This window comes from Rhodococcus sp. P4_F3_2, from assembly GCF_056401335.1.
In genome coordinates this window covers 115,343-164,526 of record NZ_JBFUJN010000018.1, presented here as the reverse complement: position 1 = coordinate 164,526, position 49,184 = coordinate 115,343, and the positions used below count along the sequence as shown (strand labels likewise).

Sequence of the window (49,184 nt, the reverse complement as noted above, 5' to 3'; positions counted from 1 at the left end):
CGTCCCAACTGTCCCAACTGTGCCGACCACTCGCACCGAGCCGACGTTCCCAACCAGCCCGACCAAGCCGACAGATCCCACGGAACCTGCGTAACCGACGTAATCGATACAACGCCACGGGTTCCCAGGGAGCACACCGATGCCCGAGTTCGACGACGCCCTGCACCGCGCTCTGAAGAGGCTTCAGAGCGCGGTGCCAGTACAGGTGAAAGAAACTCCGCCGCACGGAGAATCTGCCGACCTCACCATTGCAATCGCGACCTACGACGATTTCGACGGCGCATACTTCACGATCCACTCGATCCTGGTCCATCATCGCGAGATTCTGGACAGAGTCGAATTCGTCTTGTTGGACAACAACCCCGAGGGGTTGCCGGCGCCGATGCTCGAATCGTTTGCCGGTTACATCGATCGGTTCCGCTACATCCCGTTCACCGACGTTCGATCGACTGCGGTGCGGGACGTCCTGTTCCGCAAGGCCACCGGAAAGTATGTCCTGGTCCTCGACTCCCACGTGATCCTGGCACCGGGATCGTTGTCGGCGTTGCTGGCGTATTTCGATGCAAATCCGGAAACTGACGATCTGATCCAGGGACCGATGCTCTCCCAGGATTCCTCGCACATCGCGGCCACCCACATGGACCCCAAGTGGCGCAACGGAATGTTCGGCTCCTGGGGAGTTGATCCGCGAGCGAAGCAACACCCGGACGTGCCTTTCGAGATCATCATGCAGGGCCTCGGCTCATTTGCCTGCAGGCGTGAGGCATGGCCGGGATTGAACTCGCACTTCACCGGATTCGGCGGTGAGGAGGGATACATCCACGAGAAGTTCCGGATCAACGGCGGAAAGGTCGTCTGCCTTCCGACATTTGGTTGGCACCATCGATTCGAGCGCCCGGCGGGTGTCCCGTATCGAATAAATTGGGAAGATCGCGTTCACAATTACCTGCTCGGTTGGAATGAGGTCGGATGGGATCTCGACTCACTCCATCGTCAGTTCTCCAGGTACCTCGGTGATTCGTATCCCGAGATTCGTCGCCGTGCCGAACTGAGCGTCCAGCGACCCGAGTTGGTCTTCGGCGGGGTGATCGTTCTCAGCGACGACGGCCGAGTAGCTCCGTGGCGTTCATGCCTGGCGGAGGCCGAGTCGATCGAACTGACCGTTCACCGTGCCATTCCGGCGGAGGACGACGGTCCGGATGGGTGGAGGACGGCCTCAGCGTTCGTCGCCGGACTCGACAAGGCGATTCTGCTGGGCTGGAAGTCGGTGGTCTTCCTGGACGAGGCTCGCGTGATCGAACCCGCGGTTATGTACAAGCTGCGGAACATAACAGACGACCTCCCCGCCGAAGCCGATGCGGCCGTCATCCACGCACACGGCGAAGACCTGGTCGGGGCTGCACTGATTGTTCGCGCCGCGGCATACCGAACCTTGCGAGACGAACTCTCTCGGAGCATGGACGGACCCGTGCGGTCCGACTTTTCACTGGCGACCTATCTGCTCGAGCGGGGCGCAGTCGACGTTGTGCTCGATCGCCCACTGTCGCCTGCCCGAGTAGGGGGAGAACCCACCCCGGCTGTCGAGGATTCGAAGTCGGACCTCGGTGTTGTCGTCGTGAATCTTGACCTCGATATCGACAGATGGAAGGCGTCCTGGCATCGATTCATTCGCTTACCGCGCGTAACAGCGGTGGAGAGAGAATCAGCTTTCGAGGACGTGATGAATCAGGAAGCGGCCTTTGCCGTCTCGTGGCGTCGCGCGGTTTCTCGGGCGACCGAGAAGAGCTGGGATTCGGTCCTCATTGCAGCTGACGACGTGAGTTTGCTGGATGCGGCTGCGTCGATCCTGGACCACGCACGTGAAGACCTCGATCACCGCGATTGGGATGTCGTCCAACTCGGACACGACGCGAATTCGGCCGACGGAGCGCTGATCGACGGTTCGGCGCTCTTGCGCACCAGTCCGGAGAACCGTGGAGTTCACGCCGTCCTCGTTCATTCGCGCGCCTTCGAACGAATTCTGGACGCGATTGCGGATCCGGAGGTAGACCCCGAAGCATTCGAAAAATGGGCGGGCCACTACCAAACTTTGGGCAACTACCTGGTGGATGCGAACGCCGGGGGAGCGCTCACGTGTCTGACGCTCGCACCCGGCATCGCCTCCACACGCAGCCTGATTCGTTCGGGCGCAATCGAATCCGAATACTCACGACGCTTCTCGCTCTGACACCACCCCAAACGCAAATAGCTCAACACGAATATCGGACTGGTTGGAACAAGGAGATATCTTGACGGAACTACTCGAAGACGCGAGGCCTCAGCGCTCACAGACGGTGGAGAGCAATGATCTCACCGACGGTGTCGTGCTGTACGACAGTTCCAGCGAGGTTGCCCATCACCTCAACCCCGTCGCGACTTTGGTGTGGGAACTGTGTGACGGCCGGACCGTCAGTGACATCGTCCAGGCGGTGTCGGAGGTACTCGAGATCCCTGACCATGACGCGGAGTCGGTGGTGAGCGAGACCTATGGACAGCTGAGCGCCTCGCGTCTGCTGGTGTGAGAATCCCGTGACAGGCAGCCACGTACCACAATTCCGAACGCACTACCTATGGGTTGATGCGATCGTGCGCGGCCCTGCCATACCCGAACTCGGTGTCATCGAGCATCGAATTGCCAGCCCCTGGCCTGCGGACCACAACGTCGAAGTTCGGATTCAGCGGAATCGATCGACGTTCGGTCGCTGGGACGCCACCATCGACTCGACCATCGGAGGCAGAAAGGAACCGCTGATCGGTCTCGACGGACTCCACCTCGCGGAGAACGTTTACCGCACTGTGCACCGGGATGTCATGACGGCCGCAGATAACGAACTGTGGACACGCCTGCATGCCGCTCTGGTCGACTGCAACGGTGTGAGAGTGGCGATCGCCGGGCACTCCGGGGCGGGTAAAACCACCTTGGCGCTTGCCCTTGCCTTACGGGGTGCACAACTGCGAGCTGACGAAGGGGTCTTCATTCGCGGTACCGAAGCGGTGGGCTTGCCGCGCCGGGTCCACCTGAAAGCCGGTACGTTCGACGTTCTGCCGGACATCAAGGCGCACGATTCGCTGTATCTCCCGTATACCCCTTCGGTGTGGGCACTGGACCCGTCGACATTGCCCGCTACTCCCGACGTCGATTCGGCGGTTCGCGGAATCGATCTGGTGCTGATTCTCGATAAATGGGACGGGGGTCCTACTCGTATCGCGCCGATGCCCGCACCCCAGGCGATACAGTCGCTGGCCGAGCAATCCGCTCTGTGGTCCGACAATCACGGACTGACCCTGAGAAACATCGCTGCCCTGCTCTCGAATGCCCCGTGCTACAGAATGATCCGGCACCACGGCGACACCGGCGCCGACACCGTGGAGGAACTGGTGGCGTCATGCGTGACACCCGGTACCTGATTTCCATGTTGGAACCCGAGCGCGGGGCCGACGTCATCCGTTCGTGTTCGCAGCAAGATTGGCCGCGAGTCATCGACGCCGCTGCCAGGCACAAGGTGCTGCCGCTGCTGGCCGCCCGCGCAGTCGATGCCGGCTTCGCATCGGTCCTGCCGGCGAGTTTCGCCGAAATGCTGTCGGAATCCGCAGCTAGCGCGTCGAGTCCGGAATTGACGCTGAGCCTTGTCCATCACCGAAACGCGCTTCGTATCGCGGACCTCGATGCGCAGCGCGTAGAACTGCAAGAGTTGTTACACAGCAGCGGATTTCCGACTGTCGCGCTGAAAGGTGCTGCCCTTCTCGAGCGAAGAATCTGGCCGAACCCGGCGGCACGACGGATGACGGACATCGACCTCTTGGTCGTGGATCCCGCACACGCCGTTCCAGCCAACGACGCGATCATCGACTTCGGATATCGAATGGTTCGCCCGGACGAGGTGGCGGGGGATTCCATCGATCACGACGATCATCAGGAACCAGCGCTCCTTCGCGACGACCGTCACGGCTCCGTCGAAATCCATTCGCACTTGCTTCCGCGGTTCGCCCGTCACGCGTTGACCCGCGAGTCCGTGGTCCGAGGACTCAGCGCGGAGACCGAAGGATCCAGGCTTGCCCTTTCCGATGTCACGCTTCATGTCATCGCTCACGCGCGGCTTGCCGATCGCGCCTTGATTCGCGCCGATCTGGCGTTGAACAGCGTCTTCGACGTGGGGTACCTGTTCGCCTCCGAGCCGTCACTCCCGGCGGTCCTCGCGCGACGCCGATTGCCACGCGATGTCCGTCGGGCGGTGAACGTCCACTGGGCTGCGGTGGAATCGATCTTCGGAGTGAGTACCGGGGTGACGACCACCTCGGCGCGTTGGTGGTGGCAATGCACGCTGTGGTTGGCCGATCGCCCACGCCTGCACTCGCTCTACCGCGATCTGGTCATGGTGCCGCTCTTTCTCGACCGTGATCGGCTTTCCATCCGGGACGGACGCGACCTACGTGGATGGGGCTTGGCACGCGCACGCGTGTCTCACTTCGTCCGTCGTGCGAGGACTGCCGTCGAAGATGCCGGGGGAGCAGCGTGAAAGTACTGATCACCGGCGGAGCGGGATTCATCGGAAGCACCGTGGCGTCGAAGTGCGTCGACGCCGGGATCGATGTCGTGATTCTCGACAACCTGCTGACCGGCCGTGCCGAATTTGCGCACAGATTCCCGTTCTACTGCGGCGACATCGCGGACGAGAAACTGCTCGACAAGATATTCGCAGATCATCCCGATATCGATGCCACAGTTCACTGTGCGGCCTTGATCGTGGTCGGAGATTCCGTGAGTAGCCCGGCGCGGTACTACGAGAACAACGTATCCAAGTCACTGACACTGGTATCGAGTGTCCTTCGGAACGGCTGTGAGCGCTTCTTGTTCAGTTCCTCTGCTGCGGTGTACGCGCCGAGCGACGGTGGGTGTGTCGACGAACATTGGCGGATCGCACCGCAGAGTCCCTACGCGCACAGCAAGGCTCAGTTCGAAACGATGCTTGACGACATCGTGGCGGCCACAGGATTATCGGCAATATCTCTACGCTACTTCAACCCTGTCGGGGCAGATCCGGAATTGCGAAGCGGACCAGCGTCGGCGCGCCCGACCCACGCACTCGGAAAGCTGTTCGAATCATATTCGACAGGAACGCCTTTCAGGGTTACGGGGACGGATTGGCCGACGCGCGACGGATCGGGAGTGCGTGACTACGTTCATGTCTGGGACCTTGCAGACGCTCATGTTCGAGCACTCGAAAGGTTCGACCGGGTCACCGCTGATTCATCACGCATGACTGTGGTCAACTTGGGCAGCGGGCGGGGGACGACGGTGTGGGAATTGGTACACACATTCGAGAACGTGCTCGGCGAAGACGTCGACGTGGTCGCTGCCGACCGACGCACCGGTGACACTGCCGGTGCCTATGCGTCGAACGATCGTGCGTTACGACTACTCGGGTGGGTTCCGACGTTCACCCTGGAACAGGGGATCGAGGACACTGCACGGTGGCTGGCCGTACGGGCGCACCGGCTGAATTCTGCGCCGCTGAGCGTCAGCTTGGTGGCTCGCCCTCGACGGTGATGTTGTTGCTTCGTAGCCAGAATGTGGCGTCCGGATCCCACCCGGCGAGCACGGTGGCCCCCGAGTTGGCCGACAACGGGATCGCGATGCCTGGCGTGGTCAGATAGGCCATCAAGGTCAAGTGGATGGCGTCGTAATCTGCAGCGACCGAAACCCAGTCCGGAATGAACCAGTCACGGTATTCACCGGTCGTGTCGTACCAAACGAAGCGACGTGAAGCGGGCACTGGCAGGGGATAGGTATCGACCAGATTCGCCCAGTCCTGCGGACCGGTGATCTCGTAGATGCGGGGCGCGCCGTAGATCCTTACCGGCTGCACCCGCGCCTCGTTCGAGGAGCTGTCTTCTTCGAGAAACACCCCGAGGGCCCCGATACCGTCGCGGGCCCTGGTTGTTTCGGTTGTGCCGTTGGCAAAAGGGGTAGACCACCATTCGCCTCCGATGTTACGGTCCGGATCTTCGATCTGGTATTCCAGAAACCGGCGTTCGGTATCGAGTGCCTCATCGCGCCACTGTTCGAGGCCGTCCTTCGTGGGGTAAATCCGCAGGGGTAGGCCCGACCAGCCGTAAATGGGGTTTCGCTTTTCAACCAGATTCTGGTTCAGGCGGTCGATCGGCTCGGTCCACCAGGCGGCGTGTGGCGAGTCGAGTAGTGCTCCGGCAATCGGTCGCAGCGCCGCTGCGACATCCGGCCGGACGAAGATCAGGTCTTCTTCGTCCGGCGGCTCCCAGTAGCGTGCGCAATCTACGGCATACGCAAGACAGTGCAGAATCTCGAGTTCGGACATCTCGGCGATTGCCCGGATATCAACAGCGCCGAGAACTTCGAGCGCATGTTCCGGCGATTGAGGCCAGTGTCCACCGGAGTTGCTTGCGCTGGCGCGGCACGCGTGCCCGACGTTCGCACAGAAGCGACGGCCACGTGGTGAACCGAGGACGAGTGCAACGGAATCCATGTGGGTAAAGCTAGCGGACAGGCTGACGGGGGACGTTCGAATAACCATTACTTGACATAATGTAGATTATCGGCAAATTGTCGACCTGGCGATATCGGCTCATGATCCGTTTCCTGCGTCGTTGATCCGTAGATGTATCTGTCGACCATTCGCGTGCTTCCGGCCCGTACTTCCGGTCTGAACCGCTGGACGCATTGTGTGAGCTGATCATCTTGGCGTGCCCGTCGTCGGACAACCAAACGTCGATCGCCGTCCGACCCCGGCCGGCCACCGAGCAACCCTGCCGCTCAGGTGTCCAGGCCGCGCGGCAGGCCGCCTGACGCGGGTTGATGTTGATGGATGAGTCTCGCCCACTCCCAGCTACCCCGCCTCAATTCGTCACTGTGACGTATTGGGGACGACAGGCTGCGTGCGGGTGCAGTTCCATTGTCATCGCCACGGACTACTATCGCCGCATGTGTTTTATTTCGACCGGCCGCTTCGAATGATCAGTGGCCGCGATGAGTGACACACCCAAGGCCGTGCACCGCTGGCTTGCAGTGCCAGACCAGTTCGACCGATTCACGCGATTCTTGTGCGACAACGGAATTCTGATGCCGACTCGGATAGGCATCGGCATATTGGTTTTCCTCCTGGGAGTCACGATTCTGCTGAAGCGACTGGGCACCCATTCGGTACAGACCATCGGATTTCCGTTGGACGTCGTCATCGCAGTGCTCGTGATGATCGGCGGAACAGCGCTGCCGTTCACTGCGACGACCCGGGAACGGTCGTACCTTTTCGTCATCGCGGGCGACCTCGCTGTTGCGGTGATCGTGCTGGCGGAGGCCAATCCGGATCAAAGGCTGTTGGGGTGCCTCGTCTTCGGACTCGTCGGCTCGTATATAGCGTTCTTTCACAATCTTCGAGCGCAGCTGTGGCACCTGCTGTTTTCCGGGGCGGTCATCGTTATCGCCAGCATTGGCGTGTTCACCGATGTACCTTCCGGCCTCTCAGACGTCCTGGGACGCATTGCCTTTGCCATCCCTGTCATCACCGTCATACCGGTGGTCACGCAGATTGCTCTGGCGCTCCTGAGCAACGACGCTCAAAGCTCCGAACTCGATCCGTTGACGGACCTGCTGAATCGGCGTGGACTCTCACGGCGGACTTCCGAACTCCTGCAAGCGAAATCCAGCCTCGACCAGTCCTTGCTGGTGGTGGTGATCGACATCGACAATTTCAAACACTTCAACGACACCTACGGTCACGACGTCGGCGACCGCGTCATCCTGCGCACGGCGTATCGACTCCACGACTGGGCCAGATCGGACGCAGCGATCGCTCGTATCGGCGGTGACGAGTTCGTCGTCGTTCAGATCATGCCGTTGCCGTACGTCGGCGACTTGCTCGCACGGATCGCCCCCATCATGAACTCCCCTACGGGCGAACCACTCTCGACGACAAGCATCGGCATAGCCATACACAACGGCGGCTGGCCAGACGTGCAAGCAGCAGAAAGTGGCGTTCACGATCTACATCGCCTAGCCGATTCGGCGATGTACGAAAGCAAGAGGATGGGTGGAAATCACGTCCACTCCATCGTTCTCACCGATCAACAGCCACAACAGTCAGGCGGTCGGTCAGTCGTCTGATTCTTCGATCAGATGCATCGCGGCTTCCTCCGCCGACGCTGCGCCGCCGTCGATTCCGACGTCTCCGGCAATGAGTTCGCTTTCCTCGTCCTCGTATCGGCCCTCGTCTTCGGTAACGAGACGCCCGACGCGGCGATTTCCGACTTCGTCACCGTTCGGGAATTCTTCTTCCCGTTCGAATTCGTCGGCATCTGCCGGATCCTTCAGGGGATCTCCCAGTGACGCGTACGGATCAGGTTCTTCCTCGGCCAGGCGCTCGTCGAGGGTCTCCCCCGCCGATTCTTCACTGCCGGTCAACCCGTGGGCGTCCAGGCCCAATGGGCGTTCCGGTGGTGAGATTCCCTCGTCGAGAATGTCGTCCACGCCTCGATCGATCAGGGTGTCTTCGGGTTGAAGCTGGTCGTCGGGATCGAGACTGTAATCGCCATTGCCGGCCGCGCCGGTGTCATCCGTGTCGCTCATACGATCAACGATGCCACGGGCACACCGAGTTGGCCATGTGCCGCGCCTGCTCGATACATCACTCCGGAGACATTCAGCACGAACGCGGGGCCGGCACTCCGTCGAACCGGTCCTGCAGGTACTCGAACGCGGTGGGCAGACCGAGGACCGCAGTGGTGAGGTGGTCCGGGCTGGGGAACAGCTGAGATTGAACCGTGGCTCCGGCGGCGCAGTACCGAGAAATCGTGTTCACCACCGAATCGATGGGGATAAGGACGTCGTCGGGCGTGTGCCATTCGAATACCGGGGCAGTCGGCACACCCGGATAAAGCTCGACGCTGTTGTCGTCCATAACCTTTCGCACTTCGGGGCTGGACAACAGGGAAGTCGACGTCGACACCTGGGAAGCGCTGCGTCCTGCGCCGACTCTCAGGATGTCGTTGGTGCACGCGTTGGTGAGTTCGGTCCGCATCGACCGACCGAGGTCGTTGAGTTGATTACTCAGCGGAAGAAGATCGGGGTACTCGCGTTCGAGGCCCATTGCTGCGGCGAACGCGAGGCCGAATGCCGGGTGCGGATCCTGTCCGAGGCCGTTGGCCATCTTGGACAGATTCATCGGAACGCCGCCCTCGGCTACACCGACGAGGTTGACCTCGGGTGCGTAGCTCGGGGCCAGTGCGGCCGCCCACGCGGTGGCCATGCCGCCGCCGGAGTAACCGGCAATACCGACTGGGCTGGCGCCACTACGCAATTCGGAGATTTTCTGAACGGCGCGGATACCGTCGAGCGTGATCTGTCCGCCCAGGCGCGCGGCGCCGTAGGCGCTGTTGGGTCCGAGATGGTCAGGAAGGGCAATGGTCCATCCACGTTGAAGCGCGACGTTGAGGATGGGCGCTTCACGGATGACGATGTTGGGATCCGATGCGTAAAGCGCGCGAGATGGCGCACATCCCGTTCCGAGTGCGTTGACGATGTGCTGATAGGAGAGCAACGGGCCGTCTTGCGCTTGATTCGGCGGGACCAGGATCGTGCTGACCGCGGCGATCGGCTTGTTCTCGGAGTTCGTGGACCGATAACTGACCTGCCAGATCGCGACGCCGGGAAAGGTCATCAGGTCAGGGGCCCGGCGCACAGAGATCGGCGTGCCGGCGGTCCCCTCGGCCGCTGCTTGCGAATAGAACGGGTCCGGGTCCGGCGCCGGATATGCGGGATCTGCTTGTGCAGTCCACCCGGAGAGAAGTGCGGCAGTCAGTGCAGCAGCAGTCAGCATCGATCCGGTAAACACGCGTCTGGTTCGCAGTTTCAACGTTTTCCCCTCGTCCGGACCCACCCGGGGTCCATCACCCTGTGTGTTTCACTCATACCCATGTCGAACCTGGTTCAGACACCCCACTGAGCGATAACTTCCCGCAATCGTACAGCTATGGTTGCCGCCGGACCCGGTTCGATCATCTGGTTGTGTTCACAGTCGACTTCGGTGACTCGGATGTCGCCTTGTACAAACCTTCGCCATTCGGCCACGTCGTGTCCGTTCTCCGTAGATCTTCCGGCTACGAAGAACTCGATGGCCCCAAGATGGACAGGCGGTTGGTGCCGATTCGTCAATTCGACGGAGTGGGAGTAACCGCGACTGATCCGCGCTAGATGCTCCGCTTCGATTCCGATTCCGGCGCCCAGGGTCTGCTCCAGCAATTCCGCCGCTTCTTCGAAGGTTTCGACGGTCTCGGATCCCGCCGGCATCGCGAGCCCGGCCAGTAGTTCGGAGACCGAGAGTTCCGCGGGCTGATCGGAATCCGACGACGGATAGCTGTCGAGGATCGACAAAGTCACGTCACGTCCGCTCCGAGTGAGACTGTGCGCCACGGCGTGTGCGATGACGCCGCCGAGCGACCAGCCGGCCAGATGGATCGGGCCGGTCGATGCCACGGCTGCAATGCGATTCGCGTAGTCGTCGGCGAGTTCGGTCAGCGAGTCGAAGCTGGGTCCTCCGCTCAGGGACGGTAGCTGAAGACCGTATACGGGTTGATCCAGCTCGAGGTGCTTGACGAATTCTGCATAACCCCAGGACAATCCGATACCCGGATGGACGAAGAACAGTGGTGCTCGATCGGATCCGGCGCGCAGCGTGATCATCGGGGCGAGCAGATCCGAAGAATCGTCCGGCGAGTGTGCGTCCATTCCGTCGGCCGCACGGGCGACACCGGCCGGTGTCGGATCCAGGAAAAGCGACTGCAACGGCACTCGCATCCCGAGGCGCTTCTCGAGTTCGATGGTTATTCGAGTGGCGACGATCGACGTTCCTCCCAGTTCGAAGAAGTCGTCGTCGACACCGATGTGCTCGTGACCGAGCACTGCCTCGAAGATGTCGACGACCGTTCGTTCGGTGTCATTGGTCGGCGGCGCGTACGGGACTGTACGACGCTCGAAGCTCGGCGTCGGCAGTGCTTTACGGTCCAGCTTGCCGACCGGTGTCACCGGAATTCGGTCGACGACGACAATCGCGCCGGGAACCATGTGCGCAGGCAGGCGAGAAGACAGGTGGCGGCGAAGCTCCCAGTCGTCGACGGTCTGTCCTTCCACAGGCTGGATGTAGGAGGCGATCATCGTCTCCCCCGACGGTGCTTCGTGCCCAAGTGTTGCGGCGAAGTAGACGGATGGGTGTGCCATCAGGACTGAGTCGATTTCGCCCAGCTCGATGCGGAATCCGCGGACCTTGATCTGGAAGTCGCTGCGGCCGAGGTATTCGAGTGTGCTGTCGGAGCGCCAGCGCACCAGGTCGCCTGTGCGGTACATCCGCTGGCCTGGTTCGCCGAACGGATCGGCGACAAATCGGTCGGCGGTGAGGTCGGGACGATTGTGGTACCCGCGGGCGAGTCCGGGGCCGGTCACGTACAGCTCCCCGATGACTCCCACTGGCACGGGCTTGAGGTGCCCGTCGAGGACCAGGCCGGCAAAGCCGATGGCCGGTCGGCCGATGTTGATGTCCTTGCCCGGCCGCATGGGTTCACTGACGCTGGCCTGGATGGTGGATTCGGTAGGTCCGTATCCGTTGAACATGCGGCGGTCTCGGCCCCAGATGTCCACGAGTTCGGGTGGGCAGGCTTCGCCACCGACTGCGAGCACGCGGAGTTCTGGCAGCGCGGAGCTTTCGATAGAGCTGAGCGCGGTCGGCGTGATGAACGCGTGTGAGACGTGTTCGTCGGCAAAGATTTCGGCCAGTTCGGATCCGCCGAAGACCGTGGGTGGGATGACGACCAGGCAGGCTCCGCTGCCGAACGCCATCATGAGTTCGAAGACCGAGGCGTCGAAGCTCGGTGATGCCAAGTGAGAGATACGCGAATAGGGCTGGACGTTGAATCTCTGATGTTCCTCCGCGTTGAGGTTGGACAAACCGAGGTGGGTGACGATGACGCCCTTCGGCTTCCCGGTTGAACCCGAGGTGTAGATCAGGTACGCGGGATGCCCGTGATGCAAGGGGATCGTGCGGTCGAGGTCGGTGATCGCGGCGGCGCTCTGGCCGTCGATCTCGTCGACGGTCTGCGCTTCATCGAGGACCATCCACTCGACCGTGTCGGGAAGTTGACTGCGGTGAGCGTCGTCGGTGATGCCGAGTACGGCCCGCGAATCGTCGAGCATGTGGTTGATGCGATCGTCTGGATAGTTCGGGTCGACCGGCAAGAATGCTGCTCCGGTTTTCGTAACCGCCCAGATGGCGACGATCTCCGCCGTGGACCGCGGCAGACCCAGCGCCACAAAATCTTCGGGTCCGACACCGCGCCGGCACAACGCTCGAGCCAGCTTCGTCGATTCCTCGTCGAGCTCGCGGTAGGTCATCGACCCCTCGCGACTCGTGAGAGCTGGAGCATCCGGGTTCGAGGCGACTGCCTCGGCGAGGATCTCCGGCCACACCTGCACGCGAGTCGCTGCTGCACCGGATGCCGGCACCAGGGCTGCTGTTTCGTCGGCGGCGAGGATGCCGATGTCGGCGATACGTGTTGCGGGTTCGCGTCCGACAGTGTCGAGGATCAGACGCAGGCGGTCGGCAAAGCGCCGAATGGTGGCGGGTTCGAAGAGATCGGTTGCGAAGTCGAACGCAGCGGACATCCCGGCCGGGGCGCCGGACTCGTCGAACTTCTCGTCGACGATCAGTTCGAGATCTTCCTTCGCGTATTCGGTTTCCACGGTGAGGCCTTCGATATCGAGGCCGGGCAAGTGGAAATGCGCTGGCTCGTTGTTCTGAAGTTCGAGGGCGACCTGGAACAACGGTGAGTACGACGTGGATCGGGTCGGATTGATGACGTCCACGAGCCGTTCGAATGGCAGATCCGAGTTCTGGAATGCGGCCAGATCGATTTCCCGGATGTGTTCCACCAGTTCGGCAAACGTGATGTCGGGGTCGACGCCTGTGCGCAGGACCAACGTGTTGACGAACATTCCGACGAGATGGTCGAGCGCTGCCTGACCGCGGCCGGCGATCGGTGTGCCGATGGTGACCTCTTCGGCGCCGGACAGCTTCGACATCAGCACGGCCAGTGCGCCGTGCAGAGCCATGAACATCGTCACTCCGTTTGCCCTGGTGAGGTCAGCGAGGGCGCGGTGGGTGTTGGCGTCGATGTCGAAGGTGAATCGGTCGCCGTGGAAGGTCTGTTGCACGGGCCGCGGGTGGTCGGTGGGCAGTGCGATGACGTCGTCGAGGCCGGCGAGTTGCTCACTCCAGTAGCGCAATTGGCGACTGATGACGGATTCCGGATCGTCTTCCGATCCGAGGACGCGGTGCTGCCACAACGTGAAGTCCGCGTACTGCACTTCGAGTGGCGCCCAAGTGGGTTCGGTTCCTGCCGTGCGCGCCAGGTAGGCCGTCATCACGTCGCGTGCGAGCGGCGCCATCGACGAACCGTCGGCGCAGATGTGATGGACCACGACAAACAGAATGTGAACGGGTTCGTCGGTGTCGAGGCGGAAGAGCGCGACGCGCAGCGGCAGGTCCACCGACACGTCGAAACCGGTCGTGGCGAGTCGTTGCATGCGCTCTGCGAGTTCGTGCTCTCCCAACGTCATTTCACGGACCGGCGGTACGGCCTCGTCGGCGGTGAGCACTTTCTGAATCGGATCGCCGCCGACGGCGGGGAACACCGTCCGCAGGGTTTCGTGCCGCTCGACGACGTCGGCGATCGCCTGTTGCATGGCGGTGACGTCGAGGTCACCGGTGAGGCGAACAGCTAGTGGGATGTTGTACGCGGCTGAGCGTGTGTCGAACTGGTTCAGGAACCACATGCGCTTCTGCGCCAACGAGAGCGGGACGTTACCGTCGCGCTCCATGGGAGTGAGCGGCACAGTGCCGACGGCAGTGACAGCGTCGGAAAGCCGTTCGGCGAGCTGAGCTGTCGTCGGTGCCTCGAAGAGCACGCGCACCCCGACGTCGATGTTCAGTGCGGAGTTGAGCCGCGAGACCACGCGAGTGGCGATCAGCGAGTTGCCGCCGAGTTCGAAGAAGTTGTCGTCGACGCCTACCTGCTCGACGCCGAGTACATCGATGAAGGCGTCGGCGATCCGACGCTCGAGGCTGGTGCCGGGAGCCCGGAATTCCACGCCGGTTCCGGTGAACTCCGGGGTCGGCAACGCTTTTCGATCGAGCTTGCCGACCGCGGTGCGCGGTAGCTCGTCGACGATCATGATGCTGGCCGGAACCATGTGCGAGGGAACACGTCCGGCTAGGTGCGCGGTGATCTCTGCGCCGGTCAGCGTCGACCCTTCCTCGACGGTGAGGTAAGACGCGAGAACGGTTGCGCCGGCCGGTCCATCGACGCCGAGTGTCACGCAGTTCGTGACACTTGCCATTGCAGTGATCTGGGCGTCCACCTCACCGAGTTCGATACGGAATCCGCGAATCTTGACCTGGAAGTCGCTGCGGCCTACGTACTCGATGGTGTGATCGCTTCGCCAGGAGGCGATGTCACCGGTGCGGTACATCCGGTCGCCTGGCTTGCCGAAGGGGTCGGCGACAAATCGCTCGCTGGTCAAGCCGGGACGCCGGTGGTATCCGCGAGCCAGGCCGATGCCGGCGATGTACAGCTCGCCGGGAGCTCCGACGGGCACCGGTTGCAGGCGCGAATCGAGGATCATCTCGTGCACACCGCGGATCGGGCCACCGATCGTGATGGGTGCACCCACTGTCATGGGTTCGCTGATGTCTGCCATGACGGTTGTCTCGGTGGGGCCGTAGGCGTTGACGAATTCCCGCCCGGGTGCCCACAGACCGACGAGGTGCGGTGGCAGGGCCTCTCCCCCGACGACGACGTGCCGGAATTCGTCCAGGCCGGCCGGATCGACGGTGGCGAGTGCCGCCGTGGTGACGAACGCGTGAGTGACGTGTTCGCGGCGGATCAGACTTGCCAGTTCGGCGCCGCCGTAGATGTCGGTCGGGACGATCACCATGGTTGCTCCGACACCGAATGCCTGCAGGTACTCGAAGATGGCTCCGTCGAAGCTGGGGGTGGCGAAGTGCAGGGTCCGAGAGTGGTGATCGGCGTGGAATCGACGTTGCTGATCGAGTGCGAAGCTGTCGAGTCCGGTGTGGGTGACGACAACTCCCTTGGGTCGGCCGGTGGATCCCGAGGTGTAGACCACGTAGGCGGCGTTGTCCATGACCACCGGTGCAAGCCGTTCGTCCTGGGCGATCGGCAGCGTGCAGCTTGTGGCGACGTCGTCGTCGAATGCTTCCTCTCCGAGCACCAACCAGGACACGATGGGTGGCAATGTGTCGATGGCGTCGACGACGGTCAACCCGAACAACACCTCGGAGTCGCTGAGCATGTGTTCGATTCGGTCGGCCGGATAGGTGGGGTCGACGGGGACGAACGCTGCGCCGGTCTTGGCCACTGCCCACACCGCGAGTACTGATTCGACGGATCTTTCGATGCCGATGGCGACCGACGTCTCGGGCCCGGCGCCGCGGCGGATCATGGCTCTGGCCAACTGGTTCGAGCGTCGGTCCAGTTCGATGTAGGTCATGGAACGGCTGCCGGCCGAGAGCGCGATGCGGTCGGGATATGTGGCGGAGACGTCGGCGAGTATTTCCGGGAGCGTACGAGCGGAGCGACCCGGGGATCCGAAGACCGGCGCAAGATCACGGCTCTCGAACTCCGTGAGAACCTGCAGGCGGGCCAGCGGCTGATCCGGTGCCGACGCCAGCTGCTCGAGGACGATGCCCACGCGCTCGGTGATCTTCGCGACTTCGCGGGCGGAGAAGTGCGTCGGCAAGTATTCCATCTTCAGGTTCAGCGTGTCACTTTCCGACGCGACAACGGCAATCGGATAGTGCGCCGAGTCGCGTCCGTCGATGCCGAGGACGTGCATTCCCGCGATGTCGGTTTCGGCGGTCAGGGCTGCCTCGTCGACGGGATACGACTCGAATACCGTCAGGGTGTCGAATGAACCGGCGGCGCCCACTGCTCCCGCGATGTCCGACAGTCCGATGTGGTGGTGGTCGAGTAGTGACGCTTGCTCGGATTGGACGCGAATGGCCAGTTCCGCGAGGGTTTCTCGGGCGTCGAGGCGGATTCGCACGGGCACTGTGTTGATGAACAAGCCGACAATCGATTCCACACCGGACACCTGTGGTGGGCGTCCGGAAACGGTTCCACCGAAGACGACGTCGTCGCGGCCGAGGAGTTCGGCGAGCACGATTCCCCAGGCCACTTGGACCAGGGTTGCCATGGTCAATCCGCGGCTTCGCGCGAACGCCCGAAGGGTCTCGGCTCGTGCGGTCGGCAGCGAGTACGAGTGAATGTCACTGGCAACGGTTTCGGCGGCGGCGGCGCTCGCTTGCGAGAGTTGGGTGGATGAGTCCACTCCTCGTAGCGCTTCCTGCCAGGCTCGCAGAGAAGAGTCGGGGTGCTGCTTCGAGATCCAGGTGAGGTAGTCGCGATACGACTGAACTCTGGGCAGAATCTCGGGGTCGCCGTCGGTTGCGTAGAGAGTGAGCAGGTCTCGAAGTAACAGAGGGGTTGACCAGCCGTCGAGCAGGATGTGGTGGTTCGTCACGACGAAGCGTGCTGTGTCCGGTCCGAATCGTACGAGCATGAACCGGATCAGGGGTGCTGTTTCCATGTCGAAACGCTGAGCGCGATCACGCTCGAGCAGCTGAGCGAACGCGACTTCACTGTCCTCGGTCCCGGACAGGTCGATCTCGGCCCAGCCGATCTCGACACCGGAACGGATTACCTGCAGCGCCCGCCCTCCCGGCGCGGAGACAAATCCCGCGCGCAAGCTCGGATGACGATCAACCAAGGCCTGCGCGGCGCGACGCAGGCGCGGTGCCTCCACTCGACCCCCGAGCTCGAGGGTCAGTTGCACCATGTATGGATCGATTTCCGTTTCGTCGAACTGGGCGTGGAAGAGCATGCCCGACTGCAGCGGTGACAGTGACCAGATATCGGTCAGGTCGGGGAACCTACGCTCGAGCTGTTCGATGCTTTGCTGATCCGCGGTGACGAGATCGAGATCGGTGGGCGTGAGCTCGCGCTCGGAGTGTTCGTCCACGTATTCACTCAACGAGCCGAGTGCTCGGGACCAGAGTTCCGCCAGTTCCGTGACTTCGTCCTCGCTGAGGATGCCACGGGGGAAGGACCACGTAGCGCGCAGAATCGGTCCGTGCGCGGTGTCGGTGGTGACGGCATTGATGTCGAGCACCGACGCGGCGGCAAGATCTCCGCTGTGCGCTTCGTCGAGCGTCACTTCCGAGATCGGCAGCCACGGCACCTCGCCGTGCTCGGGGTCCGAGCCGGCAAAACGTCCGAGGTAGTTGAACGAGATCTCAGGTGTGGGCAACTCCTGTAGTTCTTCGTTCCGGTCGAGGTACTTGAGCATCCCGAACCCGATGCCGTTGTCCGGCAGACCGAGCAGCGTTTCCTTGACGACTTTCACAGCGGAGGCCGCGGTTGATCCCCCGGACAGTGCATCGACGACATTGAGTCCGGTGAGATCGATCCGGACGGGGAACAAGGTGGTGAACCAACCGACTGTGCGCGAGAGGTCTGCGCCAGGCGCTGCGTTCTCCTCGCGCCCGTGTCCCTCGAGATTGACGAGCACTTCCCCGCTGCGCTGTCCGCGCGATCGACGCCAGGCGGTGACGGCAATCGCGAGAGCAGCAAGCAGCCCGTCGTTCACCGAGCCTCCGAAATGTCGTGGCACCGCCGAGATGATGTTCTTGGTCACCGAGGTCGGTACGTCGACGCTGACGCGGTCGACGGTGGCTCCGACGTCGACCGCGGGGTCCAGCCCGCGCGTTCCGAGCATTGGTTCGTCGGTCCGCATCCTCGACCACAGGTCGATCTCGTCGCGTCGATCTGCGGCGGTCTCGGCGAGCGCTGTCGCCCAGCGACGTATCGACGTTCCGCCGGGCGGAAGAATCGGTGTTTCGCCGTCGAACGCCGACGCATATGCCGTGACCAGGCCGGGGATCAGCATTCGCCAGGACACACCGTCGACCGCGAGGTGATGAAGTACCAGGAGCAACCGTCCCGCCTCAGGCCGGTTGCCGTTCGCGCTGACCGGATCCAACCAGACTGCGCTGATCATCTTGCCGTGCTCGGGATCGAGTCGGCTGGATGCGTCCTGCATCGCGGCTTCTGCCGCGCGCAGGAATTCTTCGCCGCCGGTGGACACGATGGGGGTTCGGTGCAAGATGTCGGAGGCTGCGACGGTGCCGGGTTCGCTGATCTCGAGTTGGTGAGTCGCGGCCTCCAGACGTGCCCGCAGTACGTCGTGGCGGTCGAGGATCGTTTGTAGTGCGCGCTCCAGCGCGGGGCCGGACACATCCGCGGGCAGTGCGATCAGCGCACTCTGGCTGTAACTGCGGATCGCGCTCAGGTCACCGCGACTACGTTCGACGAGCCACTCCATGATCGGTGTGAGCGGTAGCGGGCCGGCTCCCCCGCCGGGTAGCTCGGTGAGAACCGTTGCCGTTTCCGATGATTCGATGAGGAGGACCTTGGTGAGGCCGGCCACGGTCTTCGCTTCGAAGACGTCCCGCGGAGTGAAGATGAGGCCTGCGGACTTCGCCCGTGAGACGAGTTGGATCGACATGATCGAATCGCCGCCGAGGCCGAAGAAGGAATCGTCCACTCCGATACCGCCCCGCCCCAGAACCTCTCCGAAGAGGTCCGCGAGGACCGCTTCGGTGGCGGTGGCTGGTGCCCGCGTCGCCTCGGTTGTTCCCGTCACGGTGAAGTCCGGAGCCGGGAGGCTGCGTCGGTCGAGCTTTCCGTTGACCGTCAGTGGAAGCGACTCGAGGACGACGATCGCGGTGGGCACCATGTACTCCGCGAGTTCGGCGGCGACGAAGTCGGTCACCGTCGCTGAATCGACGGTACTGCCTGTTTCGGCGACCACGTACCCGACGATCCGCGGTGACGCTCCCTCTGTGCGAACAAGTGCTACCGAGGCAGCGACGCCGGGGCAGCGGAGCATTGCGGCTTCGATCTCTCCGAGTTCGATGCGGAAACCACGCACCTTCACCTGGAAATCACTGCGGCCCACGTACTCCAACTGCCCCGCGTCGTTCCACCTCGCCAGGTCCCCGCTCCGATACATTCGATCCCCCGAACTACCGAATGGATCGGGAAGGAACCGCACCGAAGTCAATGCGGGTTTCCCGAGGTATCCCCGAGTCACCTGGTCACCGGCGACGTACATTTCGCCGACAACACCTGGTGGCACCAAGTTCAGTCGCCGATCGAGTACGTAGACGGACAATCCTGGTACTGCTCGCCCGATGATGCTCGCCGACGCGTGCTCGCTGTCGTTGCGGTCGAGCGCGATTCGACTGACGTGCACTGTCGTCTCGGTGATCCCGTACATGTTGACCAGCGTCGGCGCCGTGTCGGCCCGCCGGTCGTACCACTTGCGCAATTGCCCGAGATCGAGCGCTTCTCCACCGAAGACGACGTAGCGCAGTGCAAGGTCGGGACCGGTGCCGTTCGGTGAGTACGCACGGTCGGCTTCGGCGAGTTGGTAGAAGGCGGTGGGTGTTTGGTTCAGCACCGTCACTCGCTCACGGCGGAGCAGTTCGTGGAACATGTCCGGCGATCTGGTCGTGTAGTAGTCGACGACGACCAACCGGCCACCGTGCAGCAGCGGCCCCCACAGCTCCCAGACGGAGAAGTCGAATGCGTACGAGTGGAACATCGTCCACACGTCCGTGTTGTCGAACCCGAATGTCGGGGAGGTGTTGTCCATCAGAGTCAGAACGTTTCGGTGGCTGACCTGGACACCTTTGGGGCGCCCTGTGGATCCGGAGGTGTAGATGATGTACGCGATCGCGTCGGGCAGAAGTGGTGTCGTCCGGTCCGCGTCGGTGATGCGATGTGGCGCGGAGTGATCGAGGCGTACCGCGATCTCCGGCGATCCGAGTTCGACGATGTCGATGCCGGATTCGATGATCTCCGAAGGTAGGTCGCTTCGGAAGTCTCCGGTCGTGACCAGGCATACCGGCCGCGCGTCGTCGAAGAGGAATCGCATGCGCTCGGCCGGGTAGGTGATGTCGACCGGCAGATATGCCGCCCCGGTTTTGATGACGGCGACGAGGGCGAGCACGAGATCGGTGGTTCTGGGCATCGCAACGGCAACCACGGATTCCGGACCGATACCGCGGCCGATCAGGAGCCGCGCCAGGCGGTTCGCGCGCCCGTCCAGTTCGGCGTACGTCATGGCGCCGTCGCTGTCGTTGACCGCGGTCGACGACGGATTTGCTGCAACAGCTTCGAAGAATCGGTCCGCGATGTTGTCGGCCGGAGCCGGTTCGGCGTGAGTGTTCCACTCGGTCAGCATCTGTCGACGCTCGCCGGCGCCCACGACGTCGATGTCACCGGTAGGAGTCGACGGCTCTCGGGAGACCGCCTCGAGGAGGGTGAGCAGCCTGCGTGAGAACGATTCGATCAATTTACCGTCGAACAGGTCTGTGGCGTAGATGAATTCGGCGTCGATTCCATCCGTTCCGCCATCCGCGTCGTAACGCTCGGTGACCGAGAGTTGCAGATCGAACTTGGCGACGGGTAGGTCGAACTCGACTCCCGAGACCGACAGCCCTGGCAGTTCGAGTTGCGGTAGCGCGTTGTTACGGAACTCGATGAGGATCTGGAACAACGGAGTGTGCGACGTCGAGCGTTCCGGGGCGAGTGCGTCGACCAACCTTTCGAAGGGCAAGTCGGTGTGTTGGAACGCGCCGAGGTCGCCTTCGCGAACCTGGGCGAGTACGTCCTCGAACGACGCGTCGGGCGTGATCTGTGTCCGCAGCACAAGAGTGTTGACGAACATTCCGACCAGGTGATCGAGTTCGGCCTCTCCGCGTCCGGCGACAGGTGTACCGATGGCGATGTCCTCGGTACCCGCCAGGCGTGCCGCAAGTACCGCCAGTGCTGCGTGCACGACCATGAACATGGTGCTGCCGTGCTCGCGGGCCAGATCGGTCAGCGCCCGATGGGTCTGCGGCGATACCGCGAACCGGTGAACAGAGCCGACCATGGACGGCTTTGCCGGACGTGGGAACGACGTCGGCAGGGCGATCGGCTCGCCCAGTCCCGCGAGTCGGTCCTTCCAGTAATCGAGCTGACGGGTCAGAGCCGAGTCCGGATCTTCCTCGGAGCCGAGCACTTCGTGCTGCCACACAGCGAAGTCGCCGTACTGCACGGCCAGTTCCGACCAGCTCGGCGCACTGCCGGCGCTGCGGGCCGCATATGCCGCTGCCACGTCCGCTGCCAGGGGGTTCATCGAGAACCCGTCGGCGACGATGTGGTGGACGACGATCACGAGTACGTGCCTGCGCTCGTCCCCGTCGACGCGCAGGACCGCGCAGCGGATCGGAACTTCGGCCGAGGCGTCGAAGCCTGCCGAGGCCAGCTCGAGGATTCGATCGGACACTCTGGCAGCAGTGACGATTTCCGGCTCCAGGATCGGCATGACCTCGTCGCTGGACATCACCTGCTGCACCGGCTGTCCGTCGATCGAGGGGAACTTCGTCCGCAAGCTCTCGTGGCGACCCAATACGTCCGCTACCGCGGCCTGCAATGCGGCGAAGTCCAGATCGCCGTCGAGGCGCACTGCCAGGGGAACGTTGTAGGCCGGCGAGGTCACGTCGAACTGGTTGAGGAACCACATCCGCTTCTGTGCCAATGACACGGGCAGTGGATCCGGGCGAGATCGCCGAGTCAACGGTGGTCTGGGGTTCTCGCCGCGGCCGACACTCTCCGCCAGACGTGACAGCTGCCGAACTGTCGGAGACTCGAACAATCCTCGAACGCCGATGTCGGTGCCGAGAAGTGCGTTGACGCGGGCGATGACGCGGGTCGCGGTCAGTGAGTTTCCGCCGATGTCGAAGAAGTGAGTGTCGATACCGATCGGGGACACTCCGAGCACGTCCTCGAAAACGCCCACCACCAGCCGTTCGAGCTCGGTCGCCGGTGCAGCGAGTGTTTCGGGATCGGTGTCGAAGCGAGGCGCCGGAAGAGCAGCCCGATCGACCTTGCCGACGCCGGTCAGTGGTAGCTCGTCGAGCACGACGACGCTCGCTGGCACCATGTGTGCCGGCAGTAGCTCCCGTGCCGCCGCCCGGATGTCCTCGGCGCTCACCGGGCGTTCGTCGTCGCAGACGACATATGCCGCCAAGGCCTGCTCGTCGGAGGGTCCGCGCACCGCCAATGTGACCGCGTACTCCACACCGGGCAGCTGACCCAACGCCGTGTCGACCTCGCCGAGTTCGATACGGAACCCGCGGATCTTGACCTGGAAGTCGCTGCGTCCGAGGTACTCGATGGTGCGGTCACTGCGCCAGCGCACCACGTCTCCGGTGCGGTACATCCGCTCCCCCGGCTCGCCGTACGGGTTGGCGACAAATCGTTCGCTCGTCAGCGGTGAACGCCCGTGATAGCCGCGCGCGAGTCCAACTCCGGCGACATACAGTTCGCCCGGAACTCCGACGGACACCGGTTGAAGTCTGCGATCGAGGACGACCTCGCTGAAGCCGCGGTTCGGCGGCCCGAGATAGACCTTCTCACCGGCTGGGATGGGGTCACTGAGGTTGCAGGAGATGGTGGTTTCGGTGGGTCCGTAGACGTTGACGAACGATCTTCCCGGCGCCCAGGTGCGCACCAGGTCCGCCGAGGGCGCCTCGCCACCGACCGTGATGGTGGTCAGTTCGTCGAGTCCCTCGGGATCCACCGACGTCAGCGCTGCGGGCGTGATGAACGCGTGCGTGACATGTCCCTCTCGGAGAACGTCGGCCAGTTCGGCCCCTCCGTAGACGGTGGTGGGAGCTACGACCAGTTCGCCGCCGACGGCGAAGGCGAGCAGATACTCGAGAACGGAGGCGTCGAAACTCGGCGAGGCGAAATGCAGTGCGCGTGAATTCTCCGTGAGACCGTAGCGATGACGCTGTTCGTCGGCGAAGTTCTCGAGACCGGTGTGCGTGACGACGACACCCTTGGGCCGGCCGGTCGAGCCCGATGTGTAGATGAGGTAGGCAGTGTTCTCCAGCCGCGGGGTTCCCCGGCGCTCGTCTTCGCGTAGCGGTGACGTGGACACTCCGGAGAGCCGAGTGGCGTTCTCCGGGTCGTCGAGTTCGAGCCACTTCGTTGCGCCACCGCCGGCCGGTGCGTGTGCAGCCGTGGTCATTCCGAGCGATGATGCCGAGTCCTCGAGCATGAACGAGATCCGGTCACTCGGGTAGCGAGGATCGATCGGCACGAAGGCGGCGCCGGTCTTGGTGATCGCCCAGACCGCTGCGACGGATTCGAAGGACCGTTCCACACAGATCGCCACCCGTGAGTCCGGGCCCGCGCCTTCCGAGATGAGCACGCGCGCCCACTGATTCGACGCCTCGTCCAGCTCTCGATAGGTCATCTTTCTGTCACCACAGGACAGTGCGACCCGTTCGGGGAATCTGCTCGCGGTGTCCGAAAAGATGCGATCGAGTGTCCTTACCGAGCGGCCTTGCCGGCCGCGCGCGGGAACCAATTGCTGCACTTGCGAATCCGGCATCAAACGCAGTTTCGCCAGCGGAAGATCCGGTTGTGCGGTGATCAGTTCGAGGGTGCGGAGCAGCCGGTCCGCGATCGCGTCGATGTCGTGATCGCCCAGGACTCCCGGGAAATACTCGAATTTGAGCCGCAGTCGCCCGTCTGCCGCAGAGGCAACGATCGCGAGTGGATAGTGCGCGGCATCCTCGGCGTCGTGGACGTCGAGAACGTGCATTCCGGCGATGTCGGTGCCCGAGGAGAGTCCACCGCGGTCAACGGGATACGACTCGAACACAGTCAGCGTGTCGAACGATGCAGCGGCCCCCACTGCCGAAGTGATGTGCGAAAGCCCCACATGATGGTGATCGGACAACCGCGCCTGTTCCGCTTGGACACGAACGCACAGCGCTGCCAGTGACTCTCGCGGGTCAAGGCGAACTCGGACGGGGACAGTGTTGATGAACAAACCCACCATCGACTCGACGCCGGACACCTGGGGTGGTCGGCCGGAGACGGTTCCACCGAAGACGACGTCGTCGCGGCCGAGGAGTTCGGCGAGCACGATTCCCCAAGCCACCTGGATCAAGGAGGCTGTCGTCAGGCCACGGGAGCGGACGAATCCACGCAGAAGTTCCGTCTCACGTTCTCCGAGGGCTGTGGTGGTCGAGCGTGAGGTCGCGCCGTCCTCGTCGACGGCGTGAGTTCCGGTCAGCAGCGTCGGGTCGTCGAGTCCGCGGAGTGCTTCGCCCCAGGCTTCGATCGACTCGCTGTCGTCGCGAGTGCTGATCCAGCTCAGATAGTCCCGGTAGGGGTGCACGCGTGGGATGGCACTGTGATCACTGTCGGTGGCGTAGAGCGTCAGTAGGTCACGGACCAGCAGCGGCATCGACCATCCGTCGAGGAGGATGTGGTGGTTGGTCAGGATCAACCGATACGCGTCGTCTCCGGTTCGCAGAAGCAGGAACCGCAGCAGGGGCGGCGTGGCCATGTCGAAGCCTCGCACCCGATCCGCATGGAGGAGCTCGCGTATCTCGGTTGCCTGTTCGGTGGGGGCCAACGGAGAGATGTCGATCTCGGTCCACGGCACGTCCACGTCGGCGCTGATCACCTGCACCGATCGCCCACCGGTGTCGGTCGTGAACGCCGCGCGCAGGTTCTCATGACGGTCGAGCAACGCCTGTGCGGCGCGGTGCAACCTGGACGCGTCGACGCCGTCGAGTTCGAGTGCGAGTTGGACGGTGTACGCGTCGACTGTGTGTTCGGCGTAGCGGGCGTGGAAGAGCAGTCCGGATTGCAGCGGTGAAAGGGACCAGACGTCGGTCAGTGTCGGGAACTCGCGCTCGAGGTGGTCGATGGACTCCTGGTCCAGTTCGATCAGGTCGATGTCCGACGGTGTGAGTCCCCCGCGTTCGCTGTGTTCGGCGTAGGTGGCCAGAGCGCGCAACGACTGCACCCAGAGTTCGGCGATGGCGCGAGCATCGCGCTCTGCCAGCACGCCGGTGGGATAGGCGATAGTGGCACCGATGTGCGGTGCACCCGAGATTTCGGTGGTGACGACATTGACGTCCAGGACCGAACCCACGGGCATCTCGGACCGAGCTGCCGCTTCCAGATCGACGTCACGGGCCAGTGCCCAATCCCCCAGCAACTCTCCTGCTTCGGTGCCGGAGAAACGACCGAGATAGTTGAAGGAGATCTGCGGTTGGCGGAGATCTTCCAGTTCCGCTCGGCCCACCTCGTCGAGATAACGCAGAACTCCGTACCCGATGCCACTGTCCGGAACTCCCAACAGTTCTTCCTTGACCCGCTTGAGAACCACCGCTGCCTCGGGGCCGCTGCTCATCACGTTCGCGATGTCGATGTCGGCGAGGTCGATTCGCATCGGGAAGACACTGGTGAACCAGCCGACGGTGTGCAGGACGTCCGCACCGGGCACCACGTGAGCCTCGCGTCCGTGACCTTCCATCGAGACGAGCACGTTGTCGGTTCGTATGCCCTGTGCCTGCCTCCACTGCGTCAGTGCCAGCGCGAGAGCAGCAACGAGACCGTCGTTGACGGATCCACCGAAGAGCGCGGGAAGCGTGGTCAGGACTGTGTCGGACAGTTCGACGGGCACGTCGGCGACAACTCGGCCGACCGAATCGAACGTGTCGAGCCGCGGGTCCAGCGGCCGGGTTCCGATCAGGGGGTCGTCACCTTCGAGGATCGAACGCCACCGGGGCAATTCGACTCTTCGATCGGGCGCGATGTCACGGAGCGCATGCGACCAACGACGAACCGACGTGCCCGAATACGACGGCTCCGGCTCCTCGCCGGCGTCGATCCGGTGGAAAGCGGACGCAAGTTCCGGTACGAGCACGCGCCAGGACACGCCGTCCACCGCGAGGTGGTGGATCACCAGGAGCAACCGGCCGGTGTTGCGTACGCCGGACAACCAGACGACCCGCACCATCTCGCCCCGGACGGGGTCGAGTTCTCGACGTGCATCACCCAGGGCGGCGACGATCGCCGCGTCGAACACGGCGGTGCCCGGCTCGGCCTCGACCTCGACTACCCGGCAGATGTCCTCGGCTGCAACAGATCCCGGATCGCCGACTATGAGCCCGCGCTCGCCGTCGAGTTCGAGGCGCGCGCGAAGGATGTCGTGACGATCGAGAACGACTTGAAGCGCTGCGGTCAACTGCTCCACACTGCGAAGCCCGTGCGGCGCATTGAGAAGGGTCGCTTGGGAGAACGAATCGAGCCCCTGGAGATCGGAGCCGAGCCGGTCGAGCCACCACTGTGCCACCGGCAACAACGGCACGTGGCCGACGCCGCCTCCGGGAAGTTCCTCGAGCACCTCGGGTTCGTCGTCCTTGGTCGATGCCAGCAAAACCGCAAGACCGGCGACCGATTTCACCTCGAAGACGTCACGCGGGGTGAACACGAGCCCGGCGTCGCGGGCACGGGCGACGAGCTGAATCGACATGATCGAATCGCCGCCCATCGAGAAGAACGAGTCGTCGACGCCCACCGATTCGACACCGAGGACATCGACGAACAAGGCGGCCAGCGTGCGCTCGGTATCGGACTCGGCAGCCCGCGAGCGTGCCTGGGTTGCTCGCAGGTCGGGAACCGGCAGGGCTCGGCGGTCGAGCTTTCCGTTGGCAGTCATCGGCAGTTCGTCGAGCACGACCACCGCCGCAGGAACCATGTACGGGGCCAGAGCCGAACCCGCGAACGCGATGACGGCCTCGGGATCCACAGTCTGAGCATCGTTGGCGGGCACGACGTATCCGACGATTCGCGCGGCGCCTCCGTCACGTTCGAGCGTGGTCACCACGGAATGCGCGACCCCGGGATAGCGAGCCAGAACTGCTTCGATCTCGCCGAGTTCGATGCGGAACCCACGAATCTTGACCTGGAAATCACCTCGGCCCTGGTACTCGAGTTCGCCGTTCTTGTTCCACCTGGCGAGGTCGCCGGTGCGGTACATCCGTGTGCCCGCACTGCCCGCGGGATTGGGCACGAAACGTTCGGCGGTGGTGCCGGCGCGGTTGCGGTAACCGCGGGCGAGTCCGTCGCCACTGACGTACAGCTCCCCCGTCACTCCGACCGGGACGCGGTGCAGGCGATTGTCGAGGACCCAGGCAGTGATGCCTGTCGACGGGCGGCCGATCGTCACTCGATCGGCCGGGGCCATCGGCTCGGTGATGCTGGCGACGACCGTCGATTCGGTCGGTCCGTAGGCATTGATCATGATCCGGTGATCACTGACCCAGGCGGCGACGAGATCGGGCGGGCAGACGTCGCCACCGGTTCCGATGCAGACCAGCTCGTTCAGTTCGCTCGGATCGACCGTGGCCAGAGCGGCCGGGGTGATGAAGGCGTGCGTGACGTGCTGATCGGCGATCAGGCTCGTCAGTTCGGTTCCGCCGATGATGCTCGGTGGAGCGATGACCATCGTGGCCCCGGCACCAACGGCCATCAGGAGTTCGAGAATCGAGGCGTCGAAGCTCGGTGAGCTGAAATGCAGCGTGCGCGACGTCGATTCCACCCCGAATCGACTACGTTCCTGTTCGGCGAGTGCCGAAAGTCCACGGTGAGTGACCATGACACCTTTGGGGACGCCGGTGGAACCGGAGGTGTAGATGACATAGGCGGGATTGTCCAGAGACACCGTCCCCGACAGTTCCGAGGCCTCCAGCCGCTGATCTCCGAACTGTGCGAGGGTTGCCAGTGTCTCGGCCTGATCGAGCAGAACTGCGTCTGCCTCGTCGGGGACGACACCCACATGCTCGGCGGTGGTGAGGACGACGCCCGCTCCCGAGTCGTTGATCATGTGATGTACGCGGTCGACGGGGTACGCCGGGTCGACGGGTACGAATGCGGCGCCGGTCCGAGCAACCGCCCAGATCGCGACCACGGATTCCAGCGAGCGTGGCAATGCCAGGGCGACAACGGATTCCGGACCTGCCCCGCGTCCGATCAACAGTCGTGCAAGCCGATTGGCGCGGCGGTCCAGATCGGAGTACGTCAGATGTCGGTCGCCGAAAATCAGTGCAGTTCTCTGCGGTTCGTCGACGTACTTCCGCTCGAGCAACGTCGAGAAGTGAACCTGGTCGGGAAGTTCCGGTGCAGACACGACGCTGATCGTGTCGGTGTCGACCACGAGATCGATGTCGCCGACCGGAGTGTGCGGTGATTCGGTCACCGCACCGAGGATCCGAACAAGATATCGAGCGAAGCCTTCGACCGTCGACTCGTCGAACAGGGCGCTCGCGTAGGTGAACCCGGCCTCGATTCCCGCCGGCCGGCCGTCGTCGTCGAATGTCTCGGCAAGCGTGAGTTGCAGATCGAAATTCGAAACGGCGGATTCGAGTTCGAGGACCTCGACCTCGAGGTCCGTCAGACGAACTGCTGGTCGACTGGTGTTCTTGAACTCCAGCATCACCTGGAACAACGGGGAATGCGAAGTCGACCGCTCCGGAGCCAGTGCATCGACGACGCGCTCGAAGGGGACGTCTGCGTGAGCGAAGGCGTCGAGGTCGGTGCTGCGAACTCTGGCCAACAGATCGGTGAACGAGGCTGCGGGGTCGACATCGGCGCGCAGGACCAACGTTCCGACGAACATACCGACCATCGGATCCAGGAGGGCATTTCCGCGTCCGGCGATCGGCGAGCCGATCGTGATGTCTTCCATGCCGGACAATCTGGCCACGAGCACCGCGTACGCGGCGTGTATCGCCATGAACATACTGCTTCGGTGTTCGATCGCGGTTTCGCTCAGACGACGATGGATGCCGGCATCGATGTCGAATCGAACGACGCCGCCCGAGAGATCCTGTACACGCGGCCTCGGACGATCTGCGGGGAGCGCGAGAAGCTCGGGCACACTTGCCAGCTGACGTGTCCAGTACTCGAGCTGGCCGGCGAGGGTGCTCTCCGCTTCGTCTATCCGTCCGAGAGCCCTTTCCTGCCAGATCGCGAAGTCCGCGTACTGGACCGGGAGAGGAGACCAGTCGGGTGCCTCACCTCGATGCCGTGCCGAGTACGCGCTCATCACGTCGAACGCCAACGGTGCCATCGAGAATCCGTCGGCGCAGATGTGATGGACGACCACAGCCAGGACGTGATCTTCTGCGTCGACCTCGATCAGTTCCGCCCTGATCGGTGGAGCCTGCGTCACGTCGAAGCCCCTCGAGGTGACGCGTTCGATCTCCCCGAGTACCGCTTCGGTGCTCGCGCCGACAATCGGTAGCGACCCCAACGCTTCACCGGGTTCCACGATTACCTGCGCCGGCACTCCCTCGATCATGGGAAACAGCGTGCGCAGCGATTCGTGGCGATCGAGCACATCGGTGATCGCGCCTTCCAAGGCCGCAACGTCCAACCGGCCTCTCAGCCTGATCGCTATGGCCACGTTGTACGCCGCGGAGGTGACGTCGAATTGATTGACGAACCACATGCGCTTCTGGGCCAGCGACAGCGGAATCGACTGCGGCCGCGGCAACGCCTCGAGCGGAAGAACGGCTGCTCCCCCTCGCGCCGTGGCGCACTCGACCGCCAACTGCGCAACGGTCGGCGCGTCGAACAACTCTCTGATCGACAGGTTCAACGAGAGTGAATCGTTCACGCGCGCCACGGCTCGGGCAGCGACGAGACTGTTTCCGCCGATCTCGAAGAAGTTGTCGTGAACACCGACTGCCCCGGATTCCAGAAGCTCCTCGAAGATCGCCGCCAACTGTGCTTCGAGCGGTGTTCTCGGCGCCAGATACGTCTGCGAACTGTCGAAGCTGGGCGCGGGCAGAGCTTTCCGATCGAGCTTGCCGGTCGAGCCGAGCGGAAACACGTCGAGGGCGATGACCACTGCGGGAACCATGTAGGCGGGAAGGAGACCTCTCAACTCGGCGCGCATGCCGTCCGTGTCGATCGAGGTGCCGGTCTCGGCGATGACGTAGCCGACCAAGCTGTCACCGACCACGTCGTCGTGATGGACGAGAGCAGCAGCTTGCGTGACACCGGGCAGCCTGAGCAACGCTGCTTCGACCTCGGCGAGCTCGATGCGCTGGCCGCGGATCTTGACCTGGAAATCGCGTCGACCGACGTAGTCGAGCAGCCCGTCGGCGCGCCACCGGACGACATCACCGGTTCGGTACATCCGGGTGCCAGCCGGGCCGTACGGATCGGCCACGAATCTGTCGGCGGTGAGATCGCTGCGCCCGAGGTATCCACGCGCCAGTTGCACTCCCGCCAGGTACAGCTCGCCGTGAACGCCGACCGGAACGGGATGCAGCCGCCCGTCGAGGACATAGAGCTGGGTGTTCCACACAGGAGCACCGATGGGAACGGTGACGGTCATGTCTGGGGTGAATTCGGCGGCGCTCACGTCGACGGCAGCCTCCGTGGGTCCGTACAGGTTGAACAATCCTGCAGAACTCAGACGGGTGAACGCCTCCGCGGTGGTGGGAGCGAGAGCTTCACCGCTGCAGAACACCTGACGCAGGCTTGCGCACTGCCCGGCAGTCGCGACCGCGACGAATTCCGCGAGCATCGACGGAACGAAGTGCGCCGTCGTGACGCCTTTTTCGGCCATCAACGCCGACAGGTACCCGGGATCACGGTGCCCCTCCGGTTCCGCGATCACCAACTGCGCACCAGTCTGCAGGGGCCAGAACAGTTCCCACACCGAGACGTCGAAGGTCACCGGAGTCTTGTGCAGCACCACGTCCGACGCGTGAAGTGGGTACGCGTCTTGCATCCACAGAAGGCGATTGACGATCGAACGGTGTGATACTGCAACGCCTTTCGGCCGACCGGTCGATCCGGACGTGAAGATCACGTATGCAGCATTGTCCGGGAGGAGGGGTCGGATCCGATCAGCGTCGGTGATCGGCACCGTCGTGGACACGGGACGATCGAGATCGACGTCGACGATCGGGACTCGCGCGGGAAGTGCGCCGTGGTCCTGGGGCCGGCTCAGCACACAGATCGGTGCGGCGATGTCGAAGACGTACGCGATACGTTCGGCCGGATGGTCGGGGTCCACCGGGACATACGCTGCGCCGGCACGGATCACGGCGTGGACCGCGACGAGTAGTTCGGGTGACCGGCGAATCGACACCGCGACGCGCATGTCCGGGCCGACACCGTGGGCGATGAGGGTTCTGGCAAGTTCACTGACCCTCGCGTCGAACTCCGCATACGTCAGTGTCCGCTCGCCGTAGATGAGCGCGGCCCCCTCGGGCGTCCGGGCTGCCTGCTCCGCCACCAGGTCGGAGAGGGTGGTGATCGGTACGGCGTGTTCGGTGGCATTCCAGCGCTCGAGGACCAGTTCCGCCTCGCCCACAGCTGTGAGATCGACGTCGCCGACGATTGATTCGGGGTCGGCCGCTACCGCGTCGAGGAGCATCGTGAAGCGATCAGCGAGGCCCGACATGGTGTCCGAGTCGAAAAGTTGGCTGGCATAGTTCAACTGGCCGTCGAGATGGTCGCCGCGGTCGGTGAGAATGACCTGAAGATCGAACTTCGCTGCACCCGTGGACAGTTCGTCAACAGTGACGTCGAGCTCGGGCAAGGTGACCTCGGCGGGAGCAGCGCCTTGCATCACCAACATGACCTGGAACAGCGGTGCCTGGCGCTCTGCGAGGGATTCGACGAGTACGTCGTACGGCACTTCGGTGTGCTGCAAGGCCGCCACGTCGACGTCCCGGACGCGGGTGAGAACTTCACCGAAGGTGAGTCCCCCGTCGAGAACCGTCCTCAGCACCACCGTGTTGACGAACATTCCGACGACGTCGTCGAGGGCGCGCTCGCTACGCCCGGCCACCGGGGTGCCGATCGTGATGTCGTTCGCTCCACATTCTCGACTGAGCAGGACGGCCAGCGCGGCGTGGATCACCATGAACACGCTGACGTCGCATCGCGCCGCGATCTCGCCGACCCGGCGGTACGTCGCGGAGTCGATCCGGAAATCGAGATCTCCACCGCGCAGCGAGACACCTGCAGGCCGCGGGTGATCCATCGGCAGTTCCGCGAGCTCACCGCGTTCGGCGAGCGTGTGCGACCAGAACCGCAACTGCTCGGCGAGAATCGAATCCGGGTCGGACGCTTCGCCGAGCGCTCCTCGTTGCCATTCGCTGAAATCGCCGTACTGCACTTCGAGCGGCAACCACGCCGGTACACGCCCGCTCGCCCTCGACGCGTAAGCGACCATCACGTCACGAGCCAGCGGCGCCATCGACAGGCCGTCCGCTGCAATGTGGTGAACGACGAGGACCAGCGTGTGCTCGCGTTCGTTCACCTCGAGCAGAGTGGCGCGGATCGGCACCGATTCGCTGACGTCGAATCCCGTTCGTGCCAGTTCGCTCGCCCGCGCTGCGGCCGCTGCGGCAGGCACCGTTTCCACCTCGAGATGATCGAACATCTCGTCCACACCGAGAACGTGCTGGACCGGACCACGGGCGCTCTCGGGGAAAACGGTCCGCAAGACCTCGTGCCGAACGATCACGTCCCGCAGTGCAGTGAACAGTGCGTCGACGTCGAGATCGCCGGTCATCGAAACCGCGATCGGAATGTTGTACGCCGGCGAACTCGGATCGAGTTGATTGGTCAGCCACATACGTTGCTGAGCCAGAGATACCGGTATCCGGTCAGGGCGATCGATACGCGTCAGTGCTGGGGCGCGCGTGTTCCGCGAGTCCGCGAGGTCTGCGCGAGCAGCCAGAGCGGAGACGGTCGGCGCCTCGAAGAGGTCGAGAACGCTCAGCGTCGTCCCGAGTGCTCCGTTGACCCTCGACACGACTCGGGTCGCGATCAGCGAGTCACCGCCGAGGTCGAAGAAACTGTCGTCTGCTCCCGCCCTGGTGATGCCGAGCAGATCGCAGAACACCGCAGAAATTCGCTTCTCGGTCGAGGTCTCGGGGGCACGGTATTCGGCCGTGCCGCCAGCCGAATCGATGTCCGGTAATGCTTTCCTGTCGATCTTTCCGGCGGGAGTCAGTGGAATGGAATCGAGTACGACGATCCGCGACGGAACCATGTGCGCTGCCAACGAGGATCCGGCGTGGGCGATCAATTCGGAGTTGTCGATGTGCGTGCCCTCAGCCGCCGTGACGTACGCCGCCAACAGTGTTTCCCCACTCGGGCCCGAAACTCCGGCGGTGACGGCCTGCGCGACGCTCGGATGGCGGCGCAGTACGTCGTCGATCTCGCCGAGTTCGACGCGGAAACCGCGGATCTTGATCTGGAAGTCGCTCCGTCCGAGGTACTCCAGCTCACCCGCGCCGTTCCACCGCGCGAGGTCACCCGTGCGGTACATGCGCTCTCCCGCAACGCCGTTGGGGTCGGCGACGAATCGTTCGGCCGTGATCGTGGCTCGCGCGTGGTATCCACGCGCCAAACCGATACCGCTCACATAGAGTTCGCCGGCGACACCGATCGGCACCGGTTGAAGCCGCGAATCCAGGAGGACGGCCGCGGCGCCGCGCATCGGCTTTCCGATCGTGACGGGAACATCGCTGCTCAGCGGTCCGGTCAGGGTGGCGACGACGGTGGTTTCGGTCGGTCCGTACGCGTTGAACATCGAGCGTCCGTGTGACCACTGATCTACCAGCGCGGGCGAGCAGGCGTCGCCGCCGGTCACGACCACTCGTAGATCCGGTAGGCCGGCGGGATCAACAGTTGCCAGCGCGGCCGGGGTGACGAAAGCGTGTGTCACCCGGCCGACGCGCATCACCTGGGCCAGTTCGTCGCCGCCGTACACGGTGGGCGGCGCTATCACCATCGTCGCCGCGCCGCCGAAGGCAAGGAGAAGTTCGAGTACCGAAGCGTCGAAGCTCGGCGACGAGAAATGCAGGGTGCGGTCGCCTGGTTCGACTCCGAACCTGATTCGTTCTTCGTCGGCGAAGCTGCTCAGCCCGCGGTGACTGACCACGACGCCTTTGGGGACGCCGGTAGATCCCGAGGTGTAGATCAGGTAAGCCGGGTCGTCGTAGCGAACGCGTGAGCGACGTTCGCCATCGTCGAGCGGTGCGTCCGAGCGGTACGCGTTCGGTTCGTCGGTGCTGAATTCGTCCAGAAGCAGCCAGTCCACCGAATCGGCGAGCCCGGCATGGTGCTCCCCCACGCTGATTCCGACAACAGCTCCCGAATCGGTGAGCATGTGCCGAATACGATCCTCGGGGTAGTGCGGATCGATCGGAAGGAAGGCGCCGCCGGTCTTGGCCACTGCCCACGTCGCGGTCACCGATTCGATCGACCTCGACAGTGCAAGGGCGACGTAGGTGCCTGGGCCGACTCCCCTGTTGATCAGTTCGCGGGCGAGTGTGTTCGACTCGGCGTCGAGTTCCCGGTAGCTCACCTCACGATCACCGAAAACGAGCGCTGGGGCATCGGGGTTCACAGCCGCGGCCCGGCGGAGGATATCGGGCAGGGTCAACGGCGCGGACGCGGTCGCTCCCTGTGCCGGCACCAGGGACTCACGCTCGAACTCGTCGAGAAGATCGAGATCTCCGACCGGCGTTCGCGGGGCTGCCGCTGCGCCCGCAAGGATCCGCACCAGTCGCGAGAGGAAGGCTCGGGCCGTGGATTCGGCGTAGTGCTGCGTGGAGTACGCCACCTCGAGGGCGCCGGTATCCGCGTGGACGTCGATCGCCACATCGAGGCCGGCAATCGTGGTCTCCTGCGAGCCGTCGTTGAGATGGACGTGCAACTCGGGCAGCTCGGGGATACCTGCCGCCGATCGAACCAACAACGTGTCGCGTTCTCGAGCAAGAAAACTCACGAACTCGTCGAACGGCGCCGCCGGATCGACCTCGCAGCGCAGCGGCGAAGTCCCCCACTCGGTCCTCGTTCCGATCAACACGTCACGGCGCTCGGTCGATCTCGACAACAATGCCGCAAATGCCGCGTGGACAACGGCAAAGAGTGAGACATCTTCCGTACGTGCAAGTTCGGCGACCGCGGGATCGAGCGGGAAGCTGAGCCGATTCGTAGTGGTCGGCTCCGATTCTGCGTCGATTCGCTCGAGCCCCAGCGCCGAACCCTCGTCGGAGTCCCCCAGATATCCAGCCCAGAACCTTTCGGTTTCCCTCCGCTGCGCACTGCGTGCCCCGGCCTCGGCGCTTGCCGGATGAATCCGGTTCATCGGCGTACCGGCCGGTGCTGCTGTCAGTTCTGCGACCAACTCGGTGAACGCCCGGTGGTGTTCAACCAGTTCGTCGTGACCGTAGCGATTGGGGTTGCCACGAAAGTCGATCAACGTCTGAGCTGGGTCGCCACTCTGGTACACGTTGACCAGGAGATCCTCGACGGGCCCCGACGTGACGATGTGAAACTCGCCGGTCAGTGATCCCAGTGTTATCTCCTGCCGGAAGAGCATCACATTCATCATCGGACCGGACAGTCGTGCATCGCCGACCGCCAAGCCCGCATCGCGCCTGATGTCTTCGAGACTGCATCGCTGATGACGAAGCGCGCCGAGGAGTTCGAGTTGGACCCGCCCGACCAGATCGTCCACGCTTTCGTCGGGGTCGACGTGGATGTGAAGGGGCGCGACGTTGACCAGCATTCCGCCGGAGCGTTGCAGCGGTGCCGTGGTCCTCGCCGAGACCGGCAGATTTATCAGAACGTCGTCGTAGCCGGTGTTGCGAGACAAATAGCACGCCAGTGCCGAAATCAGCACCGCCGCCGCAGTGGCACCGGAACGCGAATTCCACTCGTCCAAGGCAGCAAGGCTGTTCGCCGACATCGCGGCACTGACGAGTTCGCTACGCGCAGTCGGAGGTCCCTCACGCGTCGCCAACGTAGAACCGTGCTCGACGCCGGACACTCGCTGGGCCCAGTATTCGCGGTCGGCCTCGAACCGACTCGATTCGCGGTACTTCTGATCGAGTTCGGACAGCGTCGTGACGTCGAGCGCCTTGTTTACCGCAGGCTCCCGGCCCTCGACTGCTGCGGTGTAGATCGCGGCAATTCGATTCACTATCGTCATTCCGCTGTATCCGTCGAGAGCAACGTGGTGAATCCTGGTGTACCACAAGTAGTCTCGATCACCAGTTTGGAGAATTGTCATCTCGACGAGACGATCACGCGTCAAGTCGAGCGTCGTCGCGTAATCGTTGTCCATCCACTCCGACGCAGCCTGCCGAGGGTTCTCACGCTCGCGGAAGTCGAAGTAGTCGATACCCGGATCGATCGTGAAGTCCACGATCTGGCACGGCTCACCATCGGGGTACATCAACCGCAGAAATGGCGACTCGAACTCGTGGGCCGCCTCCACTGCAGCGCGGCTGAGCAGTTGCATGTCCAGGTCGCCGTGGAACTCGATGTACTGCGCAATGAAATACGGCACCGTCGGGTGAAGTTGCTGCGCAAACCACATACTGCGCTGCACCGCTGACAGGGGAAACGCCCCTGCCGGCAGGCTTCGCGATCCGGTCAGCGGATCGATCCTCTTGTCGGTATCCATCACGACCACCCCCACACAGCGTTGTGACGATCAGCGCCGGGAACTGTGGCTCGGGGATTGAAGAGAAACATCGCACCGCCTCGATATCGAGTGGAAACCATGTGGCGATCCTGCGAGAGCGCAGCCGAAGGTCATCGACCTCGACGAAGGGTCGCTTCGAAGTCCGAACCTCCCCGAAGGTCCGAACTCAGGATCAGAATTTGTCGTCGTCAGGCGTCAGGCGCACCGCAGTGCTACGGCGCTCAACGCAAGGCTAGAAACCGGTTGCCCACACCTGCTTCACCGGAAACGTTCGGCTTCACGGGCAAGTTCGGTCAACCGTTCACACAACTGTGCGAGTTCCGAACTTTCGGCTCCCTCGGCAACAGCAGTCGCCACATCTTCGGCGGCGCAGCGAACCTCGAACATCCGATCCACCAGTTCGACGGCCTCGACGGCGGTCAAGATGACGGCGTCAGCCGGGATCGACGTGCCCTTGACGGCATTGCGCTGCTCGTACGCGCGCTGGCGACAAGACTGGCTGCAGTACCGGCGACGACGACCCACTCCCGTCACCGCGACCTCGCGGCCGCACCACACACACGGGTTTCCGGAACGCGCAGTCTGCGGTGATCCGACGCGTGTGCTCTCAGCCATGAGTCGACACTGTACTCGAGATTCGGACGCCTTCGATGAACGCGCGCGGTACCCGGTAAGATGGAGAGGTTGCGTCTTCTCGCCACACGGGAACCAATCGGGTGCTCGTGGCGTTGTAGATGAGTGTGAGCGTCTACTCCCCAAGTCAGGGCGCCCACCAGCGGTGACGAACGAAGAGAGGACACCACCATGGCAGATCGCGTACTTCGAGGTAGCCGTCTCGGAGCTGTGAGCTACGAGACCGACCGTGACCATGACCTCGCGCCCCGTCGTATGGCCAAGTACAAGTGCGAGAACGGCGAGATCTTCGACATCCCGTTCGCGGACGAAGCCGAGATCCCCGGCACCTGGTTGTGCCGCAACGGCCTCGAAGGCGCCCTCATGGAGGGAACTGCCCCCGAAGCCAAGAAGGTCAAGCCTCCCCGCACCCACTGGGACATGCTGCTCGAGCGTCGCTCGGTCGAGGAACTCGAAGAGCTCCTCAAAGAGCGTCTCGATTTGCTGAAGGCCAAGCGTCGCGGCGCATGAACTAGCACTTCGATCAAGACCGTCCGGTTCTACACCGGGCGGTCTTTCTCGTTCTACGGGGAGTGATCGTTCACAAGTCGACGTCATACTTCGGCCCTTCTTCGACGTGGCAACTTCAGGATGCTTCGCGGTCCTCAAAGACACTTCAGGACAACGTCATTCAGCATCCAGGCGCACTCGCGAGCCGACAGTGCGCGAATTCGCGATTCGCGCTGGAGAACCATCGGCACTGCTTCGTGCACCAGTGTGAGCTGTATCCCCCACCCCGCGACACACCAAACTTCGGTACCCCACTCACGCCGACTGGGGTGTGGGTAAATGACTTACGGTGCTGAACGGTACTTCCGCTACTTCGCGGTCACCGAGCGATGCTCTGTGCCGCGGTTCCTTGGCGGAGGCGGGTGATTTCGTTGCGTGATTCGACGACCTGGGCGCTGTCGTCGCCCTTGCTTACAGCAAGGTCGCTGCACAGATCCAGCGCGGCACGAACGATATGTCGTCGTTGGCGACGTTCGGTGCGAGTGGGTGCGGCTTTCGCGTACGTGCGTTGTTGTCGCCATCCGCCGGCGGCTGTCACCTCGGCGTCGGTCAGGACGCCGGACTCGATTTCCGGGGCGAGAATGTCACGGACGAAGTGGGATTCACGTGGGTGCGCCCAGACGAACGCGATCCACAAGGCAGTGAAAGCGAAGACGATGTCGCCGATCATGATGACGAACACGAGCGAACTGCTGCCGCCGGCGATCGCGAGCATCGAATCCCACACGCCGTGGATCAGGATGGGTGCCACGATCAACGCCAATCCGCGTCCGATCCGCCGGGGCTGGGCCGGGGTGCCGATCAGATAGATCACGCCGGCGCAGAAAAGGGCTGTAAAGAGGGGATGAGAGACGATGTCGGAGTAGGTGCGGGTGGCGATGGAACCGATCAGGCCGTCGGTTTGGTGGGCGCCGAAGCCCTGCGTCGCGCCGGCAATCGAGTACAGAAAGTCTTCGCTGGTCTGAAATCCCAAGCCGATGAAAGCGCCGAGGAGCAGGCCGTCGGTTGCGGTGCGCACCAGTCGCGGTGCAAGCGCGAGGAGGACGACGATGCCGATGCCTTTGGCGGTTTCCTCCACGGACGGTGCAGAGAGGCCCGCATGCCAGTCCTGAGCCCATACCTGCCCGAAAATCTTCGTGTAGAGCGAGCCGACTGCTCCGTTCGCGGGTACTGCGATAGTGAACGTTGCTGCGGTGGCGCCCCAGATGAAGCCGGTGACCACTAGTCCTACGGGTTGGCGTTCGTAGCGGTCGATGTGCCGGAACCACCATGTCCAGACCGCGGCGCTGATGATGCCGACGATGCCGGCAACGAGGAGTGCGCGCCCGAAGTATCCGGCGAAGGGGGCGAACATCTGCCAGCCTTTGACGAGGCCGAATCCGCACATCCACAGGTATATCCAGAACACGACGTTGCGTGGTTGGAAGAAGTGAAATTTCTCGCCCCAGGCCGTCGTATCGAATGCGCGGGAGCGGGTTTCGAGGAGATCGCTGCTCACTTGGTGTCTCCCTCATGTGTGCCGATGGAGGCGATCATGTCGGTGATTTCTCGACCGCGGGCGGCGATCTGATCGGGTGGGCCGACTACCTGTACCCGAATCCCCTCGCCGTCGGTGACGAATGTGGTCACCGATCCGGCGGACCGCGGAGTGTCAAAGCTGACCTGGACGCCGCTCAGACCCCCGTCGGTGCTGATCGGCTGGCGTGTACCGGAGACCGCAAGCACGGAACTGCCGTTCGTCGCAAGACTCACGGCATCTGTTTGGGAGAGGAGCTCGTCGGCAGTTCCACTGAATGTGTCGGCGTCGACGCTCACGGTGACGGTGCCGCCGGTCAACGTCACACGTGGGAGCGAATCGGACGCGCCATGTTGGTCGGTTCGGAAACCACTCTCGACATTCCAGCCCGCAGGTGCGGCGAAGGAGACCGTTTCGGTCACGGCCATTCGGTCTCCGGCGCCGGTTGGATCTTCGGAGGAGACAGCGGAATCGATGGCGGGCACGATCACGGTCCAGAGCATCCACACCCCCAAGATCGCGAGGGCGTGTGGGAAGACGCGTGTGTCGAGTCCGAGGAAGCGGTGATCCGCTGGTGGACGTCGTCCGTGTATGGGCTCGTGCTTGTGTGCAGTACTCGAAATAACGCTCAATTTCCCTCGTTTCCATTGCACGGCAGGTGCACTGACTATCGCAGAAACGGACAAATTCCGTGCATCAGCCGGCACCTGCCGGTCATCGAGACGATCGTGCACCAAGTTCCCGTCGGCGCGAGATCACCGAGAGCTCCTAGTCGACGGTGAACCGTCGCATCGCCAGATGTCCGAACACGCCGACCAGAATCAACGTGACGCCTGCGGTCACGGAAACGGAGTCGGTCACCAACCCCGCGATGCCGGTCACGGCTACGAACACCGGCAAAAAGTCGAACAGCCTGAAAATCGACTGCGGTGGTTCGGTTTCGAGGCCCTGAGCCTGAGCGGCCTTGTTCGGCGCATACTCGGGGTACCACTCGGTGAAGGAGATCGCGAAGAAGGTTCCGAGCAACTGCAGAATCCATCCGGTCCAGAAGTTGTCTCCGTCGTGCAGCAGTGCGTCTCCGAACAGGCCCACTGCGGCCGACCATGTGAAGGCGAGCGCCCACACTGCGGTGATGACGTAGTTGATGCGCAGAAACAGTGGCGTCGTCCAATACTCTTCAGGCGTCGACTCTTTCGCGTACTGCAAAGTGAAAGGATTGCGGAGCAGGATCGATCCGAAGGCAAAGACCACCAGCGCGATGTTGGTCAGTTCGCCTCCCCAGAGTTCGAACCACCGAATCGTGTTCGCCGACGCGAGGAGGCCGATGGCCGCCAGAACGCCGAAGAACACGACGTCGAAGACCTCCAACAGCTTCACCGTGCCGCCGCGCCGGTGACTGGCCGCCAAGATCAGCAGCGACAACCCGAGCGCGGCGGCCGCGGATTCCTCGAACCTTCCCGGCCCGGAGAGCAAGGACAGCAGGATCCACGGTGACAGCCCCGCGAGCGGTGACTGCAGCACCGCGTCGACGACACTGGTCTTGCGAACTGCAGTCTGGGGCTCGGTCTTCTCAGGCTGGGCCTTGTCTGGCTCGGTCTTGTCTGGCTCGGTCACAGGAGGCCGCCTTTACGCAGGAACGGGTGGCACAGCGAGTACCCGCGTAGGCGCCCCTCGGAACATCGGCAGCCCGATATCCGTTGCTCGGGTCAGATTGCCGCAGTCTCCTCTGGTGATTGCTCGGCCCGATCTCGGCGCCGGGCTACCAGCGCCATGGCAATCGCACCGACCGCGATGATGCTGAGCACGATCTCCGGCGCCGGACCTACTCGGGTAGCGAGGGTGGAGCTGGTCGAGAGCGGCACCTTGGCCACAAGTGCCGCCGGCACGAACAGGTCGGTCTGCGAAGTCACTGCCCCGTCGGGAGCGATGATGGCGCTGACACCACTGGTTGCGGCCACAACGACGGCACGGCCGTGCTCGACTGCCCGCACACGGGACATTGCCAGCTGCTGATACGTCATCTCGGTGTCCCCGAAGGTGGCGTTGTTGGTCGGTACTGCCAGCAGCTGCGCACCATTGCGCACCGATTCCTGGAACGCCCGGTCGAACGCAACCTCGTAACAAGTCGCGACGCCGATCGGTACACCCGCTGCTTGGACAACGCCGTTGCCCTCGCCGGGCACGAAATTGCCCGCACGATCGGCGTACGAGGAGAAGTTCCGGAAGAAGCTTCGGTATGGCAGGTATTCACCGAACGGCTGGATGATCTTCTTGTCGTGCTGTTCCTGAGGACCATTGGCGCCGTCCCACACGATCACTGAATTGGTGGTCGTACGATCGGCATTCACGAGTACGGTGCCGACAAGAATCGGGGCTCCGATCGCTTCGGAGGCTCGGGTGATGTCGGCCGCGGCATCGGCGTTTCGCAGTGGGTCGATGTCAGAGGCATTTTCCGGCCAGATCACGACGTCAGGCTGATCGACGCGGCCCGCGTCCACCTCGGCTGCCAGTTTCACAGTTTCGGTGACGTGGTTGTCGAGGACCTGCTTGCGTTGCGAGTTGAAGTCCAAGCCCAACCGCGGAACGCTGCCCTGGATCGCGGCGACGGTGATCGTTCGGTCGCCGGAATCCATGGTGGCAAGAAACGGCGACACCACGAGAGCAACGATCACGGGCACGATGGCGGCGGCAACGGCTCCGAAGAATCCTCGGTCCCATCGTTTTGCCGCGACAGCGACGACGACTGCTGCCAAGCCGGTACCGGTCAGGGCCACCGCGAAGCTGAGCAGCGGCGCACCGCCGATACTCGCGAGTGGGAGGAGCCACCCTTCGGATTGACCGAATGCGAGCCTGCCCCAAGGAAATCCGCCGAAAGGGACGCTGGAACGAAGCCACTCGGTAAGCGTCCAGGTCGCGGCAATCCACAAAGGTGCCCAAGGCAACCTCGCCACCAGTACCGCCAGCAACCCGAACAGTCCGATGAACAACGACTCCACCGCGGCCAACGCGATCCACGGGACCGCGCCCACGAACACACCGATCCACGGAAGCAACGGCACCAGGAATCCGAGACCGGCCAGGTACCCGTAACCGAAGCCGGCACGAAGACGCAATCCGCCTCGACCGAAGTTCGTCAACACGCACGTCAGAAGAGCGATCCCGACTGGCGCCAGAAACCACAGCGGACGAGGTGGGAACCCGGCGAAGATCAAGAATCCGCCTGCGGCTGCGTACAGCGAACGTAGCCATGCCGAACCGGTGAGCACAGCGTTCACGCGGGAGCGATCGCTGCTGGGCGCCTCTGCGCCGGCCTCACTCACTCGTCGAGCCGCGCTGGTAGACGACGCGTCCGCGATGCACCGACTTGATGCAGACCGGAATCGGCGCATCTTCCGCCAGCCTGGGCAGAGCGGGTACTCGCGAGCGCGGATCGGTAGACCATCGCTGGACCGAATCGGCCGGTGCACTGACTTCGAGTTCGCCTGCCGCCCACAACACGTAGGAGGCGGGTGCACCCGGATTGAGCGTTCCCGCGGCGCCGTCCCGCACTCCGCCCGCGCGCCAGGCGCCGCGCGTTGCGGCGGAGAAGGCCGCACGCGGTGAGATTCCACTTCCGTCGGTGCGGTGCTGGACAGCGGCGCGCAGCATCGCCCACGGCTCGATGGGGGTGACCGGGGCATCGGAGCTGAATGCGAGCGAGACACCCTTACCGGCAGCAGGTGCAAACGGATTCAACGCTGCTGCGCGGTCGACTCCCAGGCGCGTGGCGTACAGACCGTCGGTACCGCCCCACAGTGCGTCGAACACCGGTTGGACGCTCGCGATGACACCCAAGGCCGCGAAGGTTTCCGCGTCAGCCATCGACATCATTTCCGCGTGCTCGAGGCGGTGACCCAACGCGGCGACCTTGGGGCCACCCAGTTCGTCGGAGACCTTGCGGAACGCGGCCGCTGCCGACGAGACGGCACCGTCACCGATCGCATGGAAGCCGGCCTGGACACCCGCGAGGGTGCAGGCCCGGATGTGTGCGGCGATCGCGTCGACGTCGAGATAGGCGTTGCCCGTCGAATCAGGTTGGTCTGCATAGGGTTCGAGCAGCCACGCGGTATGCGAACCGAGCGAACCGTCGATGAATAGATCCCCGCCGAGTCCGTCTGCTCCGGTTTTGTCGAGGAGTGCGCGAGCATCCTCTTCGGTGTCGACGCGCTCACCCCAGTAGCCCCGAACCTCCACTCCGTGGTCGTGGGCCAGTAGTTCCTGGAAATCGGTCAGTCCCGAGATGTCCGGTCCGCCGCACTCGTGCACTGCGACGATCCCGCGGGAGGCGCACAGATCGAGCGCCGCGGTACGAGCAGACGCGCGCTGAGATTCGGTCAGCAGGTTCCGAGCCGCATTGCGCGCCAGGTGGTGTGAATCGAAGGTCAGCGGGCCGTCGGCCGAGTATCCGGCAGTGTCGGCGAGGCCGGAGATCCCGTCGCGCAATGCGCTCGAGCACGCGGCCGAGTGAACGTCGATCCGCGAGAGATACACCTTGCGGCCAGGGGCAGCCGCGTCGAGATCCGCGGTTGAGGGCGGCGTCTGATCTGCCCACTCGGTGTCATCCCAACCATGTCCCCAGATGACTGCGTCGGGATGGGCAGTTTCGGGGTTTGCCGCTGCGAATGTTCGTACTCGCGAGAGGCATTCGTCCAGTGAGTTCGCGCCCACGAGATCCAGACCGACGAGATTGAGTCCCAATGCAGTGATGTGGACGTGGGTGTCGACGAACCCGGGAGTGACAAACGCACCGCCCAGGTCTTCGATCTCCGCGGCGGGGTGCAACGCCCGTCCGGCGCGCTCGTCGCCGACCCAGACGACGGTGCCGTCGGTGATGGCGATCGAGGTCGCGTCAGGTGCAAATGAACTGTAGATCCGGCCGTTGACCAGCAGACGAGTAGTCACGAGCACCCAGTCTGCCTGTTAGTACTGCGGCCCCCGCGAACGGGTGGGTGTATCCGTGTCCAGAATCTCACCCTCGAGGACGAGTTCCTTGCCGTTGCTTGCTACGTACTCGGTGGTTTCGGGTGTCTCGACGATGATCTCGCCGTCGATCACCTCGCCGTTTCCGCGCATGCGCGCCGCGTAGCCGACGGTTCCGGCGAAGGCGTCACCACCGGCGGCAAATGCTGCTGCGCGCTTGCCTGCCAGGAGCACCGCAAGCGGGCGGAGCGCCCACCGGGTCGGCGGAATCAGAAGCAGAAGGCCCAGAACCGAAGTCACGAGTCCGGGTACGAACATCAACGCGGAGCCCGCCGCGACCAAGGCGCCGTCGGCGACCGCCAGTGACGGCGATCCCTCACCCCTCGTTGCCTTGCGGAATCCGTCCATGACTCGTCGCCACTGTGAACGCATGAGGATCAATCCGACAAGCGAACCGGCGAGAAACAGCAGCACTGTCCAGGCGACACCGATGGCGTTGCCCACGATGACCAATGCGGCGATCTCGACGATCACGTAGAGGAGGAATACGGCGGCGATCATGACGTCCCCTTTCAGACGGTCTATCCGTTCAACGCTCGAGGGGCCGGATTTTCTCCCGACAACGACTCAGAGGTGCAAAACAGGCGAGTGCCGTGAGTCACACGGGCTTTCTCTCGCGCACGTGCGACTTGCCTGGCGTTAACTAACGCTCCGCTAACGATTCTAAACCTCAAGTTGACGTTGAGACTATGCGCGTGGTCAAGTCACTTCGGGCCGCATTTCCCGGCCTCATGAAATGAAGGAGCCCGACATGAGCCGACTCCCCGGCAAGACACTCGCCCGACGCATTCCCGCTGCCATCGCCGGCACTGCCGCCGTCGTGGCACTCACGGCCGGCAGCACGATGATCAGCGCGGGAACCGCGGCCGCAGAACCGGTAGTACCCGAAGGAATTGCCGCGCTGATCGCGCAGGCCGCAGCCATCTCCCCCGAAGCCTCTGCTGCTGTTCAGCAGTTGATCGGCACGGCAGGCGCTGATCAGATCACGACCGCCCTCGATCTCCCGGACGTCGGCGTCACCAAGCCGCAGTCGTTCATGTACCCCGCACCGACGGTCGGGTGTGGCGTGGCCGGTGAACCTGTCACCGTCACCCTCAGCTCCGCACAGGCCGGTCCGAACTTCCCGTTGCCGCCGTGGGTCGAGGTCGACCATCTCCGGTTCCAGGCAATCCCGGGTTACGTCGGCATACCCAAGACCTCAGGGTTGAGTGTTGCCTGGATCAACGTCGGCACCTTCAAGGGTGGCATCGTCCCGTTGGACGAGAAGTTGCCCGTACTCGATACGCCGTTGCTCTCGAAGGTCGTCGACACCGGCGACGGCAAGGTGTTTGCCGCTCTGTTCGGCAATGTCGATTACGCAGACGGGAAGACCTGCATCGTGCTGCCAACTGTGGGCGCTTTTGATGCCTGAGCAGAGCGAAACGCTCGCTGCCTGACAGGCGGCTGGCCTACGCGCCCGGAGTTACCAGTCCGGTCTCGTAGGCCAGCACCACCGCCTGCACACGATCACGCAGATCGAGTTTGGTCAGAATGCGTCCGACGTGCGACTTGATCGTCGATTCGGACAGGTACAGCTGCTGTGCGATCTCGATGTTCGACAGTCCCGTGGCCACGTGCCCGAGGACTTCGCGTTCGCGTTCGGTCAGGACGTCGAGAACCACCGGATCGCGTCGCGGCGCCGGACCGTCCACGATGAACCTCGACAGCAGACGACGTGTCACCTTCGGGGAAACAACCGCATCACCGGCCGCCACGCTGCGGATAGCCGACACGAGGTCCTCGGGCGGGGTGTCCTTGAGAAGAAACCCACTCGCTCCGGCACGCAGGGCGCCGAGCGCGTGTTCGTCCAGGTCGAACGTCGTCATGACCAGGACCCTGGATTCGATCCCGGAGGCAAGAATCTGCTCCGTCGCTTTCACACCGTCGACAATCGGCATCCGCACATCCATCAACACGACGTCAGGCTTCAGCGCTACCGCCGCTGCGACCGCCGCGGCTCCGTCACCGGCCTCACCGATGACCGAGATGTCCTCATGTGCTTCGAGCACCATGTTCAGGCCCATCCGCATGAGTTCCTGGTCGTCGACTAGCAGCACGGTGATGGGCACGGCGTAAACCTATCGGGCCTGAGACGTCGGTGCCAATGCGATTGCGGCGAGCCGGTATCAATCGTGGATCTCGAGCGGCAACTCTGCGTACACACGCCAACTGCCGTCGGGGCGTCGTCCCGTCTCGAGTGTCCCGTGCAGTACCGCCACCCGCTCACGCATGCCGACCAGTCCGTTGCCCGAACCGTGAGCGAAGGTCGAGCTCGACGTTCCGTTGTCGACGACCTCGAGCAGTACCGCGGTCTCGGTGCGGCGCACGGTGACTCGGGCCTTCGGGTTCGCGCCGGCGTGGCGGAGGACATTGGTCAGTGATTCCTGAACGAGGCGATGAATGCCCAGGCTGACCGATGGACTGACGTCGTCGAGCTCGCCGGTCAGCTCGAGGCGCACGCCGAGACCGGCAGCCCGCATCATCTCGACGACCTTGGCGATGCCGGCCGTTCCGTGTTGCGGCATCAAATCGCTACTGACCTCGGTGCGCAGAAGCGAGACGGTCCGGCGAAGCTCGGCAAGCGCGTCACGTCCGGTGCTGGAGATGTTGCCGAGCGCCTTCTTCGCCAACGCCGGATTGGAATCGACGGCGTACGAGGCGCCGTCCGCCTGAACGATCATCACGCTGACCGCGTGTGCGACGACGTCGTGGAGTTCGCGGGCGATCCGGGTTCTTTCCGTCGCCACCGCATCCTCGGCGCGGCGGTCTCGTTCGTATTCGGCCACTTCGAGTCTGGCGGCCACTTCCTCGTCGTAGGCACGTCGCGCGCTCAAGAACTCGGCGGTGATCCAGGCCAATGCATAGAGCAGCGTCGCGATGATGATCGTCAGGATCACGTCTTGGCGGATGACGAGCAACGAGAAAGTCATGTCCAGGGCAAGGAAGCACGCGAATATCGCCCCGGTACGCCGATCGACGTACGCAACGAGTGTGTAGAGCGAAACTCCGAGCGCCAGCAGGCCTGGATGTTCCGCAGCCGGATCCCCGGTCGCCCACATCATCAGGGTCGCGAAGTACGACATCGACAATATGGACGCAGCGGACACACGCGGATATTTGCGACGCCACACGACGGGAAGGCAGATCAGAAATCCGACGACGAGCTGAGGCCACCGCTCCTCACGCGGCGAACTGACGAACGTGACTACCTCGAGCGCGAAGAACACGAGCGCCAGCGCGCTGTCCGCGATCATCGGCTTTCCTCGCAGCCACAGGCTGAACCTCCGCATGTGCTCAAGAGTGTCACAGCTGTGAAAGAGTCACCGCCGTGGATATTGCTGATTGGGGACTGCTGATGACGGCAGCAACGGCGGCGGGTTGGGTGGACGCCGTCGTCGGCGGCGGCGGATTGATTCTGTTGCCCGCGCTCTTTCTGGTCGCCCCACAATTGACCCCGCAGGCCGCACTGGCCACCAACAAACTGACGGCATTCACCGGGACGAGTGCTGCGGTGTACACGTTCTCGCGTCGAATCCCGATGGAATGGCGGCAGATGGCGCCGGCAGCCGCCTTGGCTGCGGTGACGTCCGCGTGCGGGGCGGCGGCCGTTTCACTGATCGACAAGAAGTACTTCATTCCGATCGTGATGGTCGTACTCGTCGCTGTCGCCGTCTTCGTGACAATGCGGCCGACGCTGGGCACCACGATCGCCACTCATCGTCCGACGCAGCGCAAGACCGTCCTCGTCCTGCTGCTCTCCGCCGGACTCATCGGGCTTTACGACGGTCTGCTCGGACCCGGCACCGGCACTTTCCTCATCATCAGCTTCGCCACCTTCCTCGGAACCGAATTCGTTCGAAGCGCAGCCATGGCGAAGGTGATCAATCTCGGTTCCAATTTCGGCGCGCTCGCCTACTTCGCCGTCACCGGGCATGTCTGGTGGAGTTTGGGTTTGGCGATGGCGGTGTGCAACGTGCTCGGCGCGGTCATCGGTTCGCGGATGGCGCTGAGCAAGGGATCCGGATTCGTCCGGATCACGCTGTTGGTGGTCGTGATCGCCATGGTGATTCGCCTCGGATGGCAGCAGTTCGGTTGAGATCGGCGGTCGTCGGCTAGCGTCGTGTGCGTGACCGTCACCCGAGATGTCGATGCAGATTTCCTCGCCCTCCCGCTGCGAGCCGTCGCTGATGCGGCGCTGTCGGCAGCGAGAACAGCCGGCGCCCAGCACGCCGATGTTCGTGTCCACCGCGTGCTCACACAGTCGATCCGCTTGCGCGACGGCGTAGTTCAGGCGGTGTCCGACGGAGACGAGATCGGGGTCGCCGTCCGTGTGATCGTCGACGGCACGTGGGGATTCGCCTCGCACGCCGACGTATCTCCTGACGTCGCGGCTGCGCTGGCACGCCAAGCGGTCGAGGTTGCGAAGGCATTACGCTCGCTCAATCGGGATCCGGTCACCCTCGCCGACGAGCCCGTCTATGCCGACGCGACGTGGGTGTCCCCGTACCTCGAAGATCCCTTCGCGACACCGACGGCCGACAAGGTAGCGCTGCTGGTCGACTACTCCGGACGGCTTCAAGCCGCTGACGGCGTGGATCACGTCACGGCGAGCGTCCTCCAGGTCAAGGAGCAAACTTTCTACGCGGATCTGGCCGGTTCGTCGATCACCCAGCAACGGGTGCGTCTGCACCCCGAATTCGAGGCTACCGCCGTCGACAAGTCGGCCGGCAGCTTCGAATCGATGCGCACCTTGGCGCCGCCGGTAGGTCGCGGATGGGAGTACCTCGGGGCGCAGAGCACGTGGAACTGGGGCGAAGAGCTCGCGCAGAT

23 protein-coding genes (1 of these 23 cut by a window edge) are annotated in these 49,184 nt (G+C 63.5%); 10 read left to right on the top strand and 13 right to left on the bottom strand.

Translation table 11 applies throughout. The annotated features are described in order from the left end of the window. The first annotated feature begins 139 nt into the window (after positions 1–139). The 5 genes from AC1DWA_RS19910 (at position 140) to galE (ending at position 5,587) form a co-directional block, all read left to right on the top strand. On the top strand, positions 140–2,227 hold the full coding sequence (locus tag AC1DWA_RS19910) for a glycosyltransferase (RefSeq protein WP_477846618.1): 2,088 nt from the start codon (positions 140–142) through the stop codon (positions 2,225–2,227). Positions 2,228–2,288: 61 nt separating this feature from the next. Further along, on the top strand, positions 2,289–2,561 hold the full coding sequence (locus tag AC1DWA_RS19905; protein ID WP_020969628.1) for a PqqD family protein: 273 nt from the start codon (positions 2,289–2,291) through the stop codon (positions 2,559–2,561). Between the two features lie 64 nt (positions 2,562–2,625). Continuing rightward, positions 2,626–3,447, top strand: coding sequence for a hypothetical protein (locus AC1DWA_RS19900; RefSeq protein ID WP_477846617.1), 822 nt, complete (start codon positions 2,626–2,628; stop codon positions 3,445–3,447). After that, positions 3,426–4,556, top strand: a complete 1,131-nt coding sequence (locus AC1DWA_RS19895; RefSeq protein WP_477846616.1) for a nucleotidyltransferase family protein — start codon at positions 3,426–3,428, stop codon at positions 4,554–4,556. Before AC1DWA_RS19900 ends, AC1DWA_RS19895 begins: the two co-directional genes overlap by 22 nt. Continuing rightward, positions 4,553–5,587 carry a UDP-glucose 4-epimerase GalE gene (gene galE / locus AC1DWA_RS19890; protein WP_462375742.1) on the top strand — a complete coding sequence of 345 codons (1,035 nt, stop codon included), beginning with the start codon at positions 4,553–4,555 and terminating at the stop codon, positions 5,585–5,587. The genes AC1DWA_RS19895 and galE overlap by 4 nt, the downstream gene beginning before the upstream one ends. On the opposite strand, the gene AC1DWA_RS19885 is transcribed toward galE, so the two are convergent. After that, the gene (locus AC1DWA_RS19885; RefSeq protein WP_019748466.1) at positions 5,559–6,542 is read right to left on the bottom strand and encodes a hypothetical protein; all 984 of its coding nucleotides are present in this window, start codon (positions 6,540–6,542) and stop codon (positions 5,559–5,561) included. The two genes, galE and AC1DWA_RS19885, sit on opposite strands and share 29 nt — an antisense overlap. A gap of 500 nt (positions 6,543–7,042) precedes the next feature. Here AC1DWA_RS19885 and AC1DWA_RS19880 point away from each other — a divergent pair, with 500 nt between their 5' ends. Continuing rightward, positions 7,043–8,176: a GGDEF domain-containing protein gene (locus AC1DWA_RS19880; RefSeq protein ID WP_477846615.1), complete on the top strand. Its 1,134-nt coding sequence runs from the start codon at positions 7,043–7,045 to the stop codon at positions 8,174–8,176. Here the strand turns inward: AC1DWA_RS19880 and AC1DWA_RS19875 are convergent. From AC1DWA_RS19875 to AC1DWA_RS19860, 4 genes are all read right to left on the bottom strand, one after another. After that, the gene (locus AC1DWA_RS19875; protein ID WP_477846614.1) at positions 8,165–8,638 is read right to left on the bottom strand and encodes a DUF5709 domain-containing protein; all 474 of its coding nucleotides are present in this window, start codon (positions 8,636–8,638) and stop codon (positions 8,165–8,167) included. The genes AC1DWA_RS19880 and AC1DWA_RS19875 overlap by 12 nt on opposite strands. A gap of 73 nt (positions 8,639–8,711) precedes the next feature. After that, entirely contained in the window at positions 8,712–9,887 is a 1,176-nt protein-coding gene (locus tag AC1DWA_RS19870; RefSeq protein WP_254664956.1) for a lipase family protein, read from the bottom strand. A 110-nt stretch (positions 9,888–9,997) separates the two neighbouring features. Next, a complete protein-coding gene (locus AC1DWA_RS19865) occupies positions 9,998–36,577 on the bottom strand; it encodes a non-ribosomal peptide synthase/polyketide synthase (RefSeq protein WP_477846613.1) in 26,580 nt (8,859 codons plus the stop codon). A 279-nt stretch (positions 36,578–36,856) separates the two neighbouring features. Continuing rightward, the gene (locus AC1DWA_RS19860; protein ID WP_080657174.1) at positions 36,857–37,213 is read right to left on the bottom strand and encodes a hypothetical protein; all 357 of its coding nucleotides are present in this window, start codon (positions 37,211–37,213) and stop codon (positions 36,857–36,859) included. 189 nt (positions 37,214–37,402) lie between these two features. Between AC1DWA_RS19860 and AC1DWA_RS19855 the strand changes: the two genes are divergently transcribed. Further along, a complete protein-coding gene (locus AC1DWA_RS19855) occupies positions 37,403–37,741 on the top strand; it encodes an RNA polymerase-binding protein RbpA (RefSeq protein WP_019748472.1) in 339 nt (112 codons plus the stop codon). 358 nt (positions 37,742–38,099) lie between these two features. Here the strand turns inward: AC1DWA_RS19855 and AC1DWA_RS19850 are convergent, their stop codons facing one another. The 6 genes from AC1DWA_RS19850 to AC1DWA_RS19825 form a co-directional block, all read right to left on the bottom strand. After that, positions 38,100–39,278 carry a PrsW family intramembrane metalloprotease gene (locus AC1DWA_RS19850; RefSeq protein WP_477846612.1) on the bottom strand — a complete coding sequence of 393 codons (1,179 nt, stop codon included), beginning with the start codon at positions 39,276–39,278 and terminating at the stop codon, positions 38,100–38,102. Next, positions 39,275–39,928 (bottom strand): hypothetical protein, encoded by a 654-nt coding sequence (locus tag AC1DWA_RS19845; RefSeq protein WP_230091154.1) that lies wholly within the window; start codon positions 39,926–39,928, stop codon positions 39,275–39,277. The genes AC1DWA_RS19850 and AC1DWA_RS19845 overlap by 4 nt, the downstream gene beginning before the upstream one ends. Before the next feature lie 136 nt (positions 39,929–40,064). Then, the gene (locus tag AC1DWA_RS19840; RefSeq protein WP_019748476.1) at positions 40,065–40,910 is read right to left on the bottom strand and encodes a hypothetical protein; all 846 of its coding nucleotides are present in this window, start codon (positions 40,908–40,910) and stop codon (positions 40,065–40,067) included. Between the two features lie 92 nt (positions 40,911–41,002). Then, positions 41,003–42,571 (bottom strand): apolipoprotein N-acyltransferase, encoded by a 1,569-nt coding sequence (gene lnt, locus AC1DWA_RS19835; RefSeq protein ID WP_080910443.1) that lies wholly within the window; start codon positions 42,569–42,571, stop codon positions 41,003–41,005. A gap of 37 nt (positions 42,572–42,608) precedes the next feature. Beyond that, positions 42,609–44,243 (bottom strand): amidohydrolase, encoded by a 1,635-nt coding sequence (locus tag AC1DWA_RS19830; protein ID WP_477846611.1) that lies wholly within the window; start codon positions 44,241–44,243, stop codon positions 42,609–42,611. A 12-nt stretch (positions 44,244–44,255) separates the two neighbouring features. After that, the gene (locus AC1DWA_RS19825) at positions 44,256–44,816 is read right to left on the bottom strand and encodes an FxsA family protein (protein ID WP_003944915.1); all 561 of its coding nucleotides are present in this window, start codon (positions 44,814–44,816) and stop codon (positions 44,256–44,258) included. Positions 44,817–45,066: 250 nt separating this feature from the next. Here AC1DWA_RS19825 and AC1DWA_RS19820 point away from each other — a divergent pair, with 250 nt between their 5' ends. Continuing rightward, positions 45,067–45,726 carry a hypothetical protein gene (locus tag AC1DWA_RS19820; protein ID WP_477846610.1) on the top strand — a complete coding sequence of 220 codons (660 nt, stop codon included), beginning with the start codon at positions 45,067–45,069 and terminating at the stop codon, positions 45,724–45,726. Between the two features lie 37 nt (positions 45,727–45,763). Here the strand turns inward: AC1DWA_RS19820 and AC1DWA_RS19815 are convergent, their stop codons facing one another. Together AC1DWA_RS19815 and AC1DWA_RS19810 are read right to left on the bottom strand one after the other, a co-directional pair. Continuing rightward, positions 45,764–46,423 (bottom strand): response regulator, encoded by a 660-nt coding sequence (locus tag AC1DWA_RS19815; RefSeq protein ID WP_003945024.1) that lies wholly within the window; start codon positions 46,421–46,423, stop codon positions 45,764–45,766. 57 nt (positions 46,424–46,480) lie between these two features. Further along, positions 46,481–47,644, bottom strand: coding sequence for a sensor histidine kinase (locus tag AC1DWA_RS19810; protein WP_019748480.1), 1,164 nt, complete (start codon positions 47,642–47,644; stop codon positions 46,481–46,483). 38 nt (positions 47,645–47,682) lie between these two features. On the opposite strand from AC1DWA_RS19810, the gene AC1DWA_RS19805 reads away from it, so the two are divergent. Then, entirely contained in the window at positions 47,683–48,450 is a 768-nt protein-coding gene (locus tag AC1DWA_RS19805) for a TSUP family transporter (protein ID WP_019748481.1), read from the top strand. Between the two features lie 30 nt (positions 48,451–48,480). Next, positions 48,481–49,184 carry the 5' portion of a TldD/PmbA family protein gene (locus AC1DWA_RS19800; RefSeq protein WP_060938574.1) on the top strand. The gene runs 817 nt beyond the window's last position, so only the first 704 of its 1,521 coding nucleotides appear in the window; its start codon is at positions 48,481–48,483; its stop codon lies off the right edge, out of view.

What these genes read in the sequence shown, in the direction of transcription:
- AC1DWA_RS19910 (WP_477846618.1), top strand. Translation starts at nt 140, where the DNA reads ATGCCCGAGTTCGACGACGCCCTGCACCGCGCTCTGAAGAGGCTTCAG.
- AC1DWA_RS19895 (WP_477846616.1), top strand. Translation starts at nt 3,426, where the DNA reads ATGCGTGACACCCGGTACCTGATTTCCATGTTGGAACCCGAGCGCGGG.
- AC1DWA_RS19885 (WP_019748466.1), bottom strand. Translation starts at nt 6,542, where the DNA reads ATGGATTCCGTTGCACTCGTCCTCGGTTCACCACGTGGCCGTCGCTTC.
- AC1DWA_RS19880 (WP_477846615.1), top strand. Translation starts at nt 7,043, where the DNA reads ATGAGTGACACACCCAAGGCCGTGCACCGCTGGCTTGCAGTGCCAGAC.
- AC1DWA_RS19875 (WP_477846614.1), bottom strand. Translation starts at nt 8,638, where the DNA reads ATGAGCGACACGGATGACACCGGCGCGGCCGGCAATGGCGATTACAGT.
- AC1DWA_RS19870 (WP_254664956.1), bottom strand. Translation starts at nt 9,887, where the DNA reads ATGCTGACTGCTGCTGCACTGACTGCCGCACTTCTCTCCGGGTGGACT.
- AC1DWA_RS19865 (WP_477846613.1), bottom strand. Translation starts at nt 36,577, where the DNA reads ATGGATACCGACAAGAGGATCGATCCGCTGACCGGATCGCGAAGCCTG.
- AC1DWA_RS19860 (WP_080657174.1), bottom strand. Translation starts at nt 37,213, where the DNA reads ATGGCTGAGAGCACACGCGTCGGATCACCGCAGACTGCGCGTTCCGGA.
- AC1DWA_RS19855 (WP_019748472.1), top strand. Translation starts at nt 37,403, where the DNA reads ATGGCAGATCGCGTACTTCGAGGTAGCCGTCTCGGAGCTGTGAGCTAC.
- AC1DWA_RS19825 (WP_003944915.1), bottom strand. Translation starts at nt 44,816, where the DNA reads ATGATCGCCGCCGTATTCCTCCTCTACGTGATCGTCGAGATCGCCGCA.
- AC1DWA_RS19820 (WP_477846610.1), top strand. Translation starts at nt 45,067, where the DNA reads ATGAGCCGACTCCCCGGCAAGACACTCGCCCGACGCATTCCCGCTGCC.
- AC1DWA_RS19810 (WP_019748480.1), bottom strand. Translation starts at nt 47,644, where the DNA reads ATGCGGAGGTTCAGCCTGTGGCTGCGAGGAAAGCCGATGATCGCGGAC.